This window comes from Marinicrinis sediminis, assembly GCF_042685085.1.
Taxonomy (GTDB): Bacteria; Bacillota; Bacilli; order Paenibacillales; family KCTC-33676; genus Marinicrinis; species Marinicrinis sediminis.
This window is the reverse complement of sequence record NZ_JBHUMM010000007.1, coordinates 230,687-288,357: the sequence shown is the minus strand read 5'-3', so window position 1 is coordinate 288,357 and position 57,671 is coordinate 230,687. Positions and strand designations below refer to the sequence as shown.

At 47.7% G+C, this 57,671-nt stretch carries 52 protein-coding genes, 1 tRNA gene and 1 other RNA gene (2 of these 54 running past the window's edge); 49 read left to right on the top strand and 5 right to left on the bottom strand.

The features are described from left to right. The 22 genes from ACFSUC_RS05270 to ACFSUC_RS05165 all read left to right on the top strand — a co-directional run. On the top strand, positions 1–579 hold the 3' portion of the coding sequence (locus ACFSUC_RS05270) for an ABC transporter ATP-binding protein (protein WP_379928434.1). Its footprint begins 546 nt before the window's first position; 579 of the gene's 1,125 nt are visible here — the last part of the coding sequence; the start codon falls outside the window, past its left edge; the stop codon is at positions 577–579. Positions 580–772: 193 nt separating this feature from the next. Next, entirely contained in the window at positions 773–1,711 is a 939-nt protein-coding gene (hprK, locus tag ACFSUC_RS05265) for an HPr(Ser) kinase/phosphatase (RefSeq protein WP_379928433.1), read from the top strand. 21 nt (positions 1,712–1,732) lie between these two features. Next, positions 1,733–2,674, top strand: a complete 942-nt coding sequence (gene lgt / locus ACFSUC_RS05260; RefSeq protein WP_379928432.1) for a prolipoprotein diacylglyceryl transferase — start codon at positions 1,733–1,735, stop codon at positions 2,672–2,674. Between the two features lie 40 nt (positions 2,675–2,714). Then, positions 2,715–3,377, top strand: coding sequence for a pyrophosphatase PpaX (gene ppaX / locus ACFSUC_RS05255; protein WP_379928431.1), 663 nt, complete (start codon positions 2,715–2,717; stop codon positions 3,375–3,377). Then, positions 3,374–3,880, top strand: a complete 507-nt coding sequence (locus ACFSUC_RS05250) for an acyltransferase (protein WP_379928430.1) — start codon at positions 3,374–3,376, stop codon at positions 3,878–3,880. Before ppaX ends, ACFSUC_RS05250 begins: the two co-directional genes overlap by 4 nt. A gap of 332 nt (positions 3,881–4,212) precedes the next feature. Then, positions 4,213–5,406, top strand: coding sequence for an ATP phosphoribosyltransferase regulatory subunit (locus tag ACFSUC_RS05245; RefSeq protein WP_379928429.1), 1,194 nt, complete (start codon positions 4,213–4,215; stop codon positions 5,404–5,406). An 86-nt stretch (positions 5,407–5,492) separates the two neighbouring features. Beyond that, on the top strand, positions 5,493–6,131 hold the full coding sequence (gene hisG / locus ACFSUC_RS05240; protein ID WP_379928428.1) for an ATP phosphoribosyltransferase: 639 nt from the start codon (positions 5,493–5,495) through the stop codon (positions 6,129–6,131). Next, positions 6,128–7,417, top strand: a complete 1,290-nt coding sequence (gene hisD, locus ACFSUC_RS05235) for a histidinol dehydrogenase (protein WP_379928427.1) — start codon at positions 6,128–6,130, stop codon at positions 7,415–7,417. Before hisG ends, hisD begins: the two co-directional genes overlap by 4 nt. 1 nt (position 7,418) lies before the next feature. Then, positions 7,419–8,018 (top strand): imidazoleglycerol-phosphate dehydratase HisB, encoded by a 600-nt coding sequence (gene hisB, locus ACFSUC_RS05230; RefSeq protein WP_379928426.1) that lies wholly within the window; start codon positions 7,419–7,421, stop codon positions 8,016–8,018. A gap of 4 nt (positions 8,019–8,022) precedes the next feature. Beyond that, on the top strand, positions 8,023–8,646 hold the full coding sequence (gene hisH / locus ACFSUC_RS05225) for an imidazole glycerol phosphate synthase subunit HisH (protein ID WP_379928425.1): 624 nt from the start codon (positions 8,023–8,025) through the stop codon (positions 8,644–8,646). Further along, a complete protein-coding gene (gene hisF / locus ACFSUC_RS05220; RefSeq protein ID WP_379928424.1) occupies positions 8,646–9,404 on the top strand; it encodes an imidazole glycerol phosphate synthase subunit HisF in 759 nt (252 codons plus the stop codon). Before hisH ends, hisF begins: the two co-directional genes overlap by 1 nt. After that, positions 9,401–10,066, top strand: a complete 666-nt coding sequence (gene hisIE / locus ACFSUC_RS05215; RefSeq protein ID WP_379928423.1) for a bifunctional phosphoribosyl-AMP cyclohydrolase/phosphoribosyl-ATP diphosphatase HisIE — start codon at positions 9,401–9,403, stop codon at positions 10,064–10,066. The genes hisF and hisIE overlap by 4 nt, the downstream gene beginning before the upstream one ends. Beyond that, the gene (gene hisJ, locus ACFSUC_RS05210; RefSeq protein ID WP_379928422.1) at positions 10,056–10,862 is read left to right on the top strand and encodes a histidinol-phosphatase HisJ; all 807 of its coding nucleotides are present in this window, start codon (positions 10,056–10,058) and stop codon (positions 10,860–10,862) included. The genes hisIE and hisJ overlap by 11 nt, the downstream gene beginning before the upstream one ends. A gap of 58 nt (positions 10,863–10,920) precedes the next feature. Continuing rightward, positions 10,921–11,883: a ribose-phosphate diphosphokinase gene (locus ACFSUC_RS05205; RefSeq protein ID WP_379928421.1), complete on the top strand. Its 963-nt coding sequence runs from the start codon at positions 10,921–10,923 to the stop codon at positions 11,881–11,883. A gap of 111 nt (positions 11,884–11,994) precedes the next feature. After that, positions 11,995–13,737 (top strand): tetratricopeptide repeat protein, encoded by a 1,743-nt coding sequence (locus ACFSUC_RS05200; RefSeq protein ID WP_379928420.1) that lies wholly within the window; start codon positions 11,995–11,997, stop codon positions 13,735–13,737. A 50-nt stretch (positions 13,738–13,787) separates the two neighbouring features. Next, positions 13,788–14,738, top strand: coding sequence for a thioredoxin-disulfide reductase (gene trxB, locus ACFSUC_RS05195; protein WP_379928419.1), 951 nt, complete (start codon positions 13,788–13,790; stop codon positions 14,736–14,738). A gap of 118 nt (positions 14,739–14,856) precedes the next feature. Beyond that, positions 14,857–15,801 (top strand): ROK family glucokinase, encoded by a 945-nt coding sequence (locus tag ACFSUC_RS05190; RefSeq protein WP_379928418.1) that lies wholly within the window; start codon positions 14,857–14,859, stop codon positions 15,799–15,801. Between the two features lie 69 nt (positions 15,802–15,870). Continuing rightward, the gene (rapZ, locus tag ACFSUC_RS05185) at positions 15,871–16,782 is read left to right on the top strand and encodes an RNase adapter RapZ (protein ID WP_379928469.1); all 912 of its coding nucleotides are present in this window, start codon (positions 15,871–15,873) and stop codon (positions 16,780–16,782) included. A gap of 263 nt (positions 16,783–17,045) precedes the next feature. Continuing rightward, positions 17,046–18,017 carry a gluconeogenesis factor YvcK family protein gene (locus ACFSUC_RS05180; RefSeq protein WP_379928468.1) on the top strand — a complete coding sequence of 324 codons (972 nt, stop codon included), beginning with the start codon at positions 17,046–17,048 and terminating at the stop codon, positions 18,015–18,017. A gap of 38 nt (positions 18,018–18,055) precedes the next feature. Further along, a complete protein-coding gene (gene whiA / locus ACFSUC_RS05175; RefSeq protein ID WP_379928417.1) occupies positions 18,056–18,997 on the top strand; it encodes a DNA-binding protein WhiA in 942 nt (313 codons plus the stop codon). A 99-nt stretch (positions 18,998–19,096) separates the two neighbouring features. After that, positions 19,097–19,366: an HPr family phosphocarrier protein gene (locus ACFSUC_RS05170; protein WP_379928416.1), complete on the top strand. Its 270-nt coding sequence runs from the start codon at positions 19,097–19,099 to the stop codon at positions 19,364–19,366. Between the two features lie 344 nt (positions 19,367–19,710). Next, the gene (locus ACFSUC_RS05165; RefSeq protein ID WP_379928415.1) at positions 19,711–21,519 is read left to right on the top strand and encodes a stalk domain-containing protein; all 1,809 of its coding nucleotides are present in this window, start codon (positions 19,711–19,713) and stop codon (positions 21,517–21,519) included. Positions 21,520–21,600: 81 nt separating this feature from the next. Here ACFSUC_RS05165 and clpP read toward each other — a convergent pair whose 3' ends face one another. Then, entirely contained in the window at positions 21,601–22,182 is a 582-nt protein-coding gene (gene clpP, locus ACFSUC_RS05160; protein WP_379928414.1) for an ATP-dependent Clp endopeptidase proteolytic subunit ClpP, read from the bottom strand. Positions 22,183–22,388: 206 nt separating this feature from the next. Beyond that, positions 22,389–22,463: transfer RNA gene (locus ACFSUC_RS05155), tRNA-Arg, on the bottom strand. Positions 22,464–22,729: 266 nt separating this feature from the next. Between ACFSUC_RS05155 and ACFSUC_RS05150 the strand changes: the two genes are divergently transcribed. The 12 genes from ACFSUC_RS05150 to ACFSUC_RS05095 all read left to right on the top strand — a co-directional run bounded on the left by ACFSUC_RS05150 (position 22,730) and on the right by ACFSUC_RS05095 (position 38,734). Then, positions 22,730–23,752, top strand: coding sequence for a sugar-binding transcriptional regulator (locus ACFSUC_RS05150; protein WP_379928413.1), 1,023 nt, complete (start codon positions 22,730–22,732; stop codon positions 23,750–23,752). Positions 23,753–23,808: 56 nt separating this feature from the next. Continuing rightward, the gene (gap, locus tag ACFSUC_RS05145; protein ID WP_379928412.1) at positions 23,809–24,813 is read left to right on the top strand and encodes a type I glyceraldehyde-3-phosphate dehydrogenase; all 1,005 of its coding nucleotides are present in this window, start codon (positions 23,809–23,811) and stop codon (positions 24,811–24,813) included. Between the two features lie 99 nt (positions 24,814–24,912). After that, complete coding sequence (locus ACFSUC_RS05140; RefSeq protein WP_379928411.1) at positions 24,913–26,094, top strand: phosphoglycerate kinase; 1,182 nt, start codon at positions 24,913–24,915, stop codon at positions 26,092–26,094. Positions 26,095–26,276: 182 nt separating this feature from the next. Then, entirely contained in the window at positions 26,277–27,029 is a 753-nt protein-coding gene (gene tpiA / locus ACFSUC_RS05135; protein ID WP_379928467.1) for a triose-phosphate isomerase, read from the top strand. Position 27,030: 1 nt separating this feature from the next. Further along, a complete protein-coding gene (gene gpmI, locus ACFSUC_RS05130; protein ID WP_379928410.1) occupies positions 27,031–28,569 on the top strand; it encodes a 2,3-bisphosphoglycerate-independent phosphoglycerate mutase in 1,539 nt (512 codons plus the stop codon). Positions 28,570–28,584: 15 nt separating this feature from the next. Continuing rightward, the gene (eno, locus tag ACFSUC_RS05125) at positions 28,585–29,877 is read left to right on the top strand and encodes a phosphopyruvate hydratase (protein WP_379928409.1); all 1,293 of its coding nucleotides are present in this window, start codon (positions 28,585–28,587) and stop codon (positions 29,875–29,877) included. Positions 29,878–30,095: 218 nt separating this feature from the next. Beyond that, complete coding sequence (locus tag ACFSUC_RS05120; RefSeq protein WP_379928408.1) at positions 30,096–30,731, top strand: hypothetical protein; 636 nt, start codon at positions 30,096–30,098, stop codon at positions 30,729–30,731. 139 nt (positions 30,732–30,870) lie between these two features. Then, positions 30,871–31,197 (top strand): general stress protein, encoded by a 327-nt coding sequence (locus tag ACFSUC_RS05115; protein ID WP_379928407.1) that lies wholly within the window; start codon positions 30,871–30,873, stop codon positions 31,195–31,197. A 198-nt stretch (positions 31,198–31,395) separates the two neighbouring features. Further along, entirely contained in the window at positions 31,396–32,556 is a 1,161-nt protein-coding gene (locus tag ACFSUC_RS05110; RefSeq protein ID WP_379928406.1) for a SpoIIE family protein phosphatase, read from the top strand. A 205-nt stretch (positions 32,557–32,761) separates the two neighbouring features. Then, positions 32,762–36,592, top strand: coding sequence for a response regulator (locus tag ACFSUC_RS05105; protein ID WP_379928405.1), 3,831 nt, complete (start codon positions 32,762–32,764; stop codon positions 36,590–36,592). Positions 36,593–36,602: 10 nt separating this feature from the next. Further along, on the top strand, positions 36,603–37,445 hold the full coding sequence (locus ACFSUC_RS05100; RefSeq protein ID WP_379928404.1) for a CheR family methyltransferase: 843 nt from the start codon (positions 36,603–36,605) through the stop codon (positions 37,443–37,445). Positions 37,446–37,459: 14 nt separating this feature from the next. After that, positions 37,460–38,734: an ATP-binding response regulator gene (locus tag ACFSUC_RS05095; RefSeq protein ID WP_379928403.1), complete on the top strand. Its 1,275-nt coding sequence runs from the start codon at positions 37,460–37,462 to the stop codon at positions 38,732–38,734. Between the two features lie 180 nt (positions 38,735–38,914). On the opposite strand, the gene ACFSUC_RS05090 is transcribed toward ACFSUC_RS05095, so the two are convergent. Further along, on the bottom strand, positions 38,915–39,076 hold the full coding sequence (locus ACFSUC_RS05090) for a hypothetical protein (protein ID WP_379928402.1): 162 nt from the start codon (positions 39,074–39,076) through the stop codon (positions 38,915–38,917). A 351-nt stretch (positions 39,077–39,427) separates the two neighbouring features. Between ACFSUC_RS05090 and ACFSUC_RS05085 the strand changes: the two genes are divergently transcribed. The 3 genes from ACFSUC_RS05085 to ACFSUC_RS05075 are packed head-to-tail and all read left to right on the top strand — an operon-like array spanning position 39,428 to position 41,028. Continuing rightward, positions 39,428–39,763 (top strand): STAS domain-containing protein, encoded by a 336-nt coding sequence (locus ACFSUC_RS05085; protein ID WP_379928401.1) that lies wholly within the window; start codon positions 39,428–39,430, stop codon positions 39,761–39,763. Between the two features lie 27 nt (positions 39,764–39,790). After that, positions 39,791–40,252, top strand: a complete 462-nt coding sequence (gene rsbW, locus ACFSUC_RS05080) for an anti-sigma B factor RsbW (RefSeq protein ID WP_379928400.1) — start codon at positions 39,791–39,793, stop codon at positions 40,250–40,252. After that, complete coding sequence (locus tag ACFSUC_RS05075) at positions 40,249–41,028, top strand: sigma-70 family RNA polymerase sigma factor (RefSeq protein WP_379928399.1); 780 nt, start codon at positions 40,249–40,251, stop codon at positions 41,026–41,028. The genes rsbW and ACFSUC_RS05075 overlap by 4 nt, the downstream gene beginning before the upstream one ends. A 205-nt stretch (positions 41,029–41,233) precedes the next feature. Here the strand turns inward: ACFSUC_RS05075 and ACFSUC_RS05070 are convergent, their stop codons facing one another. After that, positions 41,234–41,476: a hypothetical protein gene (locus tag ACFSUC_RS05070; protein WP_379928398.1), complete on the bottom strand. Its 243-nt coding sequence runs from the start codon at positions 41,474–41,476 to the stop codon at positions 41,234–41,236. A 71-nt stretch (positions 41,477–41,547) separates the two neighbouring features. Continuing rightward, a complete protein-coding gene (locus tag ACFSUC_RS05065) occupies positions 41,548–41,805 on the bottom strand; it encodes a GlsB/YeaQ/YmgE family stress response membrane protein (RefSeq protein WP_379928466.1) in 258 nt (85 codons plus the stop codon). Between the two features lie 364 nt (positions 41,806–42,169). On the opposite strand from ACFSUC_RS05065, the gene secG reads away from it, so the two are divergent. The 12 genes from secG to ACFSUC_RS05005 form a co-directional block, all read left to right on the top strand. Beyond that, a complete protein-coding gene (secG, locus tag ACFSUC_RS05060; protein ID WP_379928397.1) occupies positions 42,170–42,406 on the top strand; it encodes a preprotein translocase subunit SecG in 237 nt (78 codons plus the stop codon). A 104-nt stretch (positions 42,407–42,510) separates the two neighbouring features. Continuing rightward, positions 42,511–43,332, top strand: coding sequence for an alpha/beta hydrolase (locus tag ACFSUC_RS05055; protein WP_379928396.1), 822 nt, complete (start codon positions 42,511–42,513; stop codon positions 43,330–43,332). After that, positions 43,329–45,710, top strand: coding sequence for a ribonuclease R (gene rnr / locus ACFSUC_RS05050; RefSeq protein ID WP_379928395.1), 2,382 nt, complete (start codon positions 43,329–43,331; stop codon positions 45,708–45,710). Before ACFSUC_RS05055 ends, rnr begins: the two co-directional genes overlap by 4 nt. A gap of 120 nt (positions 45,711–45,830) precedes the next feature. Continuing rightward, entirely contained in the window at positions 45,831–46,310 is a 480-nt protein-coding gene (smpB, locus tag ACFSUC_RS05045; protein ID WP_379928394.1) for an SsrA-binding protein SmpB, read from the top strand. A 256-nt stretch (positions 46,311–46,566) separates the two neighbouring features. Next, positions 46,567–46,933, top strand: a transfer-messenger RNA (tmRNA) gene (ssrA, locus tag ACFSUC_RS05040). A gap of 782 nt (positions 46,934–47,715) precedes the next feature. Next, positions 47,716–48,603: a DUF4007 family protein gene (locus ACFSUC_RS05035; RefSeq protein WP_379928393.1), complete on the top strand. Its 888-nt coding sequence runs from the start codon at positions 47,716–47,718 to the stop codon at positions 48,601–48,603. 2 nt (positions 48,604–48,605) lie between these two features. Then, entirely contained in the window at positions 48,606–52,082 is a 3,477-nt protein-coding gene (locus ACFSUC_RS05030; protein ID WP_379928392.1) for a hypothetical protein, read from the top strand. Between the two features lie 4 nt (positions 52,083–52,086). Then, positions 52,087–52,962, top strand: a complete 876-nt coding sequence (locus tag ACFSUC_RS05025) for a hypothetical protein (protein WP_379928391.1) — start codon at positions 52,087–52,089, stop codon at positions 52,960–52,962. A 79-nt stretch (positions 52,963–53,041) separates the two neighbouring features. Then, positions 53,042–53,941, top strand: a complete 900-nt coding sequence (locus ACFSUC_RS05020) for a DUF6997 domain-containing protein (RefSeq protein WP_379928390.1) — start codon at positions 53,042–53,044, stop codon at positions 53,939–53,941. A 94-nt stretch (positions 53,942–54,035) separates the two neighbouring features. After that, positions 54,036–55,874, top strand: a complete 1,839-nt coding sequence (locus tag ACFSUC_RS05015; protein WP_379928389.1) for a hypothetical protein — start codon at positions 54,036–54,038, stop codon at positions 55,872–55,874. Further along, complete coding sequence (locus ACFSUC_RS05010; protein ID WP_379928388.1) at positions 55,867–57,411, top strand: hypothetical protein; 1,545 nt, start codon at positions 55,867–55,869, stop codon at positions 57,409–57,411. Before ACFSUC_RS05015 ends, ACFSUC_RS05010 begins: the two co-directional genes overlap by 8 nt. Beyond that, a protein-coding gene (locus ACFSUC_RS05005) for an FtsK/SpoIIIE domain-containing protein (protein ID WP_379928387.1) crosses the window boundary here: on the top strand, positions 57,408–57,671 show its beginning. It continues 5,079 nt past the right edge of the window; 264 of the gene's 5,343 nt are visible here — the first part of the coding sequence; it begins with the start codon at positions 57,408–57,410; its stop codon lies beyond the right edge, outside the window. The genes ACFSUC_RS05010 and ACFSUC_RS05005 overlap by 4 nt, the downstream gene beginning before the upstream one ends.

Here is a 57,671-nt window from a genome sequence, read left to right as displayed (position 1 = left end):
AAGCGTCTTGAAACGACTGTTGTATACGTAACGCATGACCAGACAGAAGCGATGACCATGGGTAGCCGTATCGTTATCATGAAAGACGGCATCATCCAGCAAGCTGCTTCTCCTGAAATGGTGTACAACAAGCCAGTTAACATGTTCGTTGGCGGATTCATTGGTTCCCCGTCCATGAACTTCATCGCAGGTTCCCTTTCCGAAGAAGGCGGCAGCGTTCGCTTCAAGGCGAATAACGTGGATGTCGTTGTACCGGAAGGCAAAGCGAAAGTCCTTCGCGATAAAGGATACATTGGCAAGGAAGTTGTTCTGGGTGTTCGTCCAGAAGACATCCACCAAGAGCCTGTTTTCCTCGAAGCTTCTCCGAACAGCATCGTCAATGCTCATATCGAAGTAGCGGAAAACTTGGGTCATGAAATGTTCTTGTACCTGAACGGAATCGGCAGCGATACGATCATCGCTCGTGTCGATGGTCGTGCAGGACTGAAAGAAGGCATGAACGTAAAGCTTGCTTTCGATATGAACAAGACGCACATGTTCGACAAAGAGAACGAATTGAACATCTTCGAAATCGAATAAATCCGGTTCGATTGAACCAGCCAAAGAGGCAGTCTGTCATGGACTGTCTCTTTTTTTGGCATTGATTTTCAGTTGTCAACGAATTCACGACAGAACGAAGCGGATAGGAGAAAGACGTTTTTCTTGAAATCGGTGGATAATTCCATTACGATGAAGTGGATAGAAAAATGTCCGAAACAAAGGAGAAGGGCATATGGCGAAAAAACTAAGAGTGCAAGAGCTTGTTCAGGAATTTCAACTGGAAGTCTTATGCGGCGAGAGTCAGTTGAGCCGTAAAATAACCGTACCTGATTTGAATCGACCGGGACTGGAGATGGCGGGATATTTTACATACCACGCAAAAGACCGTGTTCAGCTTCTGGGCAAAACGGAAATTTCGTTTTTCGAGCAATTGACCCAGGAGGAGAAGCATGAGCGGATTGGCCGATTGTGCCATGAGAAAACGCCGTGCATTATCATTACAAGAGAGCTGGAGATTCCACCGGAAATCGTGGAGGTTGCCTCGCAACTGGACTTCCCCATTTTGCGCAGCCCGGTTCCGACGACCATCCTGGCCAGTCGGATTACCGGATTTTTGGAAAACTGCCTCGCACCTTCGACGACCATTCATGGCGTGCTGGTGGATGTGTATGGCGTTGGCTTGCTCATTACGGGTGGCAGCGGCATCGGGAAAAGTGAGACGGCTCTGGAGCTGGTGAAGAGAGGCCACCGTCTGGTCGCAGATGATGCAGTAGAGATCAGACAGACCGCAGACAATGTGCTGTATGGCAACGCCCCCGACCTGATCAAGCATCTGCTGGAGATTCGTGGTGTCGGCATTATTAACGTCATGACCCTGTTCGGAGCGGGTGCCGTTCGCAACGTAAAACGCATTACCCTGGTCATCCGGTTGGAGAACTGGGAACCGGATAAGCAGTACGACCGTCTCGGTCTGGATGAAGAGACAACGAAGATACTGGAAACCGATGTACCGCTTATGACCATTCCGGTTCGTCCTGGACGAAATTTGGCCGTCATTCTCGAGGTTGCGGCCATGAACTTCAGATTGAAACGAATGGGCTACAATGCGGCCTTGCAATTTACCAACAAGCTGACGGAGACCATATCCGAAGACATGGATGACATGGATTAAGGATAGGGATTGGAGGATAACATGACGTATTTCGCCATTGATCCCATTGCGTTTTCACTGGGACCGATCAATGTTCACTGGTATGGCATCATATTGGGTACCGCTGCGCTGGCAGGCTTGCTGCTGGCCATTCAGGAAGGGAAGCGATTCAAGATTCCTTCCGAATTTTTCATGGACTTGCTGTTGATCGGCGCGCCAAGTGCCATCATTGTGGCGAGACTGTATTATGTACTGTTTGAGTGGGAGAATTATCAAGATGCTCCGCTTGAGATTTTTGCCATATGGCAGGGCGGTATTGCCATACATGGTGCGCTGATTGGGGCCATCATTGCGGCCGTCATCTATACCCGGATGAAGGGATACAGCTTTTGGCGCATCGCGGATATTTGTGCCCCTTCCCTGATTGCCGGTCAAATGATCGGTCGATGGGGGAACTTCATGAATCAGGAGGCGCACGGAGGACCCGTAGAAGAAAGTTTCCTGCGAGACACCCTTCACTTGCCTGATTTTATCGTCAATCATATGTATATCAATGGAGAGTTCTATCATCCTACCTTTCTGTACGAATCGCTGTGGAATCTGGCAGGTCTGATTCTTCTGATCCTGATTCGCAGAGGCTCCTTTATGCGGGCAGGCGAAGTCTTCATGACCTACATCGTCTGGTATTCCATTGGCAGATATTTTGTGGAAGGCCTGCGCACGGATAGCCTTGCCTTTCAGGGGCCGGAATGGCTGGCGTCCTTCATGAACGGATTATGGACTCCGATGTCCTGGCTGTTTGGTGAGCAAGGAGCGATCGCAACCGATGAGAACATTCGGATGGCGCAATTCATCAGTCTGGTTATTATCGTGGTTGCGGCTATTCTCGTCGTCGTGAGAAGACGCAAGGGTTGGGCTGATCAACGATATCAGGACCCGATCCAGCGTGAAGGATATGTAACGAGACCCTCCCAGCAATCATAGCCCAAGCCTGAAGGCAACAAAAAGGAGTATAGACAGAGATATGATAAACACCGTCTTGTTTGATCTGGATGGCACCATTCTGGATACAAATGAACTGATTATAGAAAGCTTCATGCATGTCATGGAAGGACGATCCTTCAAGCCGCTTACGCGAGATTGGCTCATTCAGCACATGGGCAAGCCGCTCAACACACAGCTTCGTTATTTTACGAATCGGGCAGAGGAAGAAGATGTTGAGGATTTGGTGAAACTCTACCGCACGTACAATCTGGAGCGGCATGATGACCTGGTGCGAGCCTTTCCGCATACGCTGGAAGTGTGCGAAGCCTTGAAGCAGCAAGGCGTGCGCATGGGTGTCGTCACATCCAAGGTACGCCTGACCAGTGAGAAAGGCCTCCGCTTGTGCAAGCTGATGGACTACATGGATACCATCGTTACGGTGGAAGATGTACAGCATCCCAAGCCTCATCCCGAGCCGGTTCTGCGTGCGCTTCAGGAGATGAATGCCGAGCCTGGACAAACGCTCATGGTCGGAGACAGCCCGTACGACATCGAGGCAGCCAATCGGGCTGGTGTAAGAAGCGTTGCGGTCTCCTGGTCTCTCAAGGACAAGGAGCTACTGCAAACCTTTCAGCCCTACACCATCATTGAAGACATGAACGAGCTGCTTCATCTTGTAAACAAGGAGAATCAGTCGCAGTGAGGAAGACCACTCGCTATCCGGTGGACGGGCCCAATGCATTATGGCAGATTTACCGTACCGTCCATCCACTGAAAGGGATATGGAACTTCATATGGATTCAGATTGCCAGGTACTGTCCGATCCTGTCCTGGAAAAATGCAATCTATCGCCGTATATTGAAGATGGAAGTCGGACCCCATACCGCCTTTGCACTAATGGTGATGGTGGACGTCTTTTTCCCTGAAAAAATTCATATCGGAACCAATTCGATTATTGGCTACAATACCACCATTTTGACGCATGAATATTTGATCAAGGAATACCGTCTGGGAGACGTGCATATCGGCTCGCATGTCATGATCGGAGCCAATTCCACCATTCTTCCAGGCGTTACGATTGGCGATCACGCCGTAGTTGGAGCAGGCACGGTAGTGACCAAGGATGTTGCGGCAGGCAGCTTTGTTGCCGGCAACCCCATGCGTGTCATTCGCCAGCCGGAATCGGCAGAGTCCGATCCTTCCTGATCAAACGACGTCTACCTGATACGAGCTCTGTTTATATAGAGGTCGTATTTATTTTTGTAGAGGCAGTGCGATTGACGGTGTCAGGCTTTCATGCTAAAATAGCGATTATTCTTTAATTTGGTAGCATGGTAGCACGCTAAAGCGTTTCGCTCTTACACGGCAGTATGTAAAGACAGCCCGCTAAAGTGATTCGCTTAACCTTACACGGCAGTTTCAACGTATAGCTCACCAAGGTGACTCGCTTTATTCGTGAGAAACTCGAATAGGAAATGAAACAGAAATGCAATGTGAAACGGACAAAATCGTTGAGGATATGAGGATGTGAACGTGAGATGACAAAGCCAAAAATGTTTGAAAAACCGACGGGCGTGAAGGATTATCTTCCGGAAGCAGCAGCCAAGCTGAAAGCCATTGAAGAGCGTGTGCTGAGCTGTATGCAGAGCTGGGGATATCGTCAGATCAAGACCCCGGCCCTGGAATATTACGACACGGTCGGTGTAGCCAGTACAACGTCCGATCCGAAGCTGTTCAAGCTGCTTGACAAGCGGGGAACGACGATGGTTCTTCGCTCTGACCTGACCGCTCCAATTGCGCGTGTGGTCTCTTCTTTATTGAAAGAGGAAGTCATGCCGATCCGGCTTTCTTATCATGAGAATGTCTTCCGCTCCATTGAAGAAGAGGCGGGCAGACAAGCTGAATTTTTCCAAACGGGCGTGGAGCTGATAGGCGATGGCAGCGCAGAAGCAGATGGTGAGATGATCGCTCTCGCTGTAGCCAGCTTGAAAGCAGCGGGCGTAGATTCCTTCAAGATCGCGCTCGGTCATGTTGGATTCTTGCAGGGATTATTCAGAGAAACATTGGCGGATGAAGGAGAAGCCCAGCAGCAGCTCAAAGCTTGTCTGCTTTCACGGGATCACGTCGGCTATCGGGAGACGCTGCATCAATTAGGTCTGCCCACAGAAGCCAAACGTGAGCTCGAAGGTGTACTGCGCCTCAGAGGCGGAGAGGAAATCTGCGAGCAGGCACGGGAACTGACGAATGATCCGCAGGCCCAGCAGTCTATCGATCACCTGTGCGCTCTGTGGAGCGTGCTGGAAGACTACGGCGTCGATTCCTATGTCCTGATTGATCTGACCATGATCGGCGATTTCTCCTATTATTCCGGTATGACCTTCGAAGGCTATGCTTCCGATCTGGGCTTTCCGGTGTGCAGCGGCGGACGTTATGACAACCTGCTTACCCAGTTTGGCAGATCAGCGCCAGCGACCGGCTTCGCCCTCAAGACCAACCGTATCCTTGAAGTGGCAGATACAGAAGAGAAACAACCGAAGCGGGTACTGGTTGTATATGAGAGTTCGCAGCGAAAACAAGCCTTTTCCTATGCGAGAGAGCTGCGTGAGCAGCAGGGCTGGTCTGTAGAGACCCAACTGGTTCAAACAGTGAAGGACGCTTCGTGGGAAGAGGATGAGCATGGCCTGACCTATGAAGGTCGTCCGTACGACGAGATTATCCCGATTCAGTTATAATCGACTATACGGTATCCGCATGTCCGACTCACGACAGATCCAGAACATCAATGTTGAACGTGCAGGTTCGAAAAGGAGCAGTAGCAATGAAGGATTGGTTAAAGGTAGCAATGCCGAAGGGCAGAATCTATAAACAGGCAACCAAATTGTTCAAGGAAGCAGGTCTTCCAACCCCTGAAGATTACGGCGATTCCCGCAAGCTCATCATTCCGGTGCCTGAGCTGGAAATGGAATTCATCATGGCGAAGCCAGTCGATGTGCCCACCTATGTGGAGTATGGCGCAGCAGACATTGGTCTCGTCGGCAAGGATGTGCTCATGGAGGAAGATCGTGACGTCTATGAGCTGCTCGATCTGGGCATTGCCAAGTGCCGCATGTCCATCATCGGCACCAAGGATTGGGAACCGGTATTCAATCCGAAGGTCGCCACCAAATATCCGAACGTGGCCTCTCAATATTTCCGGCAGCAGGGACAGCAGGTCGAAGTGATTAAGCTCAATGGCTCGATTGAGCTCGCGCCGCTGATCGGACTGGCGGACCGGATTGTAGATATGGTGGAAACCGGTCAGACCATTCGTGAAAACGGGCTGGAGGAGTTGGAGGAAATGTTCTCGATCACTAGTCGATTAATTGCCAATCGTGTGAGCTATCGATTGAAAAATGAACGGATTCAGCGTCTTTGTGATCAGCTTCAATCGGTCATTGGACAGGAGGGAACGAAATGAATCCATGCAAGGTGATGAGCGCGAGTGAATTTGCGCTTGAGCGGACATTTGAATACGGCTCACCGGAGCAGAACGAATCGGTACAGGCAATCATTCAGCACGTATTAAAGGAAAAAGATCAGGCCCTCTTCGCGCTTTCGAGGAAACTGGACAAGGTCGAGATTGACACGCTTCGTGTATCCGAAGCTGAAATGCTGGATGCGTATGCGCACGTGGATGAGCCATTTTTGACTTCGCTCAGACTCGCCATAGACAACATTCGCCGTTTCCATGAGAAGCAAAAACGCCAGTCCTGGATGGACCTTCAGACAGATGGCAGCTTGCTTGGACAGATCCTGCGTCCGTTGGAGCGGGTGGGCGTCTATGTACCGGGAGGCAAGGCGGCTTATCCCTCGTCGGTGCTGATGAATGTGATTCCTGCCCAGGTTGCAGGCGTCAAGGAGATCGTGATGGTGACGCCGCCAGGCACCAATGGGGTGCTCGGTATCAATCCGGCGATTCTCGTAGCGGCTCATGAACTCGGTATAACGGAAATATATCGGGTAGGCGGGGCTCAGGCCGTAGCGGCACTTGCCTATGGCACCGAAACCATCCGTCCCGTCGATAAAATCTGTGGTCCCGGCAACATTTATGTCGCGCTGGCGAAGCGCAATGTATACGGCGTCGTGGACATCGATAGTATCGCCGGACCGACCGACATTGTCGTATTCGCCGATGAGCAGGCTGAGCCTGCTTATGTCGCGGCGGACATGCTGTCTCAGGCCGAGCATGACGAAATGGCCTCCGCCATCCTGGTAACGGACAGTGAGAGACTGGCTGATGAGGTACAGCGCGAACTGGCAGAGCAACTGGCACATTTGCAGCGCAAAGACATTGCGCTTGCTTCGCTGGAGCGTCATGGCGCTATCTTGCTGGCTGCAAACCTGGAGGAAGGCATGGCGACGGTCAACCGCATTGCACCGGAGCATCTGGAACTCATGGTCTCCGATCCGCTGAACTGGCTGGGGAAAGTGGAGAACGCAGGTGCGGTCTTCCTGGGCCGGTATAGCTCGGAACCAGTCGGCGATTACTTTGCCGGACCGAATCACATTTTGCCGACCAACGGAACCGCGAGATTCTCATCTCCGCTAAATGTAGATGACTTCCTGAAGAAATCAAGCGTCATTTATTATTCCAGGGAGGCATTGCTTCAAAATGGGGAGCATATCGTTCGCCTGGCCTTGAGTGAAGGGCTGGATGGGCATGCGAAGGCCATTCAAGTCAGATTGGAGAAAGAAGGGGAATAGCATGACAGAAACGACGAATCGGCAAGCCAGCATTTCACGCAAAACGAATGAAACAGATATCCAGCTTTCCTTTCATGTAGATGGTACAGGTACGACCAAGCTCGATACCGATGTGCCTTTTCTGAATCATATGCTGGATCTGTTTACGAAGCACGGACAGTTCAATCTGGATGTACAAGCCAAAGGAGACATCGAGATCGATGATCACCATACAGTAGAGGATATCGGCATATGTCTCGGTCAGGCGCTGGTGAAAGCACTCGGGGACAAAAAAGGGATGAAACGCTATGCGAGCGTGTTCGTGCCCATGGATGAGGCGCTGGCACAAGTGGTCGTGGACCTGAGCAATCGGCCTCACTTTGAGCTGAAGGGGGAGTTTCCTGCCAGCCGCGTTGGCAGTTTCGACGTGGAACTGGTGCATGAGTTTTTATGGAAACTTGCACTGGAAGGGCGCATGACCCTGCATGTCATTGTACACTATGGACGCAATACCCACCATATGGTTGAAGCGGTATTCAAGGCACTGGGAAGAGCACTGGATGAAGCGACACAGATTGATCCGCGCATTCAGGGTGTGCCTTCCACGAAAGGAGTGCTCTAGAAACGTGATTGCAGTCATAGATTACGGCATGGGAAATCTGCATAGTGTAAGTAAGGCTGTAGAACGGTTGGGGTATGAGGTGAACGTGACGGGCAACGCTGCGGACATTCTGGCGGCAGACGGTGCGATCCTCCCTGGTGTCGGTGCTTTCGGCGATGCGATGCTCCATCTGAGAGAGAGCGGACTGGATCAGGTGGTCAAGGAATATGTACAGCAGGGCAAGCCGCTGCTCGGTATTTGCCTGGGCATGCAGCTGTTGTTTACGACCAGTGAGGAATACGGTCAGCATGAGGGCTTGAATCTCATTCCCGGACATATCGTCAAATTCCAGGGGGATTACAAGATTCCGCACATGGGATGGAATCGACTGGCATTCAAACAAAGCGATACCTTGCTGGAGGGTCTGGAAGAGGGACATGTCTATTTCGTTCACTCTTTTCACGCCCGGGTAGAGCGTTCAGAGCACCTGCTCGCCACCACGGATTACCACCAGGACGTGACGGCGATCGTGGCCGATGGCAACCTGTACGGCATGCAGTTCCATCCGGAGAAGAGCGGTTCCCTCGGCATGGAGCTGCTGCGGCAGTTTTTGAAAAAAACGTCCGTTGTCAGAATGGAGGATTGCTGATGTTGACCAAGCGAATTATTCCATGCCTCGACGTCAAGGATGGACGCGTGGTGAAAGGCGTTAACTTTGTGAATCTGAGAGATGCCGGCGATCCGGTGGAACTTGCTGCACTGTATGATCGGGAGCATGCAGATGAACTGGTGTTTCTGGATATCTCGGCTTCCGTAGAAGGCAGAGCGACGATGGTGGAAGTGGTACGTCAAACGGCTGGCGAGATTTCCATCCCTTTCACCGTTGGCGGCGGTATTTCCGCGGTCGAGGATATGACACGCATATTACGTGCCGGAGCAGACAAGGTAGGCATCAATACCGCAGCTGTGAACAATCCCCAGCTCATCTCTGACGGTGCACGCCGGTTTGGCTCGCAATGTATCGTCGTGGCGGTAGATGCGCGTTATAATGCAGAGTGGCAGGAATGGGAAGTGTATACACACGGCGGCAGAAAGGCGACCGGCATCAAGACCCTGGAATGGGTCAAGCGTGTTGAACAGCTGGGTGCTGGAGAAATTTTGTTGACGAGCATGGATGCGGACGGAACCAAGGACGGATTTGATGTACCGCTGACAAGTGCCGTCTCAGGCAGTGTGTCCATACCGGTCATCGCTTCCGGCGGGGCAGGGCAGGTGGCCCATTTTCATGAAGCTTTCACCAAAGGACAAGCGGATGCGGCGCTGGCCGCTACTATCTTTCACTATAAAGAAATTGCCATCAGCGAGGTCAAACAGGACCTGCGGGAAAAAGGAGTTGAGGTCAGATGAACGTCGAGATCAACCAGTTGAAATTCAATGAACAGGGTCTGATTCCTGCCATTGTTCAGGACGCAGCCAGCAAAGAAGTGCTGATGATGGCCTATATGAACGAAGTTTCTCTGAAGAAGACACTGGAAAGCGGGGAAACCTGGTTCTGGAGCCGATCCAGACAGGAACTTTGGCACAAGGGTGCGACCTCGGGGCACATTCAGAAGGTAGTCCGTATCCAGTTCGATTGTGATGCGGATACCTTGCTCGTTCAGGTTCAGCCGGAAGGGCCTGCCTGCCATAACGGTACATACAGCTGCTTTACAGAGGAGCTGCAAGGAACGACGAAGGCTGCGCCGGCTGAGAAGGACCGCTTCGCAATTCTGGCAGAGCTGGAAGCCCTCATTGCACGGCGTGAGGCAGAGCGTCCGGAGGGAGCCTACACCACGTACCTGTTCGACAAGGGTGTGGACAAGATTCTGAAAAAAGTCGGGGAAGAAGCAGCGGAGGTCATCATCGGCGCCAAAAATCGGGATGCCGAGGAGCTTCGTTATGAATCGGCCGACCTGCTGTTCCATCTGATGGTGTTGCTGCGTGAACAGAAGCTGCCGCTGGATGACGTCATGATGGAGCTGAGACGCAGACATTCGGCTGGCAAAGGCGGAGAGAGTCATGAAGATTGATTACCATACCCACCATGCCCGCTGCGGACATGCACAGGGTGATCTGGAAGATTACGTCAAACGGGGCATAGAGATCGGACTAGACCAATTGGGTCTGTCCGATCATATGCCTCTTCTCCATGTGAATCCGGATACCTATTACCCGGAAATGGCGATGTCGATGGAGGAGCTGCCCAGGTACGTGGAGGAATGCCTGCAATTGAAGGAAACGTACAAGAACCAGATTGATCTGCGTATCGGGCTTGAGGGAGACTATATAGAAGGTTATGAAGACCAGATTGCCGCGATCATCGACAAGTATCCGTGGGATTATGTCATTGGTTCGGTTCACTTTCTCGGTGAATGGGATGTGACCGACTATCGGCAGACGGGTCAGTGGGAAGGCAGAGATCGCCTGGCGGTCTATGAAGCCTACTACGATGCGGTTCAGAAGGCAGCGCGTACGGGTCTGTATGATTATATCGGACATGTCGATGTGATCAAGCGTTTCGGCTATGCGCCTGTGGAAAGTGTGGAACACCTGGAGCGTCAGACGCTGGAAGTCATTCGCGATTGTGATATGGCGATTGAGCTGAACGCATCGGGGCTGCGCATGCCGGTCGCAGAGATGTTCCCCAAGCGCAGCATGCTGGCCTATGCGCTGGAGCTGGGCATACCGCTGACGATTGGATCGGACGCCCATCAGCCAGAGCGCTTGTCCCAATATCTGGACGAAGCGCGAGCTTGCTTGAAAGAGATAGGATACACCCAGCTGGCGACCTTTTCCCGTCGAAAAAGAGAACTGGTTTATTTTTAAATGTCTCGCTTCCGTTGTATAATGAAGGAGATGAGTAATTAACCTGCAGGAGGATTTTATGTATAGTGAAAAAATAAAGATTTTCTCAGGGAGCTCGAATCCGAAGCTGGCGAAAATCATAGGTGAAAAATTGGGACAGGAGCTGGGCAGCGTCTCCATCTCTCGCTTTAAAAGCGGCGAGATCTATGTCCATTATGAGGAAACCATTCGGAACTGCGATGTCTTCATCGTGCAGTCCTTCTCTCATCCGATCAACGAGAACTTCGTCGAATTGCTGGTCATGATTGACGCAGCGAAGCGGGCATCAGCCAGAACGATCAATCTCGTCATTCCATACTATGGCTATTCCAGACAGGAACGGAAGGCTGCTCCGCGTGAGCCGATTTCCGCCAAAATGGTAGCCGATGTTTTAACGACCGCGGGCGCAAGCCGGATCATCACGATTGATCTGCATGCATCTGCGATCCAGGGCTTTTTCAACATACCGGTCGATCATCTCACCGCGCTGGATCTGATCACCAACTACCTCAAGGAGAAAATTGCAGAAGGGCAGATCGTCAATCCGATTGTCGTCTCCCCGGATGCTGGACGGGCCTCTACAGCGGAGAAGCTGGCCAACTATTTGGACGCGCCATTTGCCATCATGATTAAAAAGCGTCCGAAACATAATGAGTCGGTCATCACTCATATTATAGGTGACGTAGAGGGGCAGACGCCGATTATCATTGAGGATTTGATCGATACCGGCTCCACGATTGTCAATGTGGTGGAAGGGTTGAAGGAAAAGGGAGCGCTCGACGCGTTTGTCTGTGCCACCCATCCTGTCTTCTCGGGTCCTGCCATCGAGCGGCTGGACCATCCGAACATTCGTGAAATTGTCGTTATGGATTCGATCATCCTGCCTGAGGAAAAGCCTGAGCGCTTCAAGATTCTCTCTGTTGGTCAGCTGCTGGCAGATGCGATCGAGATTATCATGCAGGGCGGATCGCTCAGTACGCTGTTTAAATCCAGGGGGGTCTAATCTCCCTGTCCGGGCCGCGTGAAGTGTAAGAAATTGTAACTTATCAATAGAAAAAGGGAAATGACCTGTGATATACTGTGATTGATTCAGAGAAGGAGGTGCCTTGACATCATGGAAAGCAAAAAAACATCCTACCGTTCCAAACGACCGAAGATCATACCCTTGAAGATGGATGCCAACTTCTTTTTTGAGAAGGCGATGCAATCCCTGGATCGGTATCGATATGATAAGGCGCTGAAATATTTCCAACGTGCGGTGGAGTATGAACCTCGAAATCCGATAAATCATTGTAATATGGCAGGCATTTATTCTGAGATCGGCAATTACGAGCGATCGAATGAAATTCTGTTTCAGATTATAGATGACATTGACCCCGCGATGACGGAATGTCATTTTTATATGGCGAACAATTACGCCAATATGGAAGCTTTTGAAGAGGCGGAACAGGCGCTCCTGCGTTATCTGGAGAAAGATCCGCGAGGCGCCTTTCTGGAAGAGTGCGAGGAAATGATTGAGATGCTTAGCTATGAGCTGGAGCGACCAATCGAAATTCCGCATATCAAGAGCCGGGAAGTGTTCTTCGAGCATGACAAGGCCAGAGGGTTCATGGAAGAAGGCAAGTTTGCTGAAGCGGTTCAGCTTCTGAAAGAGATTACAGAGAAGCACCCGCAGTTTCTGGCGGCGTACAACAACCTCGCACTTGCCTATTTCTATCTGGACCAGATGGATCTGTGCATGGGGGCGATCGAGCAGGTGCTGGCGGTAGAAGAGGGCAATGTGCATGCGTTATGCAACCTCGCTATCGTTTACAAGCAGCAAGGAGAGCAGGAGAAGCTGCAACAGTTGCTGCAGTTGTTGCGCCGAACCATTCCGTTTCATCAGGAGCATGTATTTAAGCTGGCCATGACGCTCGGATTGCTGGATGAGCATCGTACGGCATACTTGCATTTCAGACGTCTGATGCATTCCGGTGAATTTGCAGAGGACCCGTGTCTGCATCATTATTTTGCAGTGGCCTCCTTTCATATGAATCAGTATGATCAGGCGAAGCGATACTGGGAGAAAGCCCGGCAGCTAGACACGAACTCTGCTGTGCCTTCTTTCTATTTGTCACATTTTGATATGCTGTGTGAAGAGGGAAAGCGCAAGGCTAATGCGCCTGTCAGCTATCAATACTATCTGCCCTTTGAAGAGCGGTTGCGTGAGTGGGGGCAGAAGGACAGCCATCTCCCTGCCGATTTGATCGAGGATGCCATCTTGCACTCCTCTTTAACCTGGGCGCTCCAACACGGAGATGAGTCCACCAAGCTGCAAATGATTCAAATCATCGGCATGCTGGGTGGAGCAGAAGCAGAAGGGATGCTGCGGGATTGCCTGAAGCGAGAGGACGAAACAGATCGTGTGCGTCAGGCAGCTGTTTACATGCTACAGTCGATCGGAGCCAAAGAGCCGTATTTGACCCGCATGGACGGCAAAGAGGTATATGTCTACGCCACTTCCTCATCGGAACTTCCAGAATGGAAGACGCAGTGGCAAGCGGTGATTGATCTGGCAACTGATGCAATGCGAGATCGGTATGACCAGTGCCAGAAGCATGATATGCAGACACTTTGGAAGGAATTTCTTGGACGTGTGCATCCAAATGTCCCGACGATTCAGAAGCCGGAAGGCTGGGCGGCGGCACTGGAGTATCTGACCGCACAGATGCATAGCTCTACCATTACCTATACCGAATTGTCCAGACGCTATGGCGTAACGGCTCCCACCATCCGCAGACATGTAGGCAAAATCGACGAGATCTGTGGACTGAAAGAAAAAATGAGCAATGTTTTCTCGCCTTTTCAGGAACAATAAGGCAGAGATTCACACATATAAGATAATGTGAAACCCTAGGAGGTCAAGACATGTACAAAAGTGTTGTGATTGGAACAGGTCCAGCGGGTTTGACCGCTGCGATCTACCTTGCGCGGGCGAATTTGAGCCCGCTCGTTATTGAAGGGCCGGAGCCAGGCGGTCAACTGACAACGACGACCGATGTGGAGAATTTCCCGGGATTTCCGGACGGGATTATGGGGCCGGAGCTGATGGCCAACATGCGCAAGCAGGCGGAGCGTTTCGGCGCAGAATTCCGTACAAGCTGGGTCAACAGCATTGACTTTGACAAGCGTCCGTTTACGCTGAAAATCGAAGGCGGGGACGATATCATCGCAGAGAGCGTGATCATTTCCACCGGAGCAACAGCCAAGCTGCTCGGACTGCCGGGTGAAAAGGAAAATATCGGACGCGGCGTCAGCACCTGTGCGACGTGCGACGGATTCTTCTTCCGCGGCAAGAAAATCATCGTCGTTGGTGGCGGGGATTCCGCGATGGAAGAAGCGAGCTTCCTGACGAAATTCGCAACGAATGTACGGGTTGTACATCGCCGCGATGAGCTTAGAGCCTCCAAGATCATGCAGGATCGGGCGAAGGAAAACGAGAAGATCTCCTGGAGCCTGAATGTGACTCCGGTTGAAGTCATGGCAGGAGACAAGGGTGTGACCGGACTGAAGGTCAAGCACAACGAGACAGGCGAGGAAGAAGTCCTCGAAACAGATGGAATCTTCATTGCGATTGGACACAAGCCGAATACCGAATTCCTCGGCGGCAAAATCCGCACAGACGAAACCGGCTATATCCTGGTTGAACCCGGGACGAGCCGTACGAATATTCCAGGTGTCTTCGCTTGCGGGGATGTGCAGGATATGCACTATCGCCAGGCGATTACAGCAGCAGGTTCAGGGTGTATGGCTGCCCTGGATTGTGAGCGTTACCTGGAAGGCGATGCCGTTCACGACTGGAGTCAGAGTCTGTCATAATGCGATGGAAAGTAAACGTGGAAATGCTGGTTTCCACGTTTTCTCATGCATACGGTGATTTGTATGTCGCTGGTGCAAATGATTATAGATGGAAGATATGATGAAGAGGTGGAAGATCATGATGGAGAAGATTTATATCGGAGTGGACCTGGGTGGAACAACGGTTAAAGTAGGCATTTGCAATCCAGCTGGGGATTTGATGCACAAATTTGAAGGGCCAACCGGGGTTGAGCATGGCACCGAAGCGATTATCGACAATATCGTCAAATACGTTAAAGAGCTTGTGGCGGAGTCTGCTTACAGCTGGGAGCAAGTCGAGGGCATTGGCGCTGGCATTCCCGGATTTATGGATATGGAATCCGGTGTGGTCAAGCTTTCACCAAATCTCGGCTTTAGAGATACACCAGTCAAGCAAATGCTGGAGGATCGACTGGGCAAACAAGTGACCATTAACAATGATGCCAACGTGGCGGCACTGGGTGAAGCATGGGCCGGAGCAGGCAAAGGGCTGAAAAATGTCGTCTGCTTTACGCTTGGTACTGGCGTAGGTGGCGGTATTATTATCGATGGCAAAATCTATGAGGGCAGTGGCATGGCTGGAGAGCTCGGTCACATGGCGATCATTCCGGATTTGGAAGCGATTCAATGCAACTGCGGACAGAGAGGCTGTCTGGAAACAGTGTCCTCGGCGACTGGCATTATTCGGATGGCTGTCGATGCAGTGAAACGCGGAGACCGTACTTCCCTGTCCTCGCTGGAGTTTATCACCGCCAAGGATGTGTTTGATGCGGCCAAGCAAGGCGATGATGCAGCCATTCGCATCGTGCAGCGGGCCAGCTTCTACTTGGGGAAGGCGATGGTCCTGACCTCTGTTATATTAAATCCGCAGCGCTATATTATCGGCGGTGGAGTCAGCAAAGCCGGAGACTTCCTGTTTCAAGCCTTGCGCGAGCATTATAAAACGATGGCACCTCCAACATTTGGCGATATGGAGATCGTACCTGCCGTGCTGGGCAATGATGCGGGCATGATTGGGGCTGCAGGACTGAATCTAAGATCATAATGGCTGGTTGCCTGTCTTCACACAAATATATGGATGGGGGAGAATCCATTGGTTGAGAAACAGGAGCAAATGGAAGAAATCAAGCGGGAGCAGTTTAACGAACAGAAAAAACAGGGACAAATCGTCATTATTACAGGGATGTCGGGCGCTGGGAAAACGATCGCCGTGCAGAGTCTGGAGGATTTGGGCTATTTTTGTGTAGACAATCTGCCGCCTGTGCTGATCCCCAAATTTGCAGAGCTGGTAGATCAGTCACATGGCAAAATTCGCAAAGTGGCCCTGGTCATTGATTTGAGAGGCCGTGAATTTTTCACTGCCTTGACCGAGTCGCTGCAATATATCCAGCATCATGAGTCACTGATGCACGAGATCCTGTTTCTGGATGCGACCGATCAAGTGCTGGTGCAGCGTTACAAGGAAAGCCGGAGAAAGCATCCACTCGCTCCTGAAGGTCTTCCGCTGGAGGGCATCCAGAGTGAGCGCACGATGCTCGAAGAGCTCAAGGGTGTGGCGACACAGGTGATCGATACGAGCAGGCTCAAGCCGCTGCAATTGAAGGAGCGGATTATCGCCAGATTTTCCGGCACCTCCGAGCAGCGCCTTTCTATTAACGTGATGTCCTTTGGATTTAAGTATGGCATGCCGATTGATGCTGACCTTATCTTCGATGTCCGTTTCCTTCCAAATCCTCACTACGTGGACGATCTGAGACCGAAGACGGGACTCAATCAAGAGGTCTATGATTATGTGATGAAATGGCCGGAAACCCAGACGTTTCTTATCAAACTGCTGGATTTGATGCAATTTATGATCCCGCAATTTGTGAAGGAAGGAAAGAGTCAGGTTGTTGTCGGCATTGGCTGTACAGGAGGGAAGCACCGTTCGGTATCCGTTGCGGAGTATTTGGGGAAAATGCTGGGCACCAGTGAGAATGAATCCGTTCGAGTGAGCCATCGGGACGCAGATCGGGATAAAGCATAGCGGCTCTACCTGTCAATGATGATAGAAGTGCAGGCCTGACAAGTAAGCAGCACGTTGTGAACCGGGTCAAATGCGAGGCGAGTTACGAAAAGTGAGAAAAATGAGAATTGAGAGTGAGAGTGAGAGGTGAGAGGATGGGGAAGGCGCGACAGCCAGATGCGGATGAGCAGCAACCCGCGTCTGGTGTACACCACGTAAATGAGGATCAGGATCAGGCACAGGTCACCCGAACGATGCAGCCTGAAACTCCACACACCACAGCCATGCCCACAGGTCCCAGAAAACCCAGAGTTGTCGTAATGGGAGGAGGGACGGGGCTGTCTGTCATTCTCCGCGGACTGAAGCTGAAGCCGTTTGATATTACGGCCATTGTAACCGTTGCAGATGACGGGGGGAGCTCGGGTATTTTGCGATCGGAACTGAAAATGCCTCCACCAGGGGATATTCGCAGTGTGCTCATCGCTTTGGCAGATGTGGAACCTGTGATGTCCAACGTACTGCAGTATCGGTTCCAGAGCGGGAACGGTTTGAAAGGGCACAGTTTGGGCAACCTGATTCTGGCTGCCGTAACCGACATTACGGGAGATTTCTTCAAGGGCATCCAGGAACTCAGTCAGGTGCTTGCGGTACGTGGACGCGTACTGCCAGCAGCCAATGAACCGATCGTCCTGAAGGCTGAGATGGAGGATGATTCTGTCGTAGAGGGAGAATCCATCATTCCGAAGAGCGGCAAGCGCATCAAACGCGTTTTCATTGATCCGCAGGATGTTCAGCCGTTGCCGGAAGTCATTGAGGCCATCAGGGAAGCAGACGCGATCATCGTCGGTCCTGGCAGCCTGTACACGAGCATCTTGCCGAATTTGCTGGTACCGCAAATTGCGCAGGAAGTCATTCAGTCCCAGGCTCAAAAAATATACATTTGCAATGTAATGACCCAGCCCGGGGAGACCGATCAATTTACAGTGTATGATCATTTGGCCGTCATGAGGGAACATGTGGGCCGTCCCATATTTGACCATGTCATTGTGAATGAAGGCGGCATACCGGATGACGTCAAAGTGAAATACAAGGAGCAAGGGGCCGAGATTGTGCCCATTGATTATGAGCGATTGAAGCAGGAGCGATGCAATGTGATTGCCGATGAGCTTGTCTATTACAAGACCTATCTGCGTCATGATGCGATGAAGCTCAGCGATCATATCCATCGGATCATTCGGGAGGCACAAGGGTCCTGAGTGATTTGAATTGATTCCATTCTCAGGGGGTGAAGGCTGTGTCTTTTGCAGCAACAACTAAAAAAGAACTGACCATGATCGAAACGAAAGCATGCTGCAGCAAGGCAGAGCTCTCCGCACTGATTCGCATGAATGGCTCTGTTCAGTTGAGCAATCAGCGCGTAACCCTGGATATCAGCACGGAAAATGCGGCGATTGCCAGACGGATCTATTCGTTTATCAAACAACTGTTTCATGCCCATACGGAATTGCTCGTGCGAAAAAAAATGCGTCTCAAAAAGAACAATGTGTATATGGTGCGGGTACCCAGTCAGGTGGAAACCATTCTGAAGGAGCTGTGCATCGTCTCGGAAGGGTTTGTTTTCAATTCCGGCATTGATAAAGAAATTGTGCGTAAGAAATGCTGTAAGCGGTCTTATTTGCGGGGGGCTTTCCTGGCGGGGGGATCGGTCAACAATCCGGAAGGCTCTTCGTATCATCTGGAGATTGCGTCCATGTATGAGGAGCATAGTCTTGCCTTATGTGATCTTGCCAATGAATTTGATCTGAATGCCCGCTGCATCGAGCGGAAGAAGGGGTACATCTTTTACCTCAAGGAAGGCGAGAAGATTATCGAATTCCTCAATATCATCGGTGCGCATCAGGCGCTGTTGAAATTTGAAGATGTACGGATTATGCGAGACATGCGCAACTCCGTCAACCGTCTGGTCAACTGCGAGACGGCGAACTTGAACAAAACCATCGGAGCAGCTATGAGGCAGATTGAGAACATTCGACTGATTGAATCAGAGGTTGGACTGGATCAGCTCCCGGATAAGCTCAGGGAAGTAGCGGTCATCCGAATGCAGCATCCCGATATGAATTTGACAGAAGTGGGAGAGCTGTTAGGCACAAGGGTAAGCAAATCAGGCGTGAATCATCGACTGAGAAAAATCGATGAAATCGCAGAAAAAATTCGCAATGGGGAAAAAATCCTTTGATTTCGTCTAATCATATGGCGTATTTCTATTTATTTTTGTTATAATAACATCATACGACTGTAATGATTCATTGCAATTCTGTCGAGGGGGTAGAAAGTCATGACAAGACGCCCAGTGGTGGTGAAGCTGAAAACTGGCTTGCATGCAAGGCCAGCTGCTTTATTTGTTCAAGAGGCGAATAAATTCTCGTCTGAGATATTTGTGGAGAAAGACGATAAAAAAGTAAATGCAAAAAGCATTATGGGGATCATGAGTCTCGCCATCAGCTCAGGCACAGAAATCCACATCAGTGGGGAAGGCTCCGATGCTGAACAGGCTGTAACCGCTTTAACAGAACTGGTAAGCAAGGAAGAGATTGAAAATCAATAATGCGAGAGCTATCATGAGGCAGACGAGCTGCAACAGCGTGGCTTCATGAGCGATGTATCATTAATACGTTTATAGATTGGTTGTTCGAGACAAGGAGTTTCCCTCAGAGGTTGAGGGAGCTCCTTTTTTCCATCCCTTTTTCATTCACTTCTTCGTGTTCATCGTCTTTCTCGTCATTGATGTCGAAGCAAGTTTCTGCCAAACGGCTTCCGTTATTTAACAAAATGGACAAGATTTCAGCGTCATCCGCTTAAATTTGTGATATAGCGTGCAACTCCGGTGGAACATCTTGCGTCTATACAGTGAGCATCATTATTCGGAATAGAAGGAGAAATGACATTCACATGCTTCACTATTTGATCAAGCCTCTGAGGCCCTTGCGCAAGCGCTGGCTGAGTGCGGCCCTTGCAGCAACCCTTGGCATCGCGCTCATGCCTGTACAATCCCCTGCGAACGTTGCAGCTGCGGGCTCTTCCTCGATCTCGGCTACCACCTCGCATGTATTGTTTTACCTGGGAAACAATCAGGCTTACATCAACAATGAAGAAATTGAACTGGATTCACCAGCCACGGCCATTAACGGCTCCACGTATTTGCCAGTCAAATTTCTGGCGGATTCCCTTGGCCTGCAGCTGAGTTATGATGCCGCCACCAAAAAAATCAATATCAATAATGAGCATCATTTTATCAGTCTGGATCAAGCCAACAACACGGTCATGATGGATGGCATTTATCTTCCTTTTAACAGTATCGCCGTCATTCGCAACAATCGCCTGATGGTGAAAATGACCTGGCTGGCTGATCTCGTTGGTGCCAAATACAACTACAAGCCGGAATCGAAACGAATCGAGCTTATCTATGTAGGCGTGCCAAAGGAACTGTATGACCAGTTGACGAAAAACAGCCTGCCCGTCGCCAAGTTCGCGACTGACAAAAAGGTGTATCAGATCGGGGAACCGATTCAATATATCGATTTGAGTTATGATCCGGATGGAGATCCGATCACCTATCTGGACTGGAAGGACAAGCAGCAGGCTTTCTTTGAAGCTGGGAGCTACAAGGTGAGTCTGATCGCCAAGGACAGCAAGGGCAATTATAGCGAGCCATATGAGCAAACCATCACCGTAACCAGTGACGTTCATCTGAGCAAAGAAGAATTTCCGCTGTACCATCAGCCTGTGGGTTCGGTTCTCAAGCTTACAAGCCAGCAGCGCACTGCATACAAAAATGTGAAGGAAATGAACTACAGCTCCAACCTGGTGACTGATCGACCGATCTTGTTCAGTGACAGTCCGGAGACCATTACCGACTACGGGATCTTGTATCATGATGGAGTGTCCGGCAAAGCCAGACTGTATGCCAATCATGTGAATGGCATGGATCAGGTGCTGCAACTGATGATCATTGTGGAAAACACATCGGACAAATCGGTAAAGGTAAAGGTGACGAATAAAGGGGAGGCCTATCCCTCTGTCTACGCCCAATTGTTTGGTCAGCATGCAGCTCTGGATTTCATGCTGAACAAGCATCGTGAGACTGAAATGAGCCTTGAACCCGGAGAGAAGGGCATCCTCGTCAAAATGCCGAAGGTGTACCCGGCTCAAGGAACCAATATGATGTATGATATTGAGACAGACGGTTCGGCCGAGGTATACTTCGCGGCCATGGAGTGGGGAGATTCCGCGTCTAACCTGGATACGTATCCACCTCTGCCTTATGTCAATCATATCCGGGGCACGTTTGTCGCCTCTTCCAAGCAACTTCGTTATGATGGAGCGGGATTGACCGAGCCGGCAAAATTGTCAATCGGAGACGGGAAATTGGATCCGTTCACACCGGGCTTTGATCCCATGCGTGGCATCGCCACTTCGCTGACCGGAAACTATGGTGTCACCTATGAACTGGTCATTGAACGCCCTGAAAAAATGGCGGTGCTGCTCGTTCCGCGCGGTGGAAATTACAAGGGTCCAGTGGCCATTAACGGCGTGCCGCAAATGGTACCCAAATCAGGCATCCTCAATGTCAACGATGGCGCTCAATTGATCGCCAGAACGAAGGGCACCGAGAAAGAGTTGAAATTGGAGCTCATTCCGGCAGCCGGTTCTTCCCTGCCTGTGAATCTGCTGTTTTTCCCGCTCGATGAGCAAAAATAAAATAACAGCCATTAAAAAAAGGTATCTGAGCCCGAAATGCATGCATTTCGGCCAGATACCTTTTCGTTTGTCATAATTAGATTATACCTTTTCAATGACGCGATCGACGATACCATATTCTTTTGCTTCTTCTGCACTCATAAAGTAATCGCGGTCTGTATCTTTCTCGATTCGTTCAAGCGGCTGGCCGGTACGTTCTGCCAGAATCTGATTGAGCTTATCTCTCATTTTCAGAATTCGCTTTGCACGAATTTCGATATCGCTGGCTTGACCTTCAGCTCCACCTAGCGGCTGATGAATCATCACTTCACTGTTTGGCAGACAATAACGTTTTCCTTTCGCTCCCGCATTCAGCAGGAAAGCGCCCATCGAAGCTGCCATTCCTACACAGATCGTAGAGACATCAGGCTTGATAAACTGCATCGTATCAAAGATCGCCATTCCTGCGGTGATCGAACCACCCGGGCTGTTGATATATAGAGAAATGTCTTTTTCCGGATCATCTGCAGCCAGAAACAGCATCTGCGCAATAATCGAGTTGGCCACCACGTCATTGACCGGGGTGCCCAGGAAAATGATGCGATCCTTCAGCAAGCGCGAATAAATATCATAGGCACGCTCTCCGCGATTGGTTTGTTCGACAACCATAGGTACATAGCTCATTGGTAAACCCTCCTTCAAAAAATGAACCTATCCATTCTTACTCCTAGAATAGCCTAAATCCATCGATTCAAGACATCCGGGGAACGGTTAGGAAGTAGCTAAGTAATACTATATCGGAAATAAACATTAAGGTCAAGAAAGGTCAAACATAGATCAAAAAAATTTTGACGGGTATGAAAATCGTCAAATTAGGGTAAATCTTTAGATGGCGCGCTCGCGAGGGATCGAACCTCGATCTCAGGCTCCGGAGGCCTGCGTCATATCCATTGGACCACGAGCGCACGTATATGTCAGTCTGAACCCCGACTCGCCATCGTATAAACGATGATGGCTGCGCGATCAGGGATATCAGGGACAGCAAGAATTATTCTATCGCAGTTTCTAATAAAAATCAAGACGTCCATACAGGAAAGTTTATCTTGCATTTTCAGTCTGTTTTCAATACAATGAAGTTGTAGGCGGGACACAAAACGATAGAGCGGGACTAATAATGTCCACGCACCGCAGACAGCTTTTTAAGGCAAGGGATGAATTTGGAGTGGAGAGAATGAGAAAATTCATAGAAATTCAAAAACATCTTTTGCCTGATTTCATTGATACCTTGAAAAAGCGTTACAACATTTTGCACCATGTGATGCTCAGCGGTGTCATTGGACGCCGGAATCTGGCTATCTCGCTTCATATGACGGAGCGCACGCTTCGGAGCGAGCTGGATTTTCTGAAAGAGCAGGGTCTGCTGGAGACAGAGAGCATCGGCATGCGGGTGACTGAGGCCGGCGCACAGCTGCTGGAAGACATGCAGCCTTATCTGAAAGACATCTTCGGACTGACAGACATGGAGGCACACATTCGCCAGCTATATAGTCTGAAGCAGGTTGTGATCGTACCGGGAGATTCCGAGCAATCAGAATCTACCCTGAAGGAACTCGGGCGAGCCGGAGCCGCTTCGCTTCGCAAATATGTGGGAGCAGAGGATGTCATTGCGGTAGCCGGAGGCACCACGATGGCCGAGGTGGCCGAGGGTCTCAACGTATCGTCCCAATGGAAGGGAAATGTATTCGTCCCTGCCAGAGGCGGTCTGGGTGAGCGAGTCGAGCTGCAGGCCAATACCGTCGCTTCGATCATGGCTAAGAAAACGGGTAGCAGCTATCGATTGCTGCATGTACCGGACCATTTGGGCGAGGAAGCCTATCACACCCTGATGCAAGATTCCAACATTCAGGAAATCATTCAGTTCATTCGGAAAAGCCGCATTGTCCTGCATGGTATCGGAGATGCTATGACCATGGCCAGACGGAGAAAAACCGATGAGAACGCCATGCGTCAGCTGGCTAAGGCCGGTTCGCTGGCAGAAGCCTTTGGCTATTACTTTGACCGCGATGGTCAGGTTGTCCACAACATCCCGACCGTTGGACTTCGTCTGGAGGACATCATGAAGACAGAGGTCGTGATTGGGGTTGCTGGAGGCCGGAGCAAGGGGGAAGCCATTGCCGCCGTATTGAAATTCGGTCACGAGGATGTACTGGTTACCGATGAAGCGGCCGCGATGGAAATCATTCGTCATTCATAATGGGGCATCTGTCTCATTTTGAAAATATACTATTTGAATTCATAGGAGGAATTACTGTGGTAAAAGTAGGTATTAACGGTTTTGGACGTATTGGTCGTAACGTATTCCGCGCTGCATTGAACAACACTGAAGTTGAGATCGTAGCGATTAACGATTTGACAGATGTAAACACGCTGGTTCATTTGCTGAAATATGACACCACACATGGTCGTTTCAATGCGACTGTTGAAGCGGGTGAAGGAGAAATTATCGTAAACGGCAAATCCGTTAAAGTATTTGCTGAGAGAGATCCGGGTGCACTCCCTTGGGCTGAAGTTGGCGCAGAAATCGTAGTTGAATCTACAGGTATTTTCACAGCGAAAGACAAGGCAGAGCTTCACTTGAAAGGCGGAGCAAAGAAAGTTATTATCTCTGCACCGGCTTCCAACGAAGATATCACAGTGGTAATGGGTGTAAACGAAGAGCAGTATGATCCAGCACAACACACCATTATCTCCAACGCTTCTTGTACAACAAACTGTCTGGCTCCATTTGCGAAAGTGCTGAATGACAAGTTCGGCATCGTAAAAGGCATGATGACAACGGTTCACTCCTACACGAATGACCAAAATACGCTTGACCTGCCACACAAAGACCTTCGTCGTGCGCGTGCAGCAGCAGAAAACATCATTCCATCCACAACTGGTGCGGCCAAAGCGGTTTCCCTCGTATTGCCTGAGCTGAAAGGAAAGCTGAACGGAATGGCTATGCGTGTACCGACTCCGAACGTATCCGTCACTGACCTGGTTGTTGAAACCAGCAAAACCGTAACGGTTGAAGATGTAAACAACGCACTGCAAGAAGCTGCAAACGGTCCGCTCAAAGGCATCATGAACTTCAGCGATGAGCCGCTTGTATCCAGCGACTATAATGGTGATCCTGCTTCCTCCACCATCGATGGATTGTCCACAATGGTAGTGGGAGACAACATGGTGAAAGTCGTTTCCTGGTATGACAACGAGTGGGGCTACTCCAACCGCGTCCTCGATCTGGCTGCCTACGTTGCGAAAAAAGGACTGTAATTCACATTTAGATAGAGAATGAGAACCAATAAGAGGAGAAGCGATTCTCCTCTTTCCCTAGTTTCAGCATGATGGCCCATTTAAGGAGGAGAGCAAGTCATGAACAAGCAAAGTGTACGCAATATCGAGGTAAGCGGCAAAAAGGTATTTGTTCGTGTTGATTTTAATGTCCCTTTACATGAAGGCAAGATTACGGATGATACCCGTATTCGTGAAACCCTGCCAACCATTCAATATTTAGTAGAACAGGGAGCGAAAGTGATTCTGGCGAGTCACATGGGACGCCCTAAAGGTCAAGTGGTCGAAGAGCTGCGCTTGACACCGGCAGCCAATCGTCTGTCTGAATTGATCGGTAAAGACGTGAAAAAAGCAGATGAATCCATCGGAGACAGCGTAAAAGCCATCATCGACGGAATGGAAAACGGTGACGTACTGGTGCTTGAAAACGTGCGTTTCCATGCTGGCGAGGAGAAAAATGATGCAGAGCTTGCCAAATCCTTTGCAGAGCTTGCAGACGTCTATGTGAATGATGCGTTTGGTGCTGCTCACCGCGCTCACTCTTCTACAGCCGGTATTGCGGAGCATCTTCCTGCCGTTTCCGGATTGCTGATGGAGAAGGAATTGGATACACTCGGCAAGGCACTGTCCACTCCGGAGCGTCCGTTCACCGCGATTATTGGCGGAGCGAAGGTAAAGGACAAGATCGGAGTCATTGAAAATCTGCTGAACATCGCGGACAACATTCTGATTGGCGGCGGATTGTCATACACCTTCCTGAAGGCGCAAGGACATGAAATCGGGAAGTCGCTTGTAGACAATGAGAAGCTGGATCTCGCCCTTGAATTTATTCAAAAGGCGAAAGAGAAGAATGTTAACTTCTACCTGCCTACCGACATCGTCGTTTCCGATGACTTCAGCGCAGACGCAAATGTACAGATCGTAAACATCGACGGCATTCCGGCAGAATGGGAAGGCATCGACATCGGACCGGAAACTCGCAAAACGTATGCAGAGGTTATCCAGAACTCCAAGCTAGTTGTTTGGAACGGGCCGATGGGCGTATTCGAAATCGAGCCGTTTTCCCATGGAACCAAAGCGGTATGTCAAGCTTGTGCGGACACCGAAGGCTATACCATCTTGGGTGGCGGAGACTCTGCAGCAGCAGCTGAGAAATTCGGTCTCGCGGATCAAATGAATCACATTTCAACGGGTGGCGGCGCTTCACTGGAATTCATGGAAGGCAAGGCACTTCCAGGGGTTGTCGCACTGAACGATAAGTAAGACAAGCCAGACCATTCAGAAAAGTAAGATGAGTAAGATGGGTAAGACTAGAAAGTCATAAGGCAACAGCAGGACTGGTGGGTCAGGCGGCAAGCCAGACCTGCTGCGCAAGATAAAAGCTATAAGCTAAAAGCTATAAGAGATGGCAGTGGATTGAATCCTGATGGAGAGTGGTGATGATGTTGAGAAAACCGATCATAGCAGGAAACTGGAAGATGTTCAAAACTGCTGCTGAAGCAGCAAGCTTTGCCAAAGAAGTAAGTGGAAAAGCAGAAGTAGAAGGAGTAGAAAGCGTTATTTGTGCTCCTTTCACCGCGCTGCCCGCTCTGACAGAAGCCTTGCAGGGGACATCCATTCAAGTTGGCGCTCAGAACTTCCACTGGGAAGAAAACGGCGCATTTACGGGTGAGATCAGCGGAGCGATGCTGCAGGAGCTTGGCGTGAAATATGTCATTATCGGGCATTCCGAGCGCAGAGCTTATTTTGCAGAGACGGATGAGACGGTCAACAAAAAGACCCTGGCTGCCTTCCAGTATGATTTGACGCCGATTGTTTGCGTTGGGGAGAAGCTGGAGGAAAGAGAAGCAGGACAAACGAAGGAAGTTTGCAAAGAGCAAACCGTGGCTGCGCTTAAGGGCTTGTCTGTGGAACAGGCGGCTCAGGTCGTCATCGCCTATGAACCGATCTGGGCGATCGGTACTGGCAAATCCTCCACAGCTGAAGATGCGAATGAAGTGATCGCCTACATTCGCGAGCTTGTGGCAGAAGCTTTTGATGCGCAAACTGCACAAAGCATCCGTATTCAGTATGGCGGCAGTGTAAAGCCGAACAACGTAAAAGAATATATGGGACAAAGCGATATCGACGGCGCATTGGTAGGAGGAGCCAGCTTGCAGGCAGATTCCTACATCCAGCTGGTTGAGGGGGCTAAGTAGTATGACAGCACCAAGACCCGTAGCACTGATTATTCTGGATGGATTCGGACTGCGCGACGAAGTGGTTGGCAATGCTGTCGCACAAGCCAATAAACCCAATTATGATCGTTATTGGAACACGTACCCGCATACGACATTGACTGCTTGCGGCGAAGCTGTTGGGCTGCCTCAAGGGCAAATGGGAAATTCTGAAGTCGGTCACTTGAATATCGGTGCAGGACGTACGGTATATCAAGACCTGACGCGTATTTCCAAGTCGATTCGTGAAGGGGAATTTAAGAAGAACGATACCCTTCTCAAAGCCGTTCAGCATGCGAAGGAGAACGGCAAAAAGCTGCATTTGTACGGGCTTTTGTCTGACGGTGGCGTACACAGCCATATTGACCACCTGTTCGCTCTTCTTGATCTGGCCAAAAATGAAGGTCTGGAAGACGTGTACATCCATGCTTTCCTAGACGGACGGGATGTAGCACCGGACAGCGCCAAGCATTATATGGAGCGTCTGGTCGCCTATATGAAGGAAGTCGGCATCGGACAGATTGCGACTGTTCAAGGCCGCTATTATGCGATGGACCGTGACAAGCGTTGGGACCGGGTAGAGAAATCATACCGTTCCATGGTATATGGCGAGGGGCCGCAGCATCATGATCCGGTTCAAGCCATCGTGGAATCTTACGAACAATCCGTGTATGATGAATTTGTGCTTCCAACTGTCATGGTGAATGAGCAGGAGCAGCCAATTGGCCTGGTGGAGAGCGAGGATGCGGTCATATTCTTCAACTTCCGCCCGGATCGTGCCATTCAGTTGTCCTCCGTCTTCACCAATGAAGATTTTCATGGTTTTGATCGTGGAGACAACCATCCAACCAACCTGTATTATGTTTGCATGACCCTGTTCAGTGAAACGGTAGGCGGCTATGTAGCGTATAAACCGAAGAATCTGGACAATACGCTGGGTGAAGTGCTTGTACAGCACAACAAGAAGCAGCTTCGTATTGCCGAGACGGAGAAGTATCCGCATGTGACCTTCTTCTTCAGCGGTGGACGGGATGTCGAATTGCCTGGTGAAACGCGGATTCTGATCAACTCACCGAAGGTGGCCACCTATGATCTGCAACCGGAAATGAGCGCCTATGAAGTCGCTGCTGCAGCGGTGAAGGAAATTGAGGCAGAGAATCATGACTGCATCATCCTGAACTTTGCCAATCCGGATATGGTGGGGCACTCCGGTATGCTGGAGCCAACGATTAAAGCGGTCGAAGCCACTGACGAATGTCTGGGTCAGGTCGTGGAAGCGATCCTGGCAAAAGGCGGCGTGGCCATCATTACAGCCGATCACGGAAATGCCGATGTTTTGATGGACGAGAACGGCAGACCACATACGGCGCATACGACCAACCCGGTTCCGCTTATTGTGACGACCGAAGATGCAAAGCTTCGCGAAGGCGGCATTCTGGCGGACATCGCTCCGACCATGCTTGAACTGCTTCACGTTCCACAACCGGTCGAAATGACTGGCAAAACCCTCATTCAAAAATAAGGAGAGATGACGAAAATGACGATCATTGCTGACGTTTATGCTCGCGAGGTTATGGATTCCCGCGGCAACCCTACTGTAGAAGTTGAAGTATATCTGGAATCCGGTGCGGTAGGCCGCGCGATTGTACCTTCAGGTGCTTCCACAGGTGCTTACGAGGCGGTTGAGCTTCGTGACGGAGACAAAAGCCGTTACCTTGGAAAAGGTGTGCTGAAAGCGGTTGAGAATGTAAACGAAAAAATCGCGCCTGAGCTGATTGGCTGGGACGCGCTGGATCAAGTAGGTATTGACCAGAAGATGATCGAGCTGGACGGTACGCCGAACAAGGCGACCCTGGGTGCCAATGCGATCCTTGCGGTATCCATGGCAACGGCTCGTGCAGCTGCTGAAGCACTGGGCGTTCCTTTGTACGTATACTTGGGCGGATTCAATGCGAAGACGCTTCCGGTTCCAATGATGAATATTCTGAATGGCGGAGAGCATGCGGACAATAACGTCGACATTCAGGAATTCATGGTATTGCCTGTAGCGGCAGAAACGTTCAAGGAAGCACTTCGTACGGGAGCTGAAATCTTCCATAGCCTGAAAGCAGTACTGAAGGAAAAAGGTCTGAATACAGCAGTAGGTGACGAGGGTGGATTCGCACCAAACCTTGCTTCCAACGAAGAAGCACTGGCTACCATCGTAACGGCGATTGAGCGTGCAGGCTACAAAGCGGGTGAAGATGTATTCCTCGGTATGGACGTCGCTTCTACTGAATTCTACCGCAATGGCAAATACGAGCTTTCCGGTGAAGGCAAATCCTTCACATCTGCTGAATTCGTTGACTTCCTAAGTGATCTCGTAAGCAAATACCCAATCATCTCCATTGAAGATGGTCTGGCTGAAGACGACTGGGATGGCTGGAAATTGCTCACAGAAAAAATCGGTGACAAGGTTCAATTGGTCGGTGACGATCTGTTCGTAACCAATACCGTTCGCTTGTCTGACGGAATCGAAAAAGGCGTTGGAAACTCGATTCTGGTAAAAGTAAACCAAATCGGTACCCTGACTGAAACGTTTGACGCGATCGAAATGGCGAAGCGCGCAGGTTATACCGCTGTCATTTCCCACCGTTCCGGTGAAAGTGAAGACAGCACAATCGCAGATATCGCTGCAGCGACAAATGCGGGTCAAATCAAGACAGGTGCGCCTTCCAGAACAGACCGCGTTGCGAAATACAATCAGCTTCTTCGCATCGAAGATGAGTTGGGTCCTGTTGCGAAGTATGCAGGAAAATCTGCATTCTACAACATGAAAGACTTTAAATAAAATCGATTCTTAATCGATCCATGATTCATCTGTAATCCATCTGTCTTCCTGCAAGACGATGACAAATCCAAGACTGACCTGGGATATTTTACCGCCCTGGTCAGTCTTTTTTATTTGGCTTGGACTGATTCATGGGTTGCCATCACGGGTAAAACCTAATCAACAACGCACCACATCATTAGTACGCAATGAGTACGCACGAAAGTGAGGGAACGATCATGTTCAAGTGGACTTTGTCCATCGGACTGGCAATTGCAATGTCTGGTCTTCTGGGAAGTGTATCGCAAGAAATGGCCAACCATCCGAGTCGTGTTCAAGCCCCTTCAGATATGCAAGCAGATATTCAGAATGAATCTTCTGCCGAACGTTCTGGTTCAGATATTCAGCATGCCAATCAGGGATGGCGTTTCGAGCAAGTAAACGGCATTTCGTTAAGTGATCAAAAGGAAGATATTTTACGGAAACTGGGGAAGCCGGATCAAATTCATCAGGACCCTTATTTCCCCGAAACCATTCAGCTGCAATATGACACGATGATCATTGGTATGACACAAGGCTCTATCGATTATGTGACGGTCCCTCGTTCTGCCGATTTTATTGAAGTAGACGGCAGAGAGATTGATATAGACAAGCAGGAAATTTACAAGCGCTTTGGCGAACCTGATTCCATCGCGAGTGATGGCGTCGCATTTTGTGAAGGACCGTATTGCATGAAAGTATACTGGACGGACGTGGCCGAAGGTCAAGCTGGTGCAGCAAAAGAAATTGAACAAATTGACTACTTCATCGATCATACGTATCAGGCCGTACCAGATATGGACATGAAACCGGAACAGGAAGAAATTTTCCTGTAAACAACCCGATGCGATAACGAAACAGGATCATCTGTCACAACGAATGCGGTCATCGCTGCCTTTCCATCCTGTAGGGCAGCGTTGATATATATATATCAATATTCCACATAAACATGTTTGAAGAGGAGGAGTAAGAACAATGAAACCAACTGTAGAAATCGTAGATAATGGTGTGCAAGCACTGGACACAGTCAAAAGAATGCATGGACAAGGCATTGAAGGCGCACGCATTTATGTGCTGGCGCACGAAGAGAAGCGGACGGCGCATATTGCTGATGCTACCGACGCACAGGAAATCGATATTGCAGAAGAAGGCATGTTCCGCTCCCTGGCGAATATCTTTCGCTCTCGTGGTGATGAGCTTCGTTCCAAGCTCGAGTCTGTCGGGCTGACAGAAGAAGAAGCCAATCATTATGAAGAAGTGCTTGATCAGGGCAAAGTGCTCGTGATTGCAACCGCCTCCTAATTTGAATCTTTCGTCCCCCTAATATATCACAGGAATGGCAAGCCCTAGCTGGGCTTGTCTTTCCCTGTCTCTAATCCCATAAGTTAAACTTGATGCAAGTGGCCAAATAGCTTTGTATTTACTGCATATCTGAATTATGATAGTAGTATTGCAGAGAAATAACGCGATGGAGCGAGATTAAAAGGAGTTTTATTTCATATGCGTATACTCATTGTAGATGATAATCCGACCAACCAGATCGTCATCGAAAAAGTGCTGCAAAAGGCAGGCTATCAACAGAATACAAAGCTGTCATCGGCCTTCGAGTTGATCGATTACTTACATATGAATGAGGAGCAACCACAGGAAAGCCTGTTTGAGCATGCCGATGCCGACCTCATTCTGCTGGACATGATGATGCCGGGCATGGACGGGATCGAGGTCTGTCGGTTAATCCAGAAGTATCCTCATCTGAAGGACATTCCGATTATCATGGTCACAGCGGTAGGGGATTCATCCAAGCTGGCTGAAGCACTCGATGCGGGAGCGATCGATTTTGTCACGAAGCCGATCAACAAGATCGAGCTGCTGGCCCGTATCCGTGTCGCGCTGCGCTTGAAATACGAGAAGGACTGGCATAAAAATCAGGATAAGATCATCCGTCAGGAGCTGGATTTGGCCAGACAGGTACAGCGCGGTGTCATGAGCGATACGCTTCACAATGAGGCGCTGCATATCGATGCACTGTATCGACCTTCCTCTCAATTAGCCGGAGATATGTATGCCTGGCAGCAGCTGGACAACGGCAAGTATGGGGTCATGATTATCGATGTGATGGGTCACGGTATTTCGTCAGCGCTGGTCTGCATGTTCATCTCCTCGCAGATCAGGGAACTGCTGCAGCGGAACGTAGATCCCGTCGAAATGATGCAACAATTGAATGCACGCATGATGGAGCTGCAAACGGAATCGATTCCGATCAGCTACTACTTTACGGGAATCTATTGTGTGATCGACCCGGTTCATCAGGAGCTGGAATATGTGAACGCCGGACATCCACCGGGCCTCCTGGTCGAGGCAACGGGAAAAGTGCGCCGCCTGGAAACGAGCAGTTGTGCCATTGGCATGTTTGAGGAACTGGAGATGAGGAAGGAGCGCATATCCTTTACAGCGGATTCGAAGCTTTATTTATATACAGACGGGCTAATGGAGCAGCACGCGATGGAAGAGGACCCCGATCAACAGATCAAGCAATTGAGTCAGTTGTTCAAACGGGAGAGAAAAGCGGACATGGAAGAGCTCTTCCACCACTTTGTATCCACACAGTTCGGCACGGAGCAGCATGATGACGTATGTCTGGTCGGGGTGCATATCAAATAGCCCGATTCGAGTTAAAGAACCCAAAGAACGCAAAGAACGTAATGGAATCCATGTATTGTAATGAAATCATCATGCAGAGAAAGTATTGGAAGTAGAGAAGGCGGAGAAGGAAAATCAATAGAGATAGTAGAGGAAGCTACGAGCACGGTTGGAACAGGCAAGGATAAGGAGACAACGGGGATATGAGGGGACGGGAGGAAAAGCGGTGCGAATCAAGACAAAGGTAATCGTAGGAACCGGGTTGCTGATGATTATCATTATGTTGCTGTCAGGCGTAGGGATCAAGAATGTATCCGAGCTCAGCTCGCAGGTGGATGAAGTAAAGGGAAGCTATCTGGAGCGGGTGATTAACGCGTATCACATGCGCAGTGGCGTGAATGAAACGGCGAAAATTGTAGCGAACCTGATTTTGTATGACGAAGCGAAAGGGATATTTGAAGAAGGCAAGGCGAGTGTGGATGAGAAGCTGACAGAAGCCAGACAGATGCTCGAAGTAATGGAAGAGAACCGGATGTCTGATACGGAGAAACAGCTTGTGCAGGAACTGAAAAATCAATTGCAGCAGTTCGCCGACTACAAGGATCAGATCATTGAATTGCTGGAAAACGGTGAGGATGTAGCAGCCAGTCAGTACCGCCAAACAGAAGGGCTGGAGCTGCAAGAATCACTGCTGGCAAGTGTAGACAGCTGGGTAGATTTCAATGAGCAGGCGATGGAGGAAGCGATCAACACCATCGATGAGGAAAACCAGTTCACGTTGAATACAATGAGCGTCGTTACCCTCGCCGGATTGTTTATCGGCTTGTTCATTATGTTGTGGAACGTAGCCAGTATTACGAAAGGCCTCAATACCTTTACGCAAATGATCCGCGGTTTCTCGGACGGTACCCTGGAGCGTTCAACCCGACTGAACCTCGTATCGAAGGATGAGTTCGGGCAAGTTATTCATGCCTTCAACAACATGGCCACAGACATTGAAGACAAGAATCGGATTGTAGAGGAGAATAACCTCAAAAATGAAGAACAGACCTGGCTGAAGACGAATGTGCTGAAGCTGTTTACCGTCATGCAGGGAGCCGAGGATATGACGAGGGCGAGTCAGAAGTTGATTCGGTTGCTCACTCCGGTGATCAACGCCCAGTACGGTGGCATGTATGTGCGGGACAAAATGAAGGATGAGGCCTCGTTTACGCTGACCGGCGCCTATGCAAAACAAGGTTCCCCTGCCTATCGACAGGAGATTCGGGAAGGGGAAGGGCTTGTCGGGCAATGTGCGATCGATCAAGAGATGATGCAGCTTTCGAATGTGCCGGATGCCTATTTGCAGGTGCAGTCCGGTACGATGGAGGGCGCAGCGCATCACATTCTGCTGTATCCGATTGTCGTGGAAACAGAGACGGTAGGGGTCATGGAGTTTGCCTCCATTAATGAATTTACACCGTTGCAGCTGGAATTGCTGCAACAGACCTCCTTCCTAATCGGGGTGATGCTGAACCGCATGTTTGGACGGATGCAGACCGAGGAGCTGCTCAGAGAGTCGCAGGCTCTGACAGAAGAGCTCCAGGCCCAGTCTGAAGAGCTGATGTCGCAGCAGGATGAGCTGAAGCGTTCCAACTTGCGACTGGAGGAGCAGACCGATGCCCTGAAGCGTTCCGAAGAACTGCTACAGCAGCAACAGGAAGAACTGGAGCAGAGCAATGAAGAACTCAGTCGCAAAACCGAACTGTTGAAAAAGCAGGTTCAACGAACCGAACGTAAAAACAGGCAGGTGGAGCAGGCCAGGGATGCGATGGAGAAGCAGGCAGAGCAGCTGGCGATTGCCGCTCAGTATAAGACGGAGTTCTTGACGAACATGTCGCATGAACTGAGAACGCCGCTTAACAGCTTGCTCATCCTGTCACAGATGCTGAGCGAGAACAAGGACAAGAATCTGACGGATAAACAGGTTGAATATGCTTCTACGATCCATGCATCAGGCCAGGATTTGCTTAAGCTGATCGATGAGATTCTCGATCTGTCGAAAATCGACTCCGGTAAAATGGAAGTGGTGGCTGAGCATATTTCCCTGACTGAGTTGCAGCAGTATATGAGACGTCAATTTGAGCCGATGGCCTTGAAGAAAGGGCTGAGCTTCGATGTTTCTCTGCTGCCAGGCCTGCCGAAAAACATCGTCAGTGACGGTCACCGCCTGAAGCAAATTTTGAAAAATCTGCTCTCCAATGCACTGAAATTTACGCATACCGGGGCAGTGAATGTACAGATCCAGAAGATCTCCAATGACATGCTGCCCTACGTGGAAGAGGAAGAGGACAGCATGATCGCCATTTCCGTGCGGGATACCGGGGTAGGCATATCGAAGGACAAACAGGAAGTCATCTTCGAGGCCTTCCAGCAGGCAGACGGGACGATCAGCAGACAGTATGGTGGAACCGGTCTGGGACTGTCCATCAGCAAGGAGCTGGCTGAACTGCTGGGCGGGACGCTTTATCTGGAAAGCGAGGAAGGACAGGGCAGTACCTTCACGCTGTATGTGCCGGAATTTTATATTCCTTCCGTAGAGGAGCAGCCGGAGTCAGTCAACCAGGAGGAATTCAAGGAACTGCTCAAGGGAGCCCAGGAAGCGGCTGCCGGGCAGGTAAGCAAAAAGAAACGCAAGGCCGCATCAGCGCTCTCCACCGAGCAAGAAAGAAAAGAACCTGTAAAACCCCTTCTGACCTCTGAAGCCACGCCGCAGCCTCATCAGAATGAGTTGCCAGAGGTGACGAGCATGGATGTCGGAGTATCGGAGCAAATGGAGCCGATTCAGCAGACGGCTATGTCGGACAGAAGGTATATGGCGGACGATCGTCAGGTCATTGAGGTGGGAGACCGGAAGGTGCTGATCATCGAAGACGATGAGAAGTTTGCAGGCGTGTTGCTCGATATGGCTCGCAGCAAAGGCTTCAAAGGAATCGTGGCGATGGAAGGGGATACTGGACTTGAGTTGGTTCACGAATTCCAGCCAGACGCGATTCTGCTCGATATGAAGCTGCCTGGCATGGACGGATGGTCTGTGCTCAATCACTTGAAGCATCAGCCGGAGACCCGGCACATTCCGGTTCACATTGTATCTGTGGATGATGCAGAGCGAGGTCTGAACATGGGTGCATTGGCTTTCCGCAAGAAGCCGCTCACCAGCGAGCAGATGGAAGAACTGTTTACGAATATGGATGCCTATCTGAGCCGGGATGTGAAACGGCTGCTGTTCCTGGAGAGGGATGGGGATCAGCGTGAGCGCTGGAAGGACTATATCGGATTTGATGACGTCAGCATGACATTTGTCGGCGGCGGCATGAAATTGCTCGAGCAGCTCAAGGAAGAGATGTATGATTGCGTAGTGATCAATATCCAGTTCGATGATATGGAGCTGTTTGATCTGCTTGATGAGCTCCAGAAGCAGGGCTGGACACGGGATCTTCCGTTTCTCATTTATACAGGCAAGAGCTTGGCAGCACAAGACGAAGAGCGCATTCGCCAATATGCGGAGAGCATGATCATTCGCGATGTGAAGACACCGGAGCGGCTGCTGGATGAAACGGCCCTGTTCCTCCATCGCGTTGAAGCCAATCTTCCGGAGGAAAAGCGCAGATTGCTGGATAAGCTGCACAGCACCGAGGAAATTCTGCACGGGCGCCGTATCCTGATTGCCGATGACGATATTCGCAATGTATATGCGCTGACGAGTGTGCTGGAAGAATTCGAGATGGATCTGACCAGTGTGGAGAACGGTCAGGAGGCGCTGGATAAAGTCCGGGAAGAGGCGCCGTTTGACCTGATTTTAATGGATATTATGATGCCGGAAATGGATGGTTACGAGGCGATGCGGCATATTCGCAGCACCGCAGGATATGCCGATGTTCCAATCATTGCCCTCACTGCAAAAGCGATGAAAGGCGATCGGAACAAATGCATCGAAGCGGGGGCGTCCGACTATATTTCCAAGCCGCTGCAAAATGATCAGCTGTTATCACTAATGAGGGTGTGGTTGTATCCATAAGTATAATGCCATGGAACCAGATGAGCTGGAAAGGATCGAGATCGAGCTCTTGCTCGAAGGCGTGTATCGGGTAAGGGGTCTCGATTTTCGGAATTATGTCTACGCTTCCTTGAGACGCAGAGTGTGGCATCGTGTTCATGCGGAAGATCTCGTAACGGTCTCCGCACTTCAGGATAAAGTGTTTCGGAGTGAAGGATGCATGGACCGGCTGATTTCCGATCTGGTCATTCATGTAACGGAAATGTTTCGGGATCCGGAAGTGTTTCGCCAGTTCCGTGAAGAGGTCGTGCCGGTTTTGCGTGATCTGCCTTTTCTACGCATCTGGCATGCCGGCTGTTCGACAGGAGAAGAAGCCTATTCCATGGCGATTTTGCTTCATGAGGAAGGGCTGTACGACCGGACCCGCATCTATGCGACGGACCTGAACGAAGCGGTGCTGAACAAGGCCAAGGAAGGCGTCTATCCGCTGGACAAGATGAAAATGTATACGCAAAACTATGTGAAGAGTGGTGGAAAGGCTTCCTTTTCTGATTATTATACGGCTCGGTATCATTCGATTATCTTTCCAAGCTTCCTGAAGAAAAACATTGTATTCGCCCAGCATAATCTAGTGACGGATACGTCCTTTCACGAGTTTGATGTCATTTTCTGCCGAAATGTCATGATTTACTTTAATCGAAATTTGCAGAATCGGGTTCAGTCGCTGTTTCACCAAAGCTTGAGCGATCGTGGCTTTCTGGTTCTGGGCAGCAAGGAAACGCTGCATTTTTCACCTTATTCCGATCACTATGAGGCTTATAGCCAAACACACAAGATCTACCGCAAGGAAACACCAAAAGTGAACACCAATTGACTGAGGGGGATTCGATGCCTTTTCGAGAGCCGATTCCAATCAACATTTTGTTGGTGGATGACCACCAGGAAAATTTAATCACACTCGACGCGGTACTGGGTGAATTGAATTACCGGTTAGTAATGTGTGCTTCGGGAGAGGAAGCACTGAAAGAGCTGTTGAAAGATGATTTTGCTGTGATTGTGATGGATGTGCATATGCCGGGTATGGATGGATTTGAGACAGCCAGATGGATCAAGTCCCGGGAGAAGACCAAGCACATCCCGATCATCTTTATTTCTGCGACCAGCAAGGAGGCCGCCCATTTCTTCACGGGCTATTCGGTCGGAGCGATTGATTATATTCTGAAGCCGTTTGTACCGCAAATTCTGAAATCCAAAATCCAGGGCTTTGTAGAGCTGTACATTAGCAAGAAAAGGCTGGAGCAACATGCGAAGGTGCTCCATGAGAAAACAACCGAACTGGAAGAACTGATCGAAGAGAAGACGCGCGTGCAAGAGGACCTGCGGATGGCCAAGGAAAAGGCGGAGGAGGCCTCCAATGCAAAGTCCGGCTTTTTGGCCATGATGAGCCACGAAATCCGTACCCCGATGAACGGCATTATTGGCATGAGTGATCTGCTGCTGGATACAGAGCTGAGCGAGGAACAGCAGGAATACGTCGGAATTATCCGCAACAGCAGCGGCGCTCTGCTCAGAGTTATTAACGATGTACTGGACTTCTCCAAGCTGGAGTCAGGCAAAATGACGATTCAGGAAGAGATGGTGGATATCCAGAATACGATTGAGGAGACGTATGACCTGTTCCGAACACGGACTCGGGAGACCTCGCTGGACTTGACGTATGAAGTAGATGAGGCGGTTCCGTCTGTATTTCTTGGTGACCGTACCAGACTGAGTCAGGTTCTGATCAATCTTGTCGGCAACAGTGTGAAGTTTACGAAGGAAGGGCATGTACATATTGAAGTTAGGCCGTCATCAGCCCTTGCGGAACAAGAGGAAGTGCGAGAAGAGAAGGAGTCTGTACAAGAAGAATATGTATGGCTGCAATTTATCGTTTCCGATACGGGTGTCGGAATAACTCCGGAACAGGTCCCGCATTTGTTCCAGCCTTTTACACAGCTGGATAACCCCATGACGCGTCAGTTCGAGGGGACAGGCCTGGGCCTGGCCATTTGCAGAAAGCTGATTGAACTGATGGGTGGGGATATCAGTGTCATGGAAGACGTACAGCAAGGGGCCTGCTTTCAATTTACGATACCGGTCAAACCCTATGACATGCAAGAATAGGGGGAACGTGTCTGGCAGCCCTCACGCGTAAAAAGATCAACCGCCTATCGAAATCAGGAGGCTGATCTTTTTACTTGTGAATGCTTCACGCAGGTCCCATTGCCTGGTAGATTGTGTGAAATGGCTTAATGAAAGGCTCAGGGACAGGATGGCTTGAAAGCGTATATAGCCATCGTAAACTTAGCGAAAGAACGGAATAATGTATTGAACGAGAAAATACAGAAAACCGAAGAAAATGATCAGATAAGCGGCATACTTAATAAAAGTTGAAGCTACCAAACTCGAATCCGATTTCTTCTCTACATTTCTGCGCTCGACATCTACGTGTTCCTGACGGTCCATATTCCTTCCTCCTTTATCGGGTTTATTTGTTTCATTTAGATGAAGTGGGTGCGTGATCACAGGCGTATCCTTGCGTATCTGGGGAAGCCTGCGATTTGGCTGCGACTGCTGGTGCGAACCTGTGTGTACTTGCTGAATGTTGAATGTGTACCTGTGCGTACCTGTGAATCCCTGTGAATACTTGGTTGTAGGAGAGTGTTGTCTTTCGTTAACCACATCTGGTGCCTTTGAATCGGGATACAGAGGATTGAAATATGTTTCAGCTATGATGTTTCAAGATGATGCAAACAGGGTATACATTATTATCGATTGAATAAGGATTTAATTTCACGATGTAGGAGATGAAGTGTGATGAATATGCATAACGATGAACTTGCCCAGCATTTGACCATCCAAGAGCGAACAACAGCAGATACGACCACTCTGTTTTTGCAAGGAAAGCTTGATCTGGCTACGGCGAGCACTTTCAAGCAGTCGGCAGAACCGGTTGTGGAGCAAGCAGACATAACGTTTAAACTGAATTTGAGCGAGTTAAGCTACATAGACAGTACAGGGATCGGCATTTTGGTTACGCTGCTAAAGCGCAGACATCAGCTGCAAGCCCCTTTTGTCGTGGAAGAGATCCCGCCAAAGATTAAGCGTTTGTTTGAGATGACGGGTATCATGAAGTTTCTGGTTGTGCAATAGGCTTCAGATGAGAAAGGATGAACCAAAATGACGAGTGGATACGAAGAAAGAGAAGTCACACTGACGTTTCCGAGTGAAGCGGAGTATATTGATCTGGTTCGGTTGACTTTATACGGTCTGGCTACCCAGATGGGCTTTCCTTATGAAGAGATTGAAGATATGAAGGTAGCGGTCTCCGAGGCCTGCAACAATGCAGTGCTTCACGGCTATCGGGATCAAGTCGGCACGGTGCGGATTCGTTTTCAGAAACTGGAGAATGGTCTGCAAATTCGAATTAAAGATGAGGGCATGAATGTAGAATCAGACGTATTTGCGAAGGATCGCAAAAGCCTGCACGATCAAAGTATCGATGAAATCAGTGCAGGAGGGTTGGGGATCTTTATGATGCAGGCACTGATGGATGAAGTACGTGTCAGTCAGGAGAATGGGACTGAAGTCACTTTGTTTAAACGTTTTCCTGCGTTAGACAGGAGTGAATCCACGTCATGAGAAAAGAAGAAGAACAGCCCCAGTCCTCCCCAGCCCACGAGCAGTTGATTGCCTATCAGAAGGAACCGACGGAAGAGCTGGCTTCTGAACTGCTCCGGCAGTATGAACCGCTCGTCCAGATGGCGGGCAGAAAGCTCTCCCGCAATCAGCCCAACATGGTGGAAGATCTGCTGCAAGTAGGTCGTATGGTGTTGCTCCGGCTATTTGAGAGCTATGATCCGACCATGGGCGTTCAATTCGAAGCCTATGCGATGAAAAGCATCGTGGGCTATATGAAAAACTATTTGCGGGACAAGTCCTGGTACATTCAAGTACCCCGTCGCATGAAGGAGAAAGGGAAACAGGTTCAGAAGGCCGTGGAAACACTGACGGTTCGCCTGGAGCGTTCTCCTGATGTATATGAGATCGCCGAAGAGATGGAGATCTCGGTGGAAGAGGCGATTGAATTGCTGGCGGCCAAAGACGCCTACAGCTATGTTTCGCTTGATCACCCGGTGAAGGAAGAGGATGCGTCCACGACACTCGGAGATTTGCTTGGCGCGCCCGATGATGATTACGGCAAGCTGGAGCACCGTATGGACTTGAAGCAGGCCATTATGGAGCTGAAGGAAGAGGAGCGTAAAGTCATTTCCCTCGTATTTATTCAGGAGATGTCTCAGCGAGCAGCTGCACAGGAACTGGGTATCTCGCAAATGAGTGTATCTCGAATACAGCGAAGGGCGATCGGCAAGCTGAAGAAGCTACTGGATCAGCCGGATGAGGATTCAGTGATGTAGGTGCTCTCGTTCAAATGCTCTTATTCAAATGACATGACTCAGGTATCATGATGTAAATACAAGCATATAATCAAATCGATGCAATAAGAAGAAGGCCGCCTGGATGGGTTGCAGGATGACACCATCTAAGACAGCCTTTCTTTGCTTGTCTTTGCCTGATGAGACAGGGGAACAAATAATTGGACAAAAAAATAAAGCATGGGAATTAATTTTGTTTCTGCTTCTGATTCTGTTTCTCTTCCGTCTCCGATGTTTCAGAATTTGCAGCTGAGTCCGATTGATCTGATTGAATCGGGTCCGGTATTTTTCCTTCCTCTTTTAACTCCTGATTGGTCTTCATTTCTTCCATTTCTCTTCCTAACTTCTTCATTTCCTTCTCGTTTTGAGCCATCGAGCTATTGTCAGATTCCTTTAGCTTTTGTTTGTTTTCTCGTTCAGATGTCGTCATGTTATGCGCCTCCTTGGGGCAAAAAAAGATTATCGTACTTCAGACAGGAGTGAATGGCATCCCATTATGGATTACGTAATGGAATGCAACATTCGACTCATAATGCCTAGCATAAGGACAAATAACGCAGCCCCGATAATCGCTGGAATGATGGCGAACTGACCGATAATCGGTCCCCAGGTTCCAAGCAGCCATGTACCCATCCAGGCTCCTGCAAAACCAGCAATCATGGAACCGACCGGTCCACCGGGCATTTTGTATTTGACAAGAGCATCGCCAATCACTCCGATGACGATCGCGAGTATGATACTTGCAATTAAGCTGAGAATGTCGATCACATCCTTTCAAAAACACAACGTTCTCTTTCTTTTTATTACCCCCTGGCTAACGTGATGAAACAAATAGAAGCATGCCAAAAAGCTGGCAAAAGCAGGATATAGACAGGAGAGACTCATAGCGATTCATACAGACTTGCAGTTGAAAGTTTCTGAAAAACATGTTACAATCGAAATACTGTTTTTATGGATACACAGATACACAATGGAAGAAACCAGTCGCATGCCTATACGACATCTGCATGAAGGACTGCTGTAAGACATCAGACTGTTAAACAAAGAAATAAGGAAACAAGCAAACAGGGGGAAGCTTCGGAAGACGAGTTTTCCACGTGAAGATTTCGGGAGGTCAACAACCATGGAATTGTTCTTTAAAATTGTATTGGTCATTTTCAGCTTGGGTTTAATTTTGACGGTATTGCTGCAAAAAGGAAAAAGTGCAGGATTGTCTGGCGCGATTACGGGTGGAGCTGAGCACTTGTTCGGCAAGCAGAAGGCAAGAGGAATGGATCTGTTCCTGTCTCGCCTGACCTTGGTTCTAGCCATCGGATTTTTTGTGTTGTCCTTGATCGTTTCCTACGTCCTACATGACTAATCACACATAAAATGATGCAGCAGGGGGATATTAAACCTGCTGTTTTTTTATACGCAATTTACATAGTGGATGGACGTCCATTGTAGCCGAGAGGGGGAAGTGAGATGCATTCGAATCGCATATTCAACTCACCTGAGCCATTTCACCTGGCCGGTACAGGGGAACGGGCCTCAACAGCCCTGCTGCTCGTGCATGGCTTTACAGGCTCTCCATCCGAGTTCCGCCGCGGTGCCTATTACTGGCAGGATCTCGGCTACAGTGTCCATGCCATACAGCTTCCCGGGCATGGCACCTCTCCCGAAGAAATGAGAAAAACGACCTGGAAAGACTGGATGAGACATGTGATACTCAGCTATGATCGTTTGCAGCAAGCGGGTTATGCATCTATTTTTTTGGTCGGGCACTCGATGGGGGGACTGTTGTCGTTGCTGTTGGCGATTAAACGTCCGGTGAGCGGGGTAATTTCATTAGGTACGCCGATTTATGTGACGACGTACAAGGCGGCCTTTGCAAGGGTGGTGCATCCCTTTGTCCCTTATGTGACGAAAAAGCCGCGTCGTCTCGCACAGACGCTGGATGAAGCGTGCGCCTATGACCGAACCCCGGTAAAATGCGTCGTTTGTTTGCAAAAGCTGGTGCGAATCGTGAAGCGCAAGCTTCCGCTCGTGGCAGCTCCGATGCTGATTTTGCAGGGTATGAAGGATCGAACGGTCAAGCCGCATAGCGCAGCATACATCTACAAGCGATGCTCGTCCAGCCAGAAGCGCCTGCATTACATGTCCGAGAGTTCCCATTCCATTTTGTTGGACAAGGAGCGGGAAGACGTGTATCGGCGTGTGGATCAGTTTGTGCAGCACATTGTAGCAGAGAAAGAAGTACAGGAGCAGCCTGACCCGATATCAGGCTTAATAGAGGTGATGACATGATAACAAGAGAAGAATTACTGGAATTTATGCAAGAGACGGCTTACAAGCCGATGACATATCAGGAACTGGAACAGCATTTTGAGATTGAAGGGGCGGACGCCTTTCGCGACTTTCTGAAGCTTCTCAATGAGCTGGAGCATGAGGGAAGCATTTTGCGTACCCGTGCCGATCGTTACGGGATACCGGACCGGATGAATCTGGTGAAAGGAAAGTTGCAGGCGCATCCGAAAGGGTTTGCGTTCCTGCTGCCTGAAAATGACGACCGTGACGACGTATATATCCATGCCAACGACCTGAAAGGGGCCATGAACGGTGATATTGTCCTCGTTCGTGTTACGTCCAAGGATCAGTCTGGCGGCCGGCTGGAAGGAGAAGTTGTGCGGATTGTACAGCGGGCCATCACCCAGGTAGTCGGAACGTTTCAGGATTTGGAGAGCTACGCCTTCGTTTTGCCGGATGACAAGCGAATCAGCCGGGATATCTTTATTCCGAAGGAAAACTTCAACGGGGCAGCAGATGGACACAAGGTTGTCGTGGATATCGTGCATTATCCGGAGGGACGAGCAGCGGCTGAAGGCCGTGTGAAGGAGATTCTCGGTCATAAAAATGACCCGGGTGTGGACATTTTGTCGATTATCCGCAAGCATGATCTGCCTGAGGTGTTTCCCGATGAAGTGATGGAGGAAGCGGAAGGAATTGCGGAAGAGATTACGGAAGCAGATCTCGCAGGCAGAAGAGATCTGAGGGATCTGACGATAGTAACGATTGACGGGGAAGATGCGAAGGATCTGGACGATGCCGTCAACGTGGAGCTGCTGGATAACGGGCATTTCAAGTTGGGCGTTCATATCGCAGACGTCGGGTATTATGTGAAGGAAGGCTCTGAGCTCGATCAGGAAGCGTATCGCCGAGGGTGCAGCGTGTATTTGGTGGATCGGGTGATTCCGATGCTGCCCCATCGCCTGTCCAACGGCATTTGCAGTCTGAACCCCAAGGTGGATCGCCTGACGCTGTCGTGCGAGATGGAGTTTGATGAGGCAGGGAAGGTCATCAAGCATGACATCTTCCCGAGTGTCATTCGAACGACGGAGCGAATGACCTATACTAATGTTCGGAAGATTCTGCAGGAGGAAGATCCTGAGGTTAGTGAGCGGTACGCTCATCTGATCGATTTGTTCAAGCGGATGGAACGTTTGGCCGTCATGCTTCGCAAGAAGCGGATGCGCCGGGGAGCAGTCGATTTCGATTTCCAGGAATCCAAGGTCATCGTGGATGAGGAAGGCAAGCCGGTAGATATTGTGAAGCGTGATCGCAGCATTGCCGAGCGAATTATCGAGGAATTCATGCTGGCGGCCAATGAAACGGTAGCGGAGCATTTCTACTGGCTGAAGGTACCTTTCTTGTACCGTATACATGAGGACCCCGATCAGGAGAAGTTGTTCACGTTCATGGAGTTCATTACCAACTTCGGTTATGTCGTAAGGGGCAAAGGCAACACGGTTCATCCGCGTGCGCTGCAGACGCTGCTGGAAGAAATCGAGGGGACCAAGGAAGAAACCGTCATCAGTACGATGATGCTTCGCTCCATGAAGCAGGCCAAATATGATGAGGAAAGTCTGGGCCATTTCGGATTGGCCGCAGAGTATTATTCCCATTTTACGTCCCCTATACGTCGTTACCCGGATCTGGTTATCCACCGCATTATTCGCGAGGTATCCTTGGGTGGAGGCACACTCAGTGATAAGCGACACGGATATCTGAGCGGACGAATGGAGGATATCGCCAGACAGTCTTCGGAACGGGAACGGGTGGCGGTCGATGCCGAACGCGATACAGACAAGCTGAAGAAGGCCGAGTTCATGCTGGACAAGGTGGGCGAGGAGTTCGAAGGCATTATCAGCGGTGTCACCAATTTCGGTATGTTCATTGAGCTGGGCAACACGGTAGAAGGGCTGATCCGGTTAAGCGATCTCAGCGAAGATTATTATCATTACGACGAACGTCATCTTGCCCTGATCGGGGAACGCACTTCCCGCGTCTTCCGTATCGGTGATGAGGTGAAGGTGCGGGTTGCAAGAGTAAACATGGATGATTACACGATCGATTTTGAGATGGTCGATATGAAGCCGCGGGAAAAGAAAATGAGTGTGGTTCCAGGCTCCGGTTTCAAAGCAAAGCGGAAGCAGCAGGATGGCGGTTCCCGCCGCAGCAGCAAGCCGAAGGGAAGCGGCGGAACCGGAACCGACAAGCGGGATCAGAAAGGCGGCAAACCTCGGGGTGAACGTTCTTCCACGGCTTCGTCATCAGGTGAGGGAGAGTGGAGTTCTTCCAAACGCAAGAAGCCGCGCAAGAAGAAGTATTGGAAGAAAAAGGGCTGATCTCGGATGGGCATCCGGTTCATCTGCTTGATTTCCATGAATGAAGTTGATACAATAAATTCCTGACGCCTTTATGGCAGTCTTGGATTCACTTGATTCATAGGAGGGAGAGGAGCAGTCATGGGGAAAAATCAGGAACAAAAACCGCTTGCCCAAAATCGCAAGGCTTCCCATGATTATTTCATCGAGGAAACCTATGAAGCAGGGATGGTATTAACCGGAACCGAGATCAAATCATTGCGGGCAGGCAAGGGTAATCTGAATGACAGCTTTGCGACTATTCGCAATGGCGAGGCATTCATCCACAATATGCATGTCAGCCCGTTCGAAAATGGCAATCGGTTCAATCCGACTGATCCGACGAGAGCAAGAAAGCTGCTGCTCAAGAAGAAGGAGATTGCCAAGCTGATCGGGGCGACCAAGCAACAGGGCTATACGCTCGTTCCCTTGAAAGTCTACACGCGCAATGGCTATGCCAAGCTGCTGATTGGACTGGGTAAAGGGAAGAAGCAGTATGACAAACGGGCCAGTGCAGCCAAAAAGGATGCTCAGCGTGATATCCAGCGCGCATTGCGTGAAAAGCAAAAGATCGCAAGGTGAGGATAGGGCTATATGAGGTGAGAGGATGATTTTCCAGTATATTTCTCTTCTTACATCAGACTCCTAGAGGCATGGCGCTAAAGCTATGTTATACTGAATGCATAGTTCAGATGGCTTCTCCTCAAGCTGCTGAACGATGAGAGAGTCTTTAGTTGGTAAACAGGTAGCTCGTTTTTTAAGATTTGTCGAGTCAACCCTCCCTTTAATCAGGGAGCGCTGATGATAGAGAAGAGTCGTTCGCGGCTCTTCCAAACACGGGGGCGTTTATGGATTCGACGGGGATAGTTCGAGCATGAGTAGCGGGTAGTGGGGACGCGTCCACTCTAAAACGCTAAAGCCAATAATAACTGGCAAACAACAAACTAACTACGCTTTAGCAGCTTAATAACCTGCTAGCGTGCTCCTCCTCTGCATCGCCCATGTGCCGAGACAGGGGCTCACATTTAGTGGGATACGCCGTTTAGTCTCCGTCTGGGGCTAACGGAAGAAGACAATCAGACTAGTCTAGGCTGTGGTGGGTGACTTGGCAGCAGCTTAGGCGAAACACCCACAAGTCACTACACCCGTAGAAGCTGGTGTGGCGATATCTTCGGACAGGGGTTCGACTCCCCTCGCCTCCATAGGAATAAAAAAGGCGCCCGTAAGGGTGTCTTTTTTATTGCTACAGAAGTTGAATGGAGTGGAATCAATCGGGAGTCCGAAAATCGGATGGTAGGGGTTCAGTCCCGCGCGGACGAAGCGGAGCGAAGGAGCACGGCATCATAATCCACCGCTAAGGTAGTCATCGAGGATAGACTTCCGTAGGCAGATTAAATAAAGATTGTGATACTCCCCTCGCCTCCATACAAGACAAGAGCTCCGGCCTAATAGGTCGGGGCTCTTGTCTTGTAAAGGTGTGAAGAAGGGAGGCGAACCCTGGGGTTCAGTCCCGCGCGGACGAAGCGGAGCGAAGGAGCACGGCATCATAATCTACCGCTAAAGTAGTCATCGAGGATAGACTTCCGCAGGCAGATTAAATAAAGATTGTGATACTCCCCTCGTCTCCATAGGAATAAAAAAGGCGCCCGTAAGGGTGTCTTTTTTATTGCTACAGAAGTTGAATGGAGTGGAATCAATAGGGAGTCCGAAAAACGGACGGTAGGGGTTCAGTCCCGCGCGGACGAAGCGGAGCGAAGGAGCACGGCATCATAATCCACCACTAAGGTAGTCATCAAGGATAGCTTTCGCAGGCAAGTTAAATAAAGATTCGATCTTATCCTAATGCATCTTAAGAGGAAATGAACTAAAATAATAGGAACGTGCGTTCCGATAATAGGGTGTTTTTTTTTGGCGCACTGATGTATAATTACTGCTGGAGGTATCTCTCCAGGAGTAATTTTTCATTTCAAGAGAGGAAGATCTATATATGGCCTATGCTAGACATCAAAGCTTTTATATAAGAGATAAATGGTTTAGTAAGGGGTTAAGGGCAGTAAAGCAAGATAAAAGATTCTTTTTTGATGAATATGCTTTTGAAACAGTTGGCTTGGGCAAAAACATGCTTGAGTCCTTAAAATATTGGTTACTTGCTTTCAACGTACTTGAAGAAAGAACAGAAGATGGTCAGCGTGTACATGCGTTATCTGAAATAGGAGATATTTTGTTCGAGAGTGATCGACTCCTTCAAAGGAATGAATCACTGTCCATACTTCACTACCATTTGGTAAGAAATGGGAATGATCTTTCGACTGTTTTCGATTGGTACTTTAATAAATATAGAGAAACGATAGTTGGTAAACGCGATTTATTCAATTCATTTATCACTTGGGTAAGCCAAAATGAAGCGAAAGCAGTATCGAAGAATTCTCTCAAAAGAGACATTGATTGTTTGATTCAATTTTATACGAAGGTACCTGATGTGAATGATCCGGAAGACGTTTTATTCTGTCCTTTTTCAAGATTATCATTAATGAAAAGTGAACATTCGGGAGAACGGGATGACACAATCAGAAAAGTGGCTTCTAAAATCTCTACGATAGGTATCCCGGCTCTTTATTACGTTCTACTCGATTATGACCAGATATCAGAGGATCGACTTATTGGTGTCGATGAGATTGTGAATGCAGAAAATCTATGGGGAAGAATATTTAATTTAACTCGAAATAAGGTTGTCGAAGCCTTAAATATTCTAACGACCCATGACAAGTACCCGATTGAGTATATTAGAACAAATAATTTAGACTATATTAGATTGCCGATGGTTTCATCTATTGATTATATAAAAGGCGAGTTTTTTGAAAGGATGACCTACTAAAGATGGCATTCAAATCAAGTGTTAACATCAAATTAGATATTGGAAATGCAGAGTTGTTTAAAAGCTATATTCCTACGCCTTCTCACGCTGAAGCTATGAAAGGAATAATGGATGGATTTGCTGTAGGGTCTAACCGATCTCATATTATTATAGGTCCATATGGTACTGGGAAATCGTTTTTGGCCAATATAATTGGGAGTATTGTATCAAAAATGAGTACTCTTTCTGAAGTTCATACGTTAGCTGAAAAGTTTGAACAAGTCGATGATTACATTCCAGGAATGATAAAAAATGCAAGTGAACTACCGATACCTTACCTGCCAATTTTGTTAAGTGGTAACGCAGGCAGGTTTAGACACTCAATTATAGCTAGTGTTGTAAAGATACTTAAAGAAAATGGCATTGATGTTGTATTACCCGGATTGGCAGCAAAAATAATTAGTTCCATAAAATTATGGGAGAAAGATTTCCAAGATACGTATGACAAGTTTTGTGTCCAATTAGATAAAGATGGAAAAGAGCTGAAGCGGTGGGTTGAAGAAATTAAAAAGCAGAATGAAACCGAGATAAAGTATTTTTCGGAAATCTACCCCCTTATGACCGCTGGTGCATCGTTTGATATTGATTATGACTATAGTTTTTTATCACAGATGGAATATCTGGCAGCAATCCTACAAGATAACAACTTGGGGATATTTATCGTGTATGATGAATTTGCTAGGTTTTTGCAGGGCCTGAATGCGAATGAATTTAATGAGGCTATGCAAGATATGCAAGATCTTGCGGAACTTGCAAACAGAATGAGTTCAATACACTTATTGTTAATTACCCATAGAAGTTTGCGTTCCTATTTTAATGCTTCGAATGAAGAGATAGCTAGGGAATTTCAACGTATTGAGAAGAGGTTTAATCAATACTTGGTGAAAAGTGATCAAGCGACCTTTCTCAGAATCTCGGAGTTAATTCTTACAGAGAATATTGACCAGAAGCCAATTATTAGTGAGGTAGCTTTCTCTACAACACGTAAAATGCTGAGAAAGTACCCGCTCTTTCCGAGTATCAATCAGACGGAACGAGATGAGTTGGTAGTTCGAGGTATGTACCCGCTTCATCCGGTTTCGATTTTCCTTCTGCCACATCTAACCCGAGTGTTTGGACAAAATGAGAGAACGTTATTTACTTTTCTAGAAAGTCAAGAAACGGGTGGGTTGTTAAATCATATAAGCAAATGTAACGAATATTATTTAGGCTACCAGCTGTTTGATTTTTTCTTTTCCTACTCGAATGATTTTGGGAATGATGATGTATCCGAACATATCCTTTTATATAAAAAAGCAATGGCCCGTTTTCCTGAGGAACTTCTAAATAACCAGTCGGCAACGAACCTAGTGAAGTTCATAACTCTTTGGAACTTGTGCTCGGTACAAAACGAACAGAAGCTTAATTCAGATTTCTTACGGTTTGCAACACAAATTACAGAAGATGAACTCTCAGATATTTTACCTGTACTCAGCAAACATAAAGTAATTAGGTTTAATAGAGTGAATGATTACTGGGAGTTATTTGCAGGCAGTTCAGTCGATATGCATGAACGCCTAGAACATGAAAAGCATGTAATAAAAGCAGATCAAGCTAAGGAAATAGAAGTTCTACACAATAATCTCGTTAAGAAATTTTATTTTCCTGAACGGTACAATGATGACAAGGGAATGACAAGATTCTCTGAAGTGAGAATTGTGTATGGAAAAGAAATAATGGATCGGAAAATGATTCAGGAGAATAAACAGTCTGATCTAACAGTCTATTATGTTTTAGCAGAAAATTTAGAGTCATACGATTCACTTGATCTCATTTTACGAAGTTTGAGTAAGGAATATGATAGAAAGCTATTTTTCTTACACTCCAAACCTCTACTGGAAATTATACCAGATGTTTATAATTATTTAGGTTTGGACTCACTAAGAAGAAACAAGGCTCTACTTGCGGAAGATAAGGGAATTAAGGAAGAACTAGAGGTCTTATTCAATGAGACTAGATACAGAATCTCTCAGTATCTATCCGAAATAATCTCATATGAAGATCAGAAGACCTGGTATATTGATGGCAATAAAATGACGATGCACTCCGAACTTGAGGTATCAGAAAAATTATCTGATAAATGCTATGAACTGTTTAAGTGCACACCTGTGATCTTGAATGACTCCTTCAATAGGAATACGGTTTCGAGAGTGCAAAGAAATGCGGCGATTAAGCTTATTGATAAAATGATTGAGGAGCCAAGCACACAGCAGTTTGGCATTGAAGGAAATGGTCCTGATTATGCATTGTTTGCTACTATCTTCAAAAACAATGGCAGGCTTGATGTGAATGTCAATAATTTAGACTACTCAAACATATTAAACGAGTCATTTGCTGCTCTTAGAGCAAGATTAATCGAGGTTTTAGAGAGTAACCCGAAGGGTAATTTCAAAGATTTAGTAGAGCTGTGCTCGGCTCCGCCGTTTGGAATTAGGAAGCCGTTGATCCCTATACTATTTGTTGCATTGCTTAGGGATCGTTGGAACGAGTTTATGCTGTACCGCAATGGTATGTTTGTTCCAGGCATAGATGGATCTACGCTTTTCGAAATCATAGTGGAGACTGGAGCGGATTACTATCAGTACGCTTATGAGCACATTAGTGATAGCTATGTTGAATTTTTTAATAGTATTGAGAAGTGCTTTGTTGATTCACTTGAAACGCGTTTGAACAACCAATCTAGACTAATATTTATTTGCGGCACTTTATTGAAGTGGCTGCGGTCGCTTCCTAGGATTGCGCAAACTTCTATTAACGTAGATAAGGAATTTGGCGAGTTTAGGGATCTCATAAAAAGGTCAGAGGTAGATCCTCAACAATCGGTCGCACAGCTAATAAGACTCTACCAAAATAATATAGATAAGTTGATAGGTATTAAGCAATACGCAGAGAATTTCACTGTATTGCTAAAGAACGAACTAGCAGAGAAATTGTTACAGGTTATGGAACTCAGCAATTACAAAAACTTAAACAATTGGGTTGAAGAACAGCGGGCCAACGGGTCTTATTCGGTTAATAAGCTGTCGGAAAGAATTAAAAATTCGCTATCTAGTGAGAAAGGAGATTTATGGATAGAGCAATTTGCTAAAGAATACGTAGGGGTCAGAGTGGAGGATTGGTCTGATACCACTTATGATTTATTCTTTTCGCAACTAAATCACGATCTAGAGGAGCTAAGGCTTACTGAACAGGAAATTGAACAAAACAACTTGAATATGGTTTCAGTTCAACTGAACAATAGCAGGAAATTGATTAATAAGGTCGATCTGTCTGTTAAGTCGGCGACGGTCTATTCAAATTTAGAAAGAATGATCAATGCGGCAGGTAAGAATGTACCTCGGCAAGAACTCGAGTACCTTATCTATCAGTTATTTGAAAATTACGTAATAAAAGCGGAGTGATTAGATGAGCACCCAAGATAAAAAGGTTGTACATGTAGCAATGTTTAGCGGTGGAGCTGGAAGTGCTTATGTTGCTTACCATATGGTGCAAACGTATGGGAAAGATAACTGCATTTTGTTTTTTACAAACACTTTATGGGAAGATGAAGATAATTACCGGTTTATGGAGGAGGTTTCAAATCATATTGGTTTGGAAATTACAGAAAGACTTGATGGAAGAACTCCTGAAGAAGTGTTTTACGATGAGCGATTTCTGGGAAATGCACGTTTGGCCAAGTGCTCGGAAGAGCTGAAAGTGAGACAAACCATTATCTTTTTGGAAGAAGAATTAAGAAATGAGAGAAACCTAGAGCCTATTTTGTATTTTGGGATTGGTCCTCATGAGAAGCATCGGGCTGACAACTTAAAGGACTTTTATGCTCATTTTCCATTAGAAACAATTGAGACTCGGTTTCCACTGATCGATTTGTTCAGGGAGGATCTGGACGCCAAGGGAATCATACGTGATGAATGGGGTATTGAATTGCCTCGAATGTATAATATTGCTGAACAGCTAGCGGATGAAGGAAATGAAAATGCCCAGATTGCTTTAAGGAATGGGATTAAAGGATTTTCCCACGCAAACTGTGCGGGAAGGTGTGTGCGTGGAGGTTACCAGCATTATGCTCTACTATATGCAATATGGCCAGAACGTTATCGTGAACAAGAAGAGATGGAAGAGAGATTCAGGACTAGCCTTCAAAAGGATGTTTCGATTCTGAAAAAGAACGGTGGGTCCTATACGATGAAACAGTTTCGCCAAGTGATGGAAGCGGAGGGTTTTGAAAAGTTTTTATTCAAAGCAGATGCAGATATTCCTTGTGTGTGTTCATTTTCATAAAATAACTTTCATTTTCGCCGGAGATATTCCGGCGATTTTGCGTTTTTGTTAAGATATTTGTAAGAAAGTAGGGGGAATCATGAGGAAAAATGACAAGCAGGAAGGAATCAGTGAGGTGTTTGAAGCAGCCCTTAGCACAATAAAGGACAAGCCAGTTGCTACCTTTGGACCAATTTCATTCATAGATTACTTAAAAAGTAACGGATATCCCAAGATGGGTGCGGCCGCCGCAATATCTATTGATTCGTATGAACGATTACATCAATCTATCAAAAGTAATTCTGCAATGGTAATGAGATTAGGGCAAACGAAAGGTGGTTCGGGAACTCAATTTGCATTAGTAAAGGTCCAGGATAAACTCGATGATTTCTTCTTAATAGATGATATGATTTTTAATTCCGTAGGAACGGAGTATGTCCCTGCAGTTAATGTTGAGCAATTAAAGATCTTTTCTATTTTGCCATCTTTAACTGAGAAGTCTTATGTTAATTTAGGATTCTCGTCCGGTTTAATAAGTTATGCTCTTGGTATAGATCATATAAAACCGATATTCCCACCAGCAAGTTGTAACTCGACATACACCTTTGAATTTAGGCCACATAGTTCGATAAGTGATGTGTTTATTCACAACAGAGGTCAAGTCGAAATAGATGCTATGTTTATAGAAAAACGGAATAATAAGGAGACGTTATTTGTTCTAGAAGCAAAAAGCGATACTAGTCATAAGTCATTGGCTAAGCATAAGCTGCTGTATCCTGTATTAGGGATTGCAAGTAGTGTCCCAAAGAACATTGAAATAGTTCCTGTATACATAAAAATAAGAACTTCGTGCCGCGGGATCCATTACCATATTGTAGAGTGCAGTATTCCGGACCCAAGAATTTATACTGTAGCTTATAATGAATTAGTAATGAGTAAATACACACACTTAATTCTTAATTTGTCGAATAATAGTGATAGTTTCCTTAATGTTGATTAACAATAAAATGTTGAAATTGATAATAAACAGGAAAATAGTTGGAAGATGTCGAATGAATCAGAGGGACCATTTCCTGAAAAGGTGGTAGTACATAATGACTACAGTTCAATCGCAATGGATTAGTTTTCTACGACAGTATGGACCAATTCCTCGTAACGATAACATGTATGATGAAGCAATTCATAGAATCATAAAGCGGAAAAATATCCAACCCATAATTGTCGATTCGGTTTATTTAGAGGAACTACTTGAAAATTTTAAATCTCCTAGTCCTAAATCTGTAATACTGACGGGAACGGCTGGGGACGGTAAGACATATAACTGTAGAGAAGTTTGGTTAGCATTAAACGGTTCGCTACAGGTATGGCAGAGTGATGATAAGGTAAAGGAATTGGATTTGCCCAATTCTAAGAAACTATATGTTATTAAAGATTTAAGTGAGCTGAGGGATGAGGAGAGGGCCATTTTAAGTAAGTTCGTTAACTCGGTCCTTACTCCAAATGATAACAATGTATTTTTAATTGCAGCAAACGACGGGCAGCTGATTGAGGCATGGAAGAACATTGGTACTGACTCACAGACTGTTTTAGTTAAACAGTGCATTGAAGATTTGTTGGTTACTGAGATTAAAGAAAAGAGCGGATTCAATCTTAGATTATATAATTTAAGTCAAATAAGTGCAGCTAGACTATTTCCTCAGATTGTGGATGTTGTATTGCAGCATCCAGGGTGGAATGATTGTAATCAATGCTCTCTGAGAGAAAATGATCAAACGGGCAAGATATGTCCTATATGGGAGAACCGAAATCGTCTTGAAGGGAATAAAGATGGACAACTGATTCGATCAAGAGTCACTGATCTTTTGGAGTTGTGTGAATTAAATGGTCTTCACCTTCCAATAAGGCAATTACTTCTATTAGTATCAAATATGCTACTTGGCCATCCAGAAGCTAAAGATCGACTTATGTCCTGTTCTGATGCTACCAAATTAGCTGAGGAGAATAAAACATTCTTCGCAAGTATTTACCGAAATGTTTTGGGTGAGAACCTCACGGAAAGGCGACGTGAGTCTACTGATGTATTCGCTGCACTTGGTAAATTTGGAATAGGTTACGAGACAAGCAATACGATCGATAACGTTCTAATTTTTGGTGAGGATGACCCTGAGCTTCGTCCTTTGTACGAAGAGCTTGTGCTAAGTGATACATACTACGGTGCTGATCAGAATTTTCGTGCAAATCAAAAAGAATACTTAGAGGGTTTAATGGATAGTGGTGAAAACTTTTTAGAATCTCTTCGATCCCAAAGACAAAGGCTGTTTTTCGTAATCCCTAGGGAAAAAGAGGATGAGCTTAAATTTTGGCATCTTACAACATTCCAATATGCTGGAGAATTTTTATCTAACGTTTACAGAATTGCTAAAGATGGTAAAGTAGCCACTCAAATTACTTCGCGTATTGCCCAAGGATTAAACCGCATTTTTACGGGACTTCTAGCAAAGAACAACGCTGAATTAATCTTGGCTACGTCTGGAAGTCACTCTCAGGCTAAAGTTAGTAGAATTTTTGAGGAGAGTATTTCTGTACCGAAAAAGCGTGGTGAAAGCATGCAAATACGAATGAATGCAAACGACAAGCTTGTAATTGAAGTGAAACTGTCAACTTCAGTAACTACAGTTGAATTGCCACTACAATTAGTTCGCTATGAATTTCTTTCGCGGGTAGCCGAGGGTGCGTTACCGGGGAGTTTTTCTAGGGAATGTTACGAAGATATCTTGGGTTTTAAAAGCAAACTCCTTAAACAACTAGAGAAACGCCGTAGAATAGATGAAGAAGATCCGGATGATGAAGGTGATTTATCCTTTAGAATCATTCGTCTTAATCAAGATGGTCTAATTGACGACAGAATCGTGGAGGTTAACTACGATGAATAATGAAAGACTTCCGCGTCCGACAAAGATTGACGCAGACATGTGGGTTGATGAGGCTATTTGGGGGCACAGGTTGTATGATGAGCAAACACCATGGCTTTGTTTTATGGAATTTTTAAATGTTCTTCAGTCTGAATTTGAAGAAGGCAGGGCATTTAGTGAAACGGAACCTAATAAACTGGCCTATTCACCCAAGTCAAGACTTTATCTAAGAAACATCTTATTTAACAACCCACAATTAACACTTATATCAAGTAAGTATAGATACGATGATAAAGAAGCTTGGCTGCAGTGGTACGAAGTTATGGGCAAGGGACAAGCGGGTATCATCAATGCAGACTTCAACTATTTAGAGGGGCGATTTGCGAATTTTGTTGATTTTGCGTCAGTAGTTCAGTTTCTTCGAGAAACGACAATAGAGGGGGAGAATAATAAACGTTGGAGTTCACAATTTATTTTTCCATACGGTCCGGACTGTTTGTATGAAGACCTTAAAGTGAAAGATAATGGCTTTACTAATGACCGAAGGTTTTTTGGTAGAACAGGTGAATTGTTATATTTAATGTTGACTAGAAGCGGCAAAGGAAGTCAGATAATCTCAAGTCTTCAGAAGAGTGTTTTAAATCCATTGAATAAGTTTAATCGTTTAGTTGCAGCACTAGAACCGAAAGACGCTCTAAGCTCATCCCCTATTCGAACAGGTGTTTATTTGCCTTACCAAAAGTTGAATGACTACAAACTGCTTGCAGATGATTGGTTGCGATTGTTAAAAAGTAATATTCCGAATTACGATGTCATCCCGCATCTAGTGAACATGACCGGACTTCATTTGCTCATGTACAGTTTAAATCGAGCAAAGTTCATTTTAGGTGATACGAATAAATTAACCTTTATATTAGAAATTGTTTCTCCAAAGAAGACAATTATCAGGGATCTTTCTTCTGGATCTTTTATTGAGCACAACAATATGTCTCGGAGAGCAGTAGAGGCATATATTAGACAGGTTGTTAACACTGAGGCATGGAAACAAGTTACGGACATACATGAGGCAATAGCATTACTACAACATGAATATGCTTGGCCAAGAGATAACAAAGAGAGTGAAGCAGAATCAGCAAATTCACCGGATGATTTAATTAATAAGTTTGTTAATGCAGCAATGAATAGACATAAGCAGCACGTAGATAAGTTTCACGGTGTTTGGGGAAAGGAAATTGGCCTTTCGTCAAGAAGAGGCGCTCGTAGACTTCGCTATGCTCCTCAAGACATGCTTTTGAAATCTTTAGTATTGTGCGTTGTTCCGGAAAGAATGGAATTCCAAGACTTCTTAGACAAACTATATGAGAAATACGGCTTTATTATAGGAGATAAACAGGCTCTAGAATTGACGGAGGCAGGAAGAGCAGATTTAGAAGCATTCTCAGATAATGCAAGGCGCCTTGAGCAAAGATTGGCAAGTATGGGGTTACTACGTAGATTATCTGATGCATGTGCATATGTAGAAAATCCCTTTGGGATTCAGGAGGAAACTTTATCATGAATCAACTAGAGTTAATAGGAAGGGTAGCAACTGAATATCTTCGTCGGCAATTACAGAATAGCCAGTCTGAGGAGGGGATTGCCCGTTTTTTATTGGATCGTCTTACTGGGGATCAGGTCACTTATATATGTAAAACGATAAGCCAAGATACGACGTTAGTTTCCACAATGGTCATTAAGGTTCCTCGGAAATTAGTTGAGGGAGGCGGGCTATCTTCTGATATGGTTACTGATGAAAAGACAACATATTGGAGGAATGCT

Excerpts from the sequence above, each read along its gene's own strand:
- hprK (WP_379928433.1), top strand. The coding sequence starts at position 773 with ATGGCGAAAAAACTAAGAGTGCAAGAGCTTGTTCAGGAATTTCAACTG.
- lgt (WP_379928432.1), top strand. The coding sequence starts at position 1,733 with ATGACGTATTTCGCCATTGATCCCATTGCGTTTTCACTGGGACCGATC.
- ppaX (WP_379928431.1), top strand. The coding sequence starts at position 2,715 with ATGATAAACACCGTCTTGTTTGATCTGGATGGCACCATTCTGGATACA.
- ACFSUC_RS05245 (WP_379928429.1), top strand. The coding sequence starts at position 4,213 with ATGACAAAGCCAAAAATGTTTGAAAAACCGACGGGCGTGAAGGATTAT.
- hisG (WP_379928428.1), top strand. The coding sequence starts at position 5,493 with ATGAAGGATTGGTTAAAGGTAGCAATGCCGAAGGGCAGAATCTATAAA.
- hisD (WP_379928427.1), top strand. The coding sequence starts at position 6,128 with ATGAATCCATGCAAGGTGATGAGCGCGAGTGAATTTGCGCTTGAGCGG.
- hisB (WP_379928426.1), top strand. The coding sequence starts at position 7,419 with ATGACAGAAACGACGAATCGGCAAGCCAGCATTTCACGCAAAACGAAT.
- hisF (WP_379928424.1), top strand. The coding sequence starts at position 8,646 with ATGTTGACCAAGCGAATTATTCCATGCCTCGACGTCAAGGATGGACGC.
- hisIE (WP_379928423.1), top strand. The coding sequence starts at position 9,401 with ATGAACGTCGAGATCAACCAGTTGAAATTCAATGAACAGGGTCTGATT.
- hisJ (WP_379928422.1), top strand. The coding sequence starts at position 10,056 with ATGAAGATTGATTACCATACCCACCATGCCCGCTGCGGACATGCACAG.
- ACFSUC_RS05205 (WP_379928421.1), top strand. The coding sequence starts at position 10,921 with ATGTATAGTGAAAAAATAAAGATTTTCTCAGGGAGCTCGAATCCGAAG.
- ACFSUC_RS05200 (WP_379928420.1), top strand. The coding sequence starts at position 11,995 with ATGGAAAGCAAAAAAACATCCTACCGTTCCAAACGACCGAAGATCATA.
- trxB (WP_379928419.1), top strand. The coding sequence starts at position 13,788 with ATGTACAAAAGTGTTGTGATTGGAACAGGTCCAGCGGGTTTGACCGCT.
- ACFSUC_RS05190 (WP_379928418.1), top strand. The coding sequence starts at position 14,857 with ATGATGGAGAAGATTTATATCGGAGTGGACCTGGGTGGAACAACGGTT.
- rapZ (WP_379928469.1), top strand. The coding sequence starts at position 15,871 with ATGGAAGAAATCAAGCGGGAGCAGTTTAACGAACAGAAAAAACAGGGA.
- ACFSUC_RS05180 (WP_379928468.1), top strand. The coding sequence starts at position 17,046 with ATGCCCACAGGTCCCAGAAAACCCAGAGTTGTCGTAATGGGAGGAGGG.
- ACFSUC_RS05170 (WP_379928416.1), top strand. The coding sequence starts at position 19,097 with ATGACAAGACGCCCAGTGGTGGTGAAGCTGAAAACTGGCTTGCATGCA.
- ACFSUC_RS05165 (WP_379928415.1), top strand. The coding sequence starts at position 19,711 with ATGCTTCACTATTTGATCAAGCCTCTGAGGCCCTTGCGCAAGCGCTGG.
- clpP (WP_379928414.1), bottom strand. The coding sequence starts at position 22,182 with ATGAGCTATGTACCTATGGTTGTCGAACAAACCAATCGCGGAGAGCGT.
- ACFSUC_RS05150 (WP_379928413.1), top strand. The coding sequence starts at position 22,730 with ATGAGAAAATTCATAGAAATTCAAAAACATCTTTTGCCTGATTTCATT.
- ACFSUC_RS05140 (WP_379928411.1), top strand. The coding sequence starts at position 24,913 with ATGAACAAGCAAAGTGTACGCAATATCGAGGTAAGCGGCAAAAAGGTA.
- gpmI (WP_379928410.1), top strand. The coding sequence starts at position 27,031 with ATGACAGCACCAAGACCCGTAGCACTGATTATTCTGGATGGATTCGGA.
- eno (WP_379928409.1), top strand. The coding sequence starts at position 28,585 with ATGACGATCATTGCTGACGTTTATGCTCGCGAGGTTATGGATTCCCGC.
- ACFSUC_RS05120 (WP_379928408.1), top strand. The coding sequence starts at position 30,096 with ATGTTCAAGTGGACTTTGTCCATCGGACTGGCAATTGCAATGTCTGGT.
- ACFSUC_RS05115 (WP_379928407.1), top strand. The coding sequence starts at position 30,871 with ATGAAACCAACTGTAGAAATCGTAGATAATGGTGTGCAAGCACTGGAC.
- ACFSUC_RS05110 (WP_379928406.1), top strand. The coding sequence starts at position 31,396 with ATGCGTATACTCATTGTAGATGATAATCCGACCAACCAGATCGTCATC.
- ACFSUC_RS05100 (WP_379928404.1), top strand. The coding sequence starts at position 36,603 with ATGGAACCAGATGAGCTGGAAAGGATCGAGATCGAGCTCTTGCTCGAA.
- ACFSUC_RS05095 (WP_379928403.1), top strand. The coding sequence starts at position 37,460 with ATGCCTTTTCGAGAGCCGATTCCAATCAACATTTTGTTGGTGGATGAC.
- ACFSUC_RS05090 (WP_379928402.1), bottom strand. The coding sequence starts at position 39,076 with ATGGACCGTCAGGAACACGTAGATGTCGAGCGCAGAAATGTAGAGAAG.
- ACFSUC_RS05085 (WP_379928401.1), top strand. The coding sequence starts at position 39,428 with ATGAATATGCATAACGATGAACTTGCCCAGCATTTGACCATCCAAGAG.
- rsbW (WP_379928400.1), top strand. The coding sequence starts at position 39,791 with ATGACGAGTGGATACGAAGAAAGAGAAGTCACACTGACGTTTCCGAGT.
- ACFSUC_RS05075 (WP_379928399.1), top strand. The coding sequence starts at position 40,249 with ATGAGAAAAGAAGAAGAACAGCCCCAGTCCTCCCCAGCCCACGAGCAG.
- ACFSUC_RS05070 (WP_379928398.1), bottom strand. The coding sequence starts at position 41,476 with ATGACGACATCTGAACGAGAAAACAAACAAAAGCTAAAGGAATCTGAC.
- secG (WP_379928397.1), top strand. The coding sequence starts at position 42,170 with ATGGAATTGTTCTTTAAAATTGTATTGGTCATTTTCAGCTTGGGTTTA.
- ACFSUC_RS05055 (WP_379928396.1), top strand. The coding sequence starts at position 42,511 with ATGCATTCGAATCGCATATTCAACTCACCTGAGCCATTTCACCTGGCC.
- rnr (WP_379928395.1), top strand. The coding sequence starts at position 43,329 with ATGATAACAAGAGAAGAATTACTGGAATTTATGCAAGAGACGGCTTAC.
- smpB (WP_379928394.1), top strand. The coding sequence starts at position 45,831 with ATGGGGAAAAATCAGGAACAAAAACCGCTTGCCCAAAATCGCAAGGCT.
- ACFSUC_RS05035 (WP_379928393.1), top strand. The coding sequence starts at position 47,716 with ATGGCCTATGCTAGACATCAAAGCTTTTATATAAGAGATAAATGGTTT.
- ACFSUC_RS05030 (WP_379928392.1), top strand. The coding sequence starts at position 48,606 with ATGGCATTCAAATCAAGTGTTAACATCAAATTAGATATTGGAAATGCA.
- ACFSUC_RS05025 (WP_379928391.1), top strand. The coding sequence starts at position 52,087 with ATGAGCACCCAAGATAAAAAGGTTGTACATGTAGCAATGTTTAGCGGT.
- ACFSUC_RS05020 (WP_379928390.1), top strand. The coding sequence starts at position 53,042 with ATGAGGAAAAATGACAAGCAGGAAGGAATCAGTGAGGTGTTTGAAGCA.
- ACFSUC_RS05015 (WP_379928389.1), top strand. The coding sequence starts at position 54,036 with ATGACTACAGTTCAATCGCAATGGATTAGTTTTCTACGACAGTATGGA.
- ACFSUC_RS05010 (WP_379928388.1), top strand. The coding sequence starts at position 55,867 with ATGAATAATGAAAGACTTCCGCGTCCGACAAAGATTGACGCAGACATG.